The 48,483-nt window shown below is 74.6% G+C and carries 38 protein-coding genes and 1 tRNA gene (1 of these 39 only partly in view); 27 read left to right on the top strand and 12 right to left on the bottom strand.

Annotated features, from left to right (window positions below; genetic code table 11):
* From ACFY00_RS09700 to ACFY00_RS09730, 7 genes are all read left to right on the top strand, one after another.
* Window positions 1-936: the 3' portion of a mechanosensitive ion channel family protein gene (locus ACFY00_RS09700; protein ID WP_388029118.1), read on the top strand. Its footprint begins 132 nt before the window's first position; the window shows 936 of its 1,068 coding nt (coding positions 133-1,068); its start codon lies off the left edge, out of view; its stop codon occupies window positions 934-936.
* Window positions 937-1,174: 238 nt separating this feature from the next.
* Window positions 1,175-2,335 carry an ROK family transcriptional regulator gene (locus tag ACFY00_RS09705; protein WP_388029217.1) on the top strand — a complete coding sequence of 387 codons (1,161 nt, stop codon included), beginning with the start codon at window positions 1,175-1,177 and terminating at the stop codon, window positions 2,333-2,335.
* A 93-nt stretch (window positions 2,336-2,428) separates the two neighbouring features.
* The gene (locus tag ACFY00_RS09710; RefSeq protein WP_388029120.1) at window positions 2,429-3,787 is read left to right on the top strand and encodes an ABC transporter substrate-binding protein; all 1,359 of its coding nucleotides are present in this window, start codon (window positions 2,429-2,431) and stop codon (window positions 3,785-3,787) included.
* 1 nt (window position 3,788) lies between these two features.
* Window positions 3,789-4,745, top strand: a complete 957-nt coding sequence (locus tag ACFY00_RS09715; RefSeq protein WP_388029122.1) for a carbohydrate ABC transporter permease — start codon at window positions 3,789-3,791, stop codon at window positions 4,743-4,745.
* A 6-nt stretch (window positions 4,746-4,751) separates the two neighbouring features.
* Entirely contained in the window at window positions 4,752-5,645 is an 894-nt protein-coding gene (locus ACFY00_RS09720) for a carbohydrate ABC transporter permease (protein ID WP_388029125.1), read from the top strand.
* Between the two features lie 8 nt (window positions 5,646-5,653).
* Window positions 5,654-6,934: a 6-phospho-beta-glucosidase gene (locus ACFY00_RS09725; RefSeq protein ID WP_388029219.1), complete on the top strand. Its 1,281-nt coding sequence runs from the start codon at window positions 5,654-5,656 to the stop codon at window positions 6,932-6,934.
* Between the two features lie 61 nt (window positions 6,935-6,995).
* A complete protein-coding gene (locus ACFY00_RS09730; protein WP_388029127.1) occupies window positions 6,996-8,015 on the top strand; it encodes an N-acetylglucosamine kinase in 1,020 nt (339 codons plus the stop codon).
* Window positions 8,016-8,117: 102 nt separating this feature from the next.
* Here the strand turns inward: ACFY00_RS09730 and ACFY00_RS09735 are convergent, their stop codons facing one another.
* Window positions 8,118-10,802, bottom strand: coding sequence for a hypothetical protein (locus ACFY00_RS09735; RefSeq protein WP_388029130.1), 2,685 nt, complete (start codon window positions 10,800-10,802; stop codon window positions 8,118-8,120).
* A 122-nt stretch (window positions 10,803-10,924) separates the two neighbouring features.
* Window positions 10,925-13,243, bottom strand: coding sequence for an Orn/Lys/Arg decarboxylase N-terminal domain-containing protein (locus tag ACFY00_RS09740; RefSeq protein ID WP_388029131.1), 2,319 nt, complete (start codon window positions 13,241-13,243; stop codon window positions 10,925-10,927).
* Window positions 13,244-13,678: 435 nt separating this feature from the next.
* On the opposite strand from ACFY00_RS09740, the gene ACFY00_RS09745 reads away from it, so the two are divergent.
* Complete coding sequence (locus ACFY00_RS09745) at window positions 13,679-14,296, top strand: hypothetical protein (protein ID WP_388029134.1); 618 nt, start codon at window positions 13,679-13,681, stop codon at window positions 14,294-14,296.
* Between the two features lie 105 nt (window positions 14,297-14,401).
* On the opposite strand, the gene ACFY00_RS09750 is transcribed toward ACFY00_RS09745, so the two are convergent.
* The gene (locus ACFY00_RS09750) at window positions 14,402-14,974 is read right to left on the bottom strand and encodes a nucleosidase (RefSeq protein ID WP_388029135.1); all 573 of its coding nucleotides are present in this window, start codon (window positions 14,972-14,974) and stop codon (window positions 14,402-14,404) included.
* Window positions 14,975-15,380: 406 nt separating this feature from the next.
* Here ACFY00_RS09750 and ACFY00_RS09755 point away from each other — a divergent pair, with 406 nt between their 5' ends.
* The 10 genes from ACFY00_RS09755 (at window position 15,381) to ACFY00_RS09800 (ending at window position 28,524) form a co-directional block, all read left to right on the top strand.
* Window positions 15,381-16,787: a hypothetical protein gene (locus tag ACFY00_RS09755; RefSeq protein WP_388029136.1), complete on the top strand. Its 1,407-nt coding sequence runs from the start codon at window positions 15,381-15,383 to the stop codon at window positions 16,785-16,787.
* A gap of 14 nt (window positions 16,788-16,801) precedes the next feature.
* Entirely contained in the window at window positions 16,802-17,764 is a 963-nt protein-coding gene (locus ACFY00_RS09760; protein WP_388029138.1) for a glutamate ABC transporter substrate-binding protein, read from the top strand.
* A gap of 248 nt (window positions 17,765-18,012) precedes the next feature.
* Window positions 18,013-19,377 carry a hypothetical protein gene (locus tag ACFY00_RS09765; RefSeq protein ID WP_388029222.1) on the top strand — a complete coding sequence of 455 codons (1,365 nt, stop codon included), beginning with the start codon at window positions 18,013-18,015 and terminating at the stop codon, window positions 19,375-19,377.
* Window positions 19,370-21,760, top strand: a complete 2,391-nt coding sequence (locus ACFY00_RS09770; RefSeq protein WP_388029139.1) for a tetratricopeptide repeat protein — start codon at window positions 19,370-19,372, stop codon at window positions 21,758-21,760. Before ACFY00_RS09765 ends, ACFY00_RS09770 begins: the two co-directional genes overlap by 8 nt.
* A gap of 2 nt (window positions 21,761-21,762) precedes the next feature.
* Window positions 21,763-22,977 carry a PP2C family serine/threonine-protein phosphatase gene (locus tag ACFY00_RS09775; RefSeq protein WP_388029225.1) on the top strand — a complete coding sequence of 405 codons (1,215 nt, stop codon included), beginning with the start codon at window positions 21,763-21,765 and terminating at the stop codon, window positions 22,975-22,977.
* A gap of 63 nt (window positions 22,978-23,040) precedes the next feature.
* Window positions 23,041-24,369, top strand: coding sequence for a VWA domain-containing protein (locus ACFY00_RS09780; RefSeq protein ID WP_388029140.1), 1,329 nt, complete (start codon window positions 23,041-23,043; stop codon window positions 24,367-24,369).
* Between the two features lie 43 nt (window positions 24,370-24,412).
* Complete coding sequence (locus tag ACFY00_RS09785; protein WP_388029143.1) at window positions 24,413-25,834, top strand: FHA domain-containing protein; 1,422 nt, start codon at window positions 24,413-24,415, stop codon at window positions 25,832-25,834.
* A 162-nt stretch (window positions 25,835-25,996) separates the two neighbouring features.
* Window positions 25,997-26,914, top strand: coding sequence for an ATP-binding cassette domain-containing protein (locus ACFY00_RS09790; protein WP_388029144.1), 918 nt, complete (start codon window positions 25,997-25,999; stop codon window positions 26,912-26,914).
* Window positions 26,911-28,038 (top strand): ABC transporter permease, encoded by a 1,128-nt coding sequence (locus ACFY00_RS09795; RefSeq protein ID WP_388029146.1) that lies wholly within the window; start codon window positions 26,911-26,913, stop codon window positions 28,036-28,038. Before ACFY00_RS09790 ends, ACFY00_RS09795 begins: the two co-directional genes overlap by 4 nt.
* Before the next feature lie 78 nt (window positions 28,039-28,116).
* Window positions 28,117-28,524, top strand: a complete 408-nt coding sequence (locus tag ACFY00_RS09800; RefSeq protein ID WP_388029149.1) for a globin — start codon at window positions 28,117-28,119, stop codon at window positions 28,522-28,524.
* A 53-nt stretch (window positions 28,525-28,577) separates the two neighbouring features.
* Here the strand turns inward: ACFY00_RS09800 and ACFY00_RS09805 are convergent, their stop codons facing one another.
* The 5 genes from ACFY00_RS09805 to ACFY00_RS09825 all read right to left on the bottom strand — a co-directional run bounded on the left by ACFY00_RS09805 (window position 28,578) and on the right by ACFY00_RS09825 (window position 34,131).
* Window positions 28,578-29,267 carry a hypothetical protein gene (locus ACFY00_RS09805; RefSeq protein ID WP_388029151.1) on the bottom strand — a complete coding sequence of 230 codons (690 nt, stop codon included), beginning with the start codon at window positions 29,265-29,267 and terminating at the stop codon, window positions 28,578-28,580.
* Window positions 29,268-29,382: 115 nt separating this feature from the next.
* Window positions 29,383-29,826, bottom strand: a complete 444-nt coding sequence (locus ACFY00_RS09810) for an acyl-CoA thioesterase (RefSeq protein WP_388029154.1) — start codon at window positions 29,824-29,826, stop codon at window positions 29,383-29,385.
* A 113-nt stretch (window positions 29,827-29,939) separates the two neighbouring features.
* Window positions 29,940-31,604, bottom strand: a complete 1,665-nt coding sequence (gene ettA / locus ACFY00_RS09815) for an energy-dependent translational throttle protein EttA (RefSeq protein ID WP_388029157.1) — start codon at window positions 31,602-31,604, stop codon at window positions 29,940-29,942.
* A 223-nt stretch (window positions 31,605-31,827) separates the two neighbouring features.
* A complete protein-coding gene (locus tag ACFY00_RS09820) occupies window positions 31,828-33,198 on the bottom strand; it encodes a Cys-Gln thioester bond-forming surface protein (protein WP_388029160.1) in 1,371 nt (456 codons plus the stop codon).
* 315 nt (window positions 33,199-33,513) lie between these two features.
* The gene (locus ACFY00_RS09825; protein ID WP_388029163.1) at window positions 33,514-34,131 is read right to left on the bottom strand and encodes a single-stranded DNA-binding protein; all 618 of its coding nucleotides are present in this window, start codon (window positions 34,129-34,131) and stop codon (window positions 33,514-33,516) included.
* Between the two features lie 656 nt (window positions 34,132-34,787).
* Between ACFY00_RS09825 and ACFY00_RS09830 the strand changes: the two genes are divergently transcribed.
* Window positions 34,788-34,860 (top strand) — tRNA-Arg (locus ACFY00_RS09830).
* Between the two features lie 154 nt (window positions 34,861-35,014).
* On the opposite strand, the gene ACFY00_RS09835 is transcribed toward ACFY00_RS09830, so the two are convergent.
* The gene (locus tag ACFY00_RS09835) at window positions 35,015-35,626 is read right to left on the bottom strand and encodes a TetR/AcrR family transcriptional regulator (RefSeq protein WP_388029165.1); all 612 of its coding nucleotides are present in this window, start codon (window positions 35,624-35,626) and stop codon (window positions 35,015-35,017) included.
* 59 nt (window positions 35,627-35,685) lie between these two features.
* Here ACFY00_RS09835 and ACFY00_RS09840 point away from each other — a divergent pair, with 59 nt between their 5' ends.
* On the top strand, window positions 35,686-36,288 hold the full coding sequence (locus ACFY00_RS09840) for a GNAT family N-acetyltransferase (RefSeq protein WP_388029168.1): 603 nt from the start codon (window positions 35,686-35,688) through the stop codon (window positions 36,286-36,288).
* A gap of 76 nt (window positions 36,289-36,364) precedes the next feature.
* Window positions 36,365-37,210, top strand: coding sequence for an enoyl-CoA hydratase/isomerase family protein (locus tag ACFY00_RS09845; RefSeq protein WP_388029170.1), 846 nt, complete (start codon window positions 36,365-36,367; stop codon window positions 37,208-37,210).
* 16 nt (window positions 37,211-37,226) lie between these two features.
* Here ACFY00_RS09845 and ACFY00_RS09850 read toward each other — a convergent pair whose 3' ends face one another.
* The gene (locus ACFY00_RS09850) at window positions 37,227-38,444 is read right to left on the bottom strand and encodes an acyl-CoA dehydrogenase family protein (RefSeq protein WP_388029173.1); all 1,218 of its coding nucleotides are present in this window, start codon (window positions 38,442-38,444) and stop codon (window positions 37,227-37,229) included.
* A 147-nt stretch (window positions 38,445-38,591) separates the two neighbouring features.
* Between ACFY00_RS09850 and ACFY00_RS09855 the strand changes: the two genes are divergently transcribed.
* Together ACFY00_RS09855 and ACFY00_RS09860 are read left to right on the top strand one after the other, a co-directional pair.
* Entirely contained in the window at window positions 38,592-39,212 is a 621-nt protein-coding gene (locus tag ACFY00_RS09855; RefSeq protein WP_388029175.1) for a TetR family transcriptional regulator, read from the top strand.
* A 107-nt stretch (window positions 39,213-39,319) separates the two neighbouring features.
* Window positions 39,320-40,510, top strand: a complete 1,191-nt coding sequence (locus tag ACFY00_RS09860; RefSeq protein ID WP_388029178.1) for a glycoside hydrolase family 5 protein — start codon at window positions 39,320-39,322, stop codon at window positions 40,508-40,510.
* An 89-nt stretch (window positions 40,511-40,599) separates the two neighbouring features.
* Here ACFY00_RS09860 and ACFY00_RS09865 read toward each other — a convergent pair whose 3' ends face one another.
* A complete protein-coding gene (locus tag ACFY00_RS09865) occupies window positions 40,600-42,627 on the bottom strand; it encodes a M3 family metallopeptidase (RefSeq protein WP_388029181.1) in 2,028 nt (675 codons plus the stop codon).
* 173 nt (window positions 42,628-42,800) lie between these two features.
* On the opposite strand from ACFY00_RS09865, the gene ACFY00_RS09870 reads away from it, so the two are divergent.
* Window positions 42,801-44,489, top strand: a complete 1,689-nt coding sequence (locus ACFY00_RS09870; protein ID WP_388029184.1) for a bifunctional 3'-5' exonuclease/DNA polymerase — start codon at window positions 42,801-42,803, stop codon at window positions 44,487-44,489.
* Window positions 44,490-44,552: 63 nt separating this feature from the next.
* Here the strand turns inward: ACFY00_RS09870 and ACFY00_RS09875 are convergent, their stop codons facing one another.
* Complete coding sequence (locus ACFY00_RS09875; RefSeq protein ID WP_388029186.1) at window positions 44,553-45,734, bottom strand: PP2C family protein-serine/threonine phosphatase; 1,182 nt, start codon at window positions 45,732-45,734, stop codon at window positions 44,553-44,555.
* 127 nt (window positions 45,735-45,861) lie between these two features.
* Here ACFY00_RS09875 and ACFY00_RS09880 point away from each other — a divergent pair, with 127 nt between their 5' ends.
* The 3 genes from ACFY00_RS09880 to ACFY00_RS09890 all read left to right on the top strand — a co-directional run.
* Window positions 45,862-46,812 carry a PrsW family intramembrane metalloprotease gene (locus tag ACFY00_RS09880; RefSeq protein ID WP_388029190.1) on the top strand — a complete coding sequence of 317 codons (951 nt, stop codon included), beginning with the start codon at window positions 45,862-45,864 and terminating at the stop codon, window positions 46,810-46,812.
* Window positions 46,813-47,019: 207 nt separating this feature from the next.
* Entirely contained in the window at window positions 47,020-47,238 is a 219-nt protein-coding gene (locus tag ACFY00_RS09885) for a heavy-metal-associated domain-containing protein (protein ID WP_388029193.1), read from the top strand.
* 82 nt (window positions 47,239-47,320) lie between these two features.
* Window positions 47,321-48,483 (top strand): heavy metal translocating P-type ATPase (locus ACFY00_RS09890; protein WP_388029195.1); only part of this gene is annotated, 1,163 nt, incomplete at its 3' end.

A 48,483-nucleotide genomic window follows, 5' to 3' on the forward strand; every position in this document is an offset into this window, starting at 1 on the left:
GGTCTGCGGATCGTGCTGGTCCTGGCGCTGGCGCTGGTGCTGCGGGCCGTGGTGCGCAAGGTGATCGACAAGCTGGTGGCCCGGATGGGGCGGCCCGCGGAGTCCGACAACGACCACGGGGTGCTCGGCGGCCTGCTCGCCAACAGCGGCGTGGTGAACACCGAGCGCCGCCAGCAGCGGTCCGAGGCGATCGGCTCGGTGCTGCGCTCGGTGGCCTCCTTCACCATCCTCGGCACCGCCTCGCTGATGGCCCTGTCGGTGCTCGGCGTCGACCTGGCGCCGCTGCTGGCCTCGGCCGGTGTGGCCGGCGTGGCGATCGGCTTCGGCGCCCGCAACCTGGTCACCGACTTCCTCTCCGGCGTCTTCATGATCATGGAGGACCAGTACGGCGTCGGCGACGAGATCGACACCGGCGTGGCCAGCGGGACCGTGCTGGAGGTCGGCCTGCGGGTCACCAAGCTGCGCGGCTCCTCCGGCGAGATCTGGTACATCCGCAACGGCGAGGTCAAGCGGATCGCCAACATGAGCCAGGGCTGGGGCACCGCCACCGTCGACGTCCAGGTCGGCTACAAGGAGGACCTGGAGCGGATCGAGCTGCTGGTCACCGAGACCGCCGAGCAGCTCGCCAAGGAGAGCCCGTACGACGAGCTGATCTGGGGCCGGGTCAAGGTGCTGGGCGTCGAGTCGGTGTCCGTCGACTCCGTCCAGCTGCGGATCGAGGCCCGCTGCACGCCCGGGAAGTCCGCGCAGGTCGCCCGCGCCCTGCGGGTGCGGCTGAAGGCCGCCTTCGACCTGGCCGGCGTCAAGCTCAAGGAGGAGGCCGCCGCGAGCGTCCCGGCCCAGCCCGCCGCCCCCGAGATCCTCCCGCCCTCCGCCCTGGCCGACCCCAACTCGGCCCGCTCGCTGGCCGCCAAGCCGATACCGACCCAGAACTGAGCCGGGGGCGGCCGCCGGGGGCCGCCGAACGGAGCGGGACCGTCGAGGGGCGCGGGGGAACTCCCCCCGCGCCCCTGCTGCTGCCCGGCGCGCACCCACTGGTCTCCACCAACGAAGTGGTCACGTACCGTTGACATCTGCGGCTCGCGATTGGAAACTTTCCTAACAGTTGGCCGCAGCGGCGTACGCAGAGGAGGATCGGGCCGTGACCACCACCCGAAAGACGCCCCGCTCCCCGCTGGCCGGTACGCCGAGCCTGCTGCGGGCCATCAACGACCGCGCCGCGCTGGAGCTGCTGCTCGCGAACGGCCCGCTCTCCCGCACCCAGATCGGGAGCCTGACCGGGCTCTCGAAGCCGACCGCCTCGCAGTTGCTGGCCCGGCTGGAGGCGGTCGGGCTGGTGGTGCCGGTCGGGACGACGGCCGGGGGGCCGGGGCCCAACGCCCAGCTGTACCAGGTGAACCCGGCGGCGGGCCACGTCGCGGGCGTGGACGTGACGAGCACCGCGGTGCGGGTCGCGGTCGCGGACATCACCGGGACGACGCTGGCGGAGCACCGGGTGCCGACCAAGGGGTGGCCGGCCGCGGAGACGGTGGCGCGGGTCGCGGAGGCGGTCGCGGAGGCGGTGCGGCGGGCGGAGCTCGCGCCGGGGTGCCTGCGCGAGGTGGTGATCGGGATCGGCGGCGCGCCGGACCCGGTGACCGGCAAGCTGCGGTACGCCTCGCACCTGCCGGGCTGGCACTCGCCGCGGCTGGTGGAGGAGCTGGAGGCGGCCCTGGGCGCGCCGGTGTCGATCGAGAACGACGTGAACCTGGCCGCGGTGGCGGAGCAGGCCGGCGGGGCGGCGGCGGGGTGCGAGGACTTCGTGCTGCTGTGGGCCGAGGAGGGCATCGGCGCGGCGATCGTGATCGCCGGCCGGTTGCACCGGGGTTTCACCGGGGGCGCGGGCGAGGTCGGCTACATGCCGGTGCCGGACGCCCCGGTGTCGTTGAGCTCCCGCCGGAAGGTGTCCGGCGGGTTCCAGGACCTGGCCGGCGAGCCCGCGGTACTGGCGCTGGCCCGTCGGCACGGGCTGCGCGGCACCGACGCGGCGCAGGTGGTGGCCGGGGCCCTGGGCGCGGCCGGGGGCGAGGCCTTCCTGACCGAGCTGGCCGAACGGCTGGCGGTCGGGCTGGCGGTGATCGCCTCCGTGGTGGACCCGGAGCTGGTGGTGCTCTCCGGGGGGACGCCGACCGCGGGCGGGGAACGCCTGCGGGAGCTGGTCCAGGAGGCCCTGGGCCGGATGTCCATCCCGCGGCCGGAGGTGCGGCTGTCGGCCGTACCGGGGTCGCCCGTCCTGACCGGCGCGCTGCAGCGCGCGCTGGCGAGCACCCGGGACGTCCTGTTCAGCACGCACTGACGCAACCGACGCACGTTCGCACGCACGCCCCCGCCCCCACGGGCCGCCGGGCCATGCCGCCCTGCCCCCGTCCCTCCAGAGGAGCGCCCTTCCGTGGACAAGACCCGTAGATCCCCGCTCGCCCGCCGCCCGCTGGCCGCACTCACCGCGGCCGTCTGCACGACCCTGCTGGCGGCCGCCTGCACCGGCACCAACTCCGGTGGCGGGCAGGACGGTTCGGCCTCCGGCCAGGACGTGACGATCACCTTCTGGCACGGCTGGAGCCAGGACAACGAGGTGAAGGCGATCAACGACAACGTCGCCGCCTTCGAGAAGCTGCACCCCAACATCCACGTCAAGGTGGTCGGCAACATCGCCGACGACAAGGCCGAGCAGGCGTTGCGCGCGGGCGGCCCGGACGCGCCGGACGTGGTCTCCTCGTTCTCCACCGACAACGTGGGCAAGTTCTGCTCCTCGCACGTGTGGGCGGACCTCGGGCCGATGCTGCGCAAGGACGGCGTCGACCCGGCGAAGACCTTCCCGAGCGCGATGCTGAAGTACAGCCAGTACCAGGGCAACCAGTGCGCGCTGCCGCTGCTCGGCGACGCGTACGGCCTGTACTACAACAAGACCGCGTTCGCGGCGGCCGGGATCACCGCGCCGCCGAAGACCTTCGGCGAGTTCGCCGAGGACGCCGCCAAGCTGACCGTCCCCGACGGCGACTCGTACAAGCAGCTGGGCTTCATGCCGAACTACCACGGCTACGAGACGGCGATCGCGCACTACCTCGGCCAGTACGGCAGCACGTACTTCGGCCCGGACGGCAGGTCGAACGTGGCCACCGACCCGACCGTGGCGGCGGCGCTGACCTGGCAGAAGCAACTGGTCGACAGGCTCGGCGGGTTCGAGAAGCTGGAGAAGTACCGGACGACGTTCGGCGACGAGTTCAGCTCCAAGAACCCGTTCACCACCGGGCAGGTCGCGATGAGCCTGGACGGCGAGTGGCGGACCGCCTCGCTGGCCGAGGACAAGCCGGACTTCGAGTGGGCGACCGCGCCGTTCCCGGTGCCGGACGACCAGGCGGCCACCTACGGGCGCGGCTACCAGACCGGCACCATCATCGGCGTCGCCAACGGCTCGAAGAAGCAGACCGCGGCCTGGACCTTCGTCAAGTACCTGACCACCGACACCGACGCGGTGGTCTCCTTCGCCAACGCGATCCACAACGTGCCGAGCACGCTGGCCGCGCTGGACTCGCCGAAGCTGGACGCGGACGCGAACTTCCGCACCTTCGTCGACATCGCGAAGAACCCGAACTCCTCGACCACCCCGGCGAGCGTCAACGGCGGCGCCTACCAGGTGTCGCTGCAGAACCTCAGCTTCGAGGTGGAGTCCGGGAAGCAGACCGACCTCGGGGCGGGCCTGAGGGCCACCGCCAAGGAGATCGACGCCGCCGTCGACCAGGCGAAGTGACATGGCGCTCGTGAACTCCACCGTCCCGCCGGCGCTGCGCCGCAAGCGTCGGCGGGAGCGGGCCAGGACCCTGGCCTTCCTCTCCCCCTGGCTGGTCGGGTTCGGGTTCTTCTTCCTGTACCCGCTGGTCTCGACGGTCTACTTCTCGTTCATGCACTACGACGGGTTCACCGCGCCGACCTTCGCCGGCCTGCAGAACTGGACCTACGTCCTCACCGACTACCCCTCCTTCTGGAAGGGCATGGGCAACACGCTCTGGTTGGTCGTGGTGATGGTCAGCCTGCGGGTGGTGTTCGGCCTCGGCGTCGGCATGCTGATCATCAAGGTGAAGTCCGGCGCCGGGTTCTTCCGCACCGCCTTCTACCTGCCGTACCTGGCGCCGCCGGTGGCCGCGACGATGGCGTTCGCGTTCCTGCTGAACCCGGGCACCGGGCCGGTCAACCACCTGCTGGGCGAGCTGGGCCTGCCGCAGCCGGGCTGGTTCACCGACCCGTCCTGGTCCAAGCCCGCCCTGACGCTGCTGGCGATGTGGGGCATCGGCGACCTGATGGTGATCTTCATGGCCGCGCTGCTGGACGTGCCGACCGAGCAGTACGAGGCCGCCGAGCTCGACGGCGCCGGGGGCTTCCAGCGCTTCCGGTACGTCACCCTGCCGAACATCTCGCCGATCGTGGTGTTCGCCGTGGTCACCGGCGTGATCCAGACCATGCAGTACTACACCCAGGCGATCGTCGCCGGGAAGGTCGCCTCCGGCGTGATCGGCGGCTCCGGGCAGCAGTTCGAACCCGGCTACCCGCACGGCTCCACCTGGACGCTGCCGCAGATGGTCTACAACCTCGGCTTCCAGCGCTTCGACACCGGCTCGGCCTGCGTCGTCGCCGTCATCCTGTTCGCCCTCTCGATGGCGTTCACCTCGATCCTGCTGCGGCGCAAGTCCGGCTTCACGAATGAGGACTGAGGCCCCGTGACCCTCGTCTCCGCTCTCCCCCGCAAGCGCACCGCCCCCGCCTCGGCGGCCGCCCGCGCCGCCCGCCGCCGCGCCGCCCTGCAGTGGGTCGCCGTGCACTCGGTGGCGATCGCCGCCGCGCTGTTCTTCCTGCTGCCGTTCGTGTTCGTCTTCCTGACCTCGGTGATGACCGACCGCCAGGCGCTCACCTCCGACCTGTGGCCGCACCAGTGGCAGTGGTCGAACTACGCGAAGGTCTGGCACACCCCCGGCTTCCTCACCTGGTGGCGCAACACCCTGCTCTACGCGGGCCTCGGCACCCTGCTGACGGTGGTCTCCAGCCTCCCGGTGGCGTACGCGCTCGCCAAGTTCCGCTTCCGCGGCCGGGGCCTCGCCCTGACGGCGGTGGTGGCGATGATGATGCTGCCGCCGCAGGTCACCGTCATCCCGATGTACCTGTTCTGGGCCAAGCAACTGCACCTGACCGGCTCGCTGTGGCCGCTGATCGTCCCGATGGCGTTCGGCGACGCGTTCACGATCTTCCTGCTGCGCCAGTTCCTGCTGACCATCCCCAAGGAGTACGCGGAGGCCGCCCGGATCGACGGCTGCGGCGAACTGCGCACCCTGCTGCGGGTGGTGCTGCCGATGGCGAAGCCCGCGATCGCCGCCGTCGCGCTCTTCCAGTTCTTCTCCTGCTGGAACGACTACTTCGGACCGCAGATCTACGCCTCCGAGAACCCGGACGCCTGGACGCTCAGCTACGGACTGGAGTCCTTCAAGGGCGCCCACCACACCAACTGGAACCTCACCATGGCGGCGACGCTGCTGGTGCTGGCCCCGGTGATCGTTCTGTTCTTCTTCGCACAACGCGCCTTCGTCGAAGGCGTCACACTGACAGGGGTCAAGGGCTGATGTCCGCACTGAAGTTGGCAATCGTCGGCGGTGGTTCCACCTACACGCCGGAGCTGATCGACGGGTTCGCGCGGCTGCGCGACACCCTGCCGATCGGCGAGCTGGTGCTGATCGACCCGGCGGCCGACCGCCTGGAGCTGATCGCCGCCCTGGCCCGCCGGATCTTCGCCAAGCAGGGCCACGGCGCCACCGTCACCACCGCCACCGACGTCACCGCGGGCGTGCGGGACGCCGACGCGGTGCTGCTGCAGCTGCGGGTCGGCGGCCAGGCCGCCCGCGACAAGGACGAGACCTGGCCGCTGGAGTGCGGCTGCGTCGGCCAGGAGACCACCGGCGCGGGCGGCCTCGCCAAGGCGCTGCGCACCGTCCCGGTGGTGCTGGACATCGCCGAGCAGGTCCGCCGCACCAACCCGGACGCCTGGATCGTCGACTTCACCAACCCGGTCGGCATCGTCACCCGCGCCCTGCAGACCGCCGGGCACCGGGCCGTCGGCCTGTGCAACGTCGCGATCGGCTTCCAGCGCAAGTTCGCGGCCCACCTGGGCGTCGACCCGGAGCTGGTGCGCCTGGACCACGTCGGCCTGAACCACCTGACCTGGGAGCGCGGCGTCACCCTGCTCGACTCCCCCGGTTCGACGGGCGGCCGCGAGGTGCTGCCGCAGCTGCTCGCCGAGCACGGCGAGGCGATCGCCGCCGACCTGCACCTGCCGCTGCCGGTGTTCCGCCGGCTCGGCGTCGTCCCCTCGTACTACCTGCGGTACTTCTACCAGCACGACGCCGTGGTGGAGGAGCTGAAGGTCAAGGGCTCCCGGGCCGCCGAGGTCGCCGCGATCGAGCGGCAGCTGCTGGAGATGTACGCCGACCCGGCCCTGGACACCAAGCCCGAGCTGCTCGGCAAGCGCGGCGGCGCGTTCTACTCCGAGGCCGCGGTGCAGCTGATCGCCTCGCTGCTGGGCACCGACGGCCGCACCACCGTCCAGGTGGTCAACACCCGCAACGACGGCGTGCTGCCGTTCCTGCCCGACGACGCGGTGATCGAGGTCCCGGCCGAGGTCGACGCCACCGGCGTCCGCCCGCTGCCGCAGCGCCCCGTCGAACCGCTGTACGCGGGCCTGATCGCCCATGTCACCGCGTACGAGCACCTGGCGCTGGACGCCGCGCTGCACGGCGGCCGGGACCGGGTCTTCGACGCGCTGCTCGCCCACCCGCTGGTCGGGCAGATCGAGCTCGCCGACCAGCTCACCGACCGGCTGCTGGCCCACAACCGCGACCACCTGAGCTGGGCGTGACCGGCACCATGACCGTGCACCGCCCCACCAGCACCCGGCACCACCACGGGGGGACCGGCCGATGAGCCACTCCGCACTCCTGCCCGGCGTCCTCGCCATCGACGCCGGGAACAGCAAGACCGACCTGGCCCTGGTCGGCGCCGACGGCACCGTCCTGGCCTCCGCCCGCGGCGGCGGCTTCCAGCCGCAGCACACCGGCCCGGCCGCGGCCGTCGCCGCGCTGGCCCCGCTGGTCGACGACCTGGCCCGGCAGGCCGGGGTCGACCGGCGGCCCGGCGGGCGGCCGCTGACCGACCACGTCAGCGCCTGCCTGGCCAACGCCGACCTGCCGGTCGAGGAGCAGCAGTTGCACGAGGCGATCGCCGGGTACGGCTGGGCGCCGTCCGTGCACGTCGCCAACGACACCTTCGGCCTGCTGCGGGCCGGGACCGACGGGCCGCTGGGCGTCGCGGTGGTCTGCGGCGCGGGCATCAACTGCGTCGGCCTGCGACCCGACGGGCGCACCGCCCGCTGGCCCGCGCTCGGCCGCCTCACCGGCGACTGGGGCGGCGGCGGCGGACTCGCCGAGGAGGCGATGTGGCACGCGGCCCGCGCCGAGGACGGCCGCGGCCCCGCGACCCTGCTCTCCCCGATGATCGGCGCCCACTTCGGCCTGGCGGGCGCCAACGCGGTCGCCGAGGCGATGCACCTGGGGCGGCTCGACCGGGCCCGGCTGCACGAGGTCTCCCGGGTGCTGTTCGCGGCGGGCGGGGCGGGCGACCCGACCGCGCTCGACCTGATCGACCGGCAGGCCGACGAGGTGGCCCGGCTCGCGGTGGTCGCGCTCACCCGGCTCGACCTGCTGGAACAGCCGGTGCCGGTGGTGCTCGGCGGCGGGGTGCTGGCCTCCCGGCAACCGCTGCTGCTGGACAACCTGACCGCCCGGCTGGCCGCCGACGCGCCGCTCGCCGAACCGCGGGTGGTCGTCGCCCCGCCCGTGCTGGGCGCGGCCCTGCTCGGCCTGGACCACCTGGGCGCCGCCCCCGCGGCGCACCGCCGCCTGCGCGAGGCGTACCCGACGGCCCGCCCGATAGCGGCCTGACGGCCCGTCCCGCGACTCCCCCGGAACGCCGCCGCCGACGGGGCGGCCGAGGCACTGCACCTGCCTCGGCCGCCCCGTCGGCGGTTCCGCGTCCCCCGGGCGTCAGCTCCGTCGGCCGCGGGAGCGCCGGGCCGCGAGCAGCACGCCGCCGCCGACCAGCAGCAGCACCGCGACCGCGCCCGCGGCGGCGGCCGACGCGCCGGTGCCCGGCAGCTCGGGGCCGTGGTGCGGGTACGGGTGCGGGGGCCGGGTGGGCTCGGGCGACGGGGTCGGTTCCGGTGACGGCGTCGGGCCCGGCGTCGGGCTCGGGCTCGGTGACGGGCCGTCGACGGTGACGGTGGCGCTCGCGCTGTTGTCGGACGGGTCGGTGTCGGTCTGGTCGAGCTCGCCCAGGTCCGCGGTGTTGGTGCGGGTGCCGGGCTCGGCGGCCCGGACGGTCAGCAGCAGCCGGGCCCGGTCGCCGACGGCGAGGTTCCCGATCGTCCACACCCCGGTGGCGGCCGCGTAGCTGCCGGTGCTCGGTACGGCAGAGACCAGTTCCAGCCCGGCGGGCAGCGGGTCGTCGACGGTCAGCCCGGTGGCGGGCGCCGGACCGTTGTTGGTGGCGGTCACGGTGAACACGCTCTGCCCGCCGACCTGCTGGTGCGCGGTGTCGACGCTCTTGCCGATCGCGATGTCGGTCTCGTCGAGCGGCCGGACGGTGGCGCTCGCCGTGTTGTTCTCCTTCACCGGGTCGTACTGGTCGGCGGAGGTGACGGCGGCGCTGTCGGTGGCGGGCGCGGCGGTGTCCAGCCGGACCAGCAGGGTGAGCTGCACGGATCCGCCGGGGGCCAGCGCGGGCACCGTCCAGGTGCCGGTCGCCGGGTCGTACGAGGTGCCGGGGGCGGGCGTCGCGGTGAGCAGCGTCGTCCCGGCGGGCACCGGGTTGGCGACGACCGCGTTGGTCGACCCGTGCGGACCGTAGTTGTGCAGGGTGACGGTGAAGGTGGTGGTGGAGCCCACCGGCAGCACCGTCGGGTCGGCGGTGACGGTGACGCCGAGGTTGGCGAAGTCGTCGGCGGAGACCACCGGGATGGTCGCGACCGCCGGACCGGCCGTGACGCTCTGCCCGATCGGGGTGACGGCGTCGACGGTGGCGGTGTTGGTGAACGAGCCGGCCGCCAGGTCGGCTTCGGTGACGGTGTGGCTGCCGGTGCACACCACCGCCTCACCCGGGTCCAGCACCGAGTCGGGGCAGGCCAGGTCGGTGACCTGCGGGTCGTGGACGGCGACGGTGGAGAGGACGGAGCCGCCGGTGTTGGTGGCGGTGACGGTGTACTCGACCACCTGGCCGACGGTGTGCGGGGCGGGCGTGACGGCCTGCTTGTCGAGCGTCAGCGAGGAGGTCAGCGGCACCGTGACGGTGGACGGCCCGGCGGTCACCGGGTCGCCGATGTCCGGGGTCGCGGTGGCGTTGGCGGTGTTGACCACCTGCCCGGCGGCGACGTCCGCGGCGGTGACGGTGTGGCTGCCGGTGCACACCACGGTCGAGCCGGGCGCGGGCGCGGGCGGCAGGGTGGTGGCCGGGCAGCTCACCGGCGCCAGCCGGTCGTCCGCGACGGACAGCGAACTGACCGGCACCACACCGGCGTTGGTGACCACGTACTGGTACGGGATGACCGTCCCCTCGGTGATCACGGCGGGCAGCGGGGGGCCGTTCCGGTCGACCTGCTTGACCAGGTCGAGGTCGCCCAGCGGCAGGATCGAGGAGGCGTTGACGTTCCGGATCAGGTGGACGTCGGTGGAGCCGCCGGTGGAGGCGCTGAACCCGAACTTGTAGGTGGACGGCAGCCCGTCCGGGGCCGGCTGGTCGAGCACCTGGTGCCAGCCGGTGCCGTCCTGGAAGTCCACCTGGACGATCACCCGGGGTGCGGGCGCGGGCGTGATCTGCACGTTGACGGTGCGCTCGGCGACCGCCGGGTCGACCGTGCCGAACGGCGCGCCCAGGCTTCCGGGCAGCGTGCTCGCCGCCCGGGGCGGGTCACCGGCCGGCGGCTCGGTGGTGGAGGCCAGGTAGCAGTAGCCGGAGATGCCCGCGCCCGGCCCGCGCAGGGTGACCACGTTGGGCGCGACCGCGCCGTCCACCCTGACCGGCGACTGCTGGCCGGTCGGGCAGTCCGCGCCGCGCAGCTCGCCGTCGTTGTAGAAGTTGCCGTACATGTCCAGGCCCACGCCCAGGTACCCGCCGACCACGCCGGGGGTGAGGTTGCGCTGCGCGTAGCCGAGGCTGCCGCCGTCCGCGCCCTTCGAGTCCAGCGGGGTCGAGCCGTCCACCAGGTAGAACCCGATGCCGTCGCCGGGCTGCGCGTTGCCGCCGTACTGGTACTGCTCGAAGGTCACCGACAGACCCGCCGAGGCGGGCACCGGGCGGCGGTACAGCAGCGAGCCGCCGACGAACCCGGCCGAGTCGTTCAGCTGGAGGTAACCGGGCGTGACGCCGGGCACCGGCGCGGCCGGGGTGCCGCCGGTCGGACAGGACGGGATCGGCGCGGCGCCGGGCGCGGGCGTGCCGCCGGGCGGTGCGCCGGTCAGGCAGGTGTCGCCGAGCGGTTCCCAGGACGGGTCGGACACCGAGGAACCCTCGAAGGTCTCGTCGACGATCACCGTCCCGCCGGACGCCGGGCCCGGCCCCACCCGTACCGCGGCCGGTGCCGGGCCCGCCACCGCCTGCGGCACCGCGAGCACCGGCCCCGCCGCCAGCAGGAGTGCCACCGCCGCTCGCGCCGCCCTGCGCATCCGTCCCGTCATCCGCTCTCCCGTTGCACGCGCCGTCGCCCGGTCCGGGCGGGGCGAGCGTAGGCGCGGCGGACGCGCCCGACCGGGCAGTGCGCCGACCGTGGGCGTGGCAGGCGCGGCGGGCGCGGCGGGGGTCAGGCGTCCGGGTGGAGGCACTCGATCAGGTGGTCGCCGGTGTCGGGGTCGGTGACCACGCCGTGGGCCTCGCTGCCGAAGCCGGGGAAGGTCCGGTCGAAGGACTCCAGGGCGGTCAGGTAGCGCAGCAGCGGGCCGTCCGGGGCGCCGAGGGACTCGCCGGGCATCAGCACCGGGATGCCCGGCGGGGTGACGGTGACCATCGCGGCGGCCGTCCGGTGCGCGGCGTCGGCGAGGCGGACGCGTTCGGTGCCGCCGCGCACCAGCCGCTGGTAGCAGTACCGGGGCGGGTGGACGGGCCGCGGCGGGTGCCGGAACGCCTCGTCGAGGGCCTGGACGAACGCGCCGTCGGTGAGGTGCCGGTGCATCTGGGCGCACAGCTCGCGCAGGCTGGTGTCCCGGTAGCGGCGCGGGTGCCCCTCGACCAGGGCGGGCAGCACCCGGGCGAGCGGCGCGTCCTCGTCGTACAGGGCCTTGAAGTCCATCAGGGCGTCCATCAGGGTGCCCCACTTGCCCTTGGTGATGCCCATCGAGAACAGCACCAGGGTGCTGTAGCTGTCGGTCTTCTCCACCACGATGCCGCGGGTGGCGAGGTAGGCGGTCAGCAACCGGGCCGGGATGCCCCACGGCTCGGTGCGGCCGTCGGCGGTGACGCCGGGGCAGGTGAGGGTGACCTTGACCGGGTCGAGCAGGCAGTGGCCCTCGCTCAGGCCGTCGAAGCCGTGCCAGGCGGCGCCGGGTTCGAGCCGCCAGCAGGACGCCTCGCCCGCGAGCAGAGCGACCGGGGCGTCCGCGAAGGCGGTCCGGGCGCCGGTGGCGGGGTCGGTGACCGTCTCGGGCTGCCAGACGCCGAAGAACCAGTCCGGGCGGTCCCCGGCGGCGGTGATCCGGCGGGCGGTGCGCACCACGGCCTGCCGGAAGCGGACGGCCTCGGTGACGGCCTCGTCGATCAGCCAGCGGCCCTGCGGCCCGTCCATCATGGCGGCCGCCACGTCGAGGGAGGCGATCGCCGGGTAGAACGCCGAGGTGGTGCCGTGCATCATGAACGTCTCGTTGAAGCGGTCGTGCTCCACCGGCGCCCGGGGTGCGGGGCGCACGTGCACCATGGCGCTCTGCGAGAGGGCAGCGAGCAGCTTGTGGGTGGAGTGGGTGGCGAACACGGTGGGCCGCTCGGGGCCCGGCAGGGTGTCCGGGCCGACCGCCATGCCGTAGCGGCCCTCGTACAGCGGGTGGAAGCGGGCGTAGGCGAACCAGGCCTCGTCGAAGTGCAGGCGCGGGGTGCTGGGCGCGAGCGCCCGGGCCACCGCGACCGTGTCGTAACAGAGGCCGTCGTAGGTGGAGTTGGTGACGACGGCGTACTGCGCCGCCGGGGAGAGCGCGTCGGCGGTGAGCGGGTTGGCGGCGATCCGGGCCGCGACGGCCGCCGGGTCGAGGGCGGCGGGCGGCAGCGGGCCGGCCAGCCCGTAGCCGTTGCGGGTCGGCACCAGGTAGACCGGGCGGGCGCCGGAGACCACCAGGCCGTGCAGGACGGACTTGTGGCAGTTGCGGTCGACCAGGGCGATCTCGTCGGCGGTGACGCTGTAGTGGCCGACCATCCGGTTGCAGGTGGAGTCGCCGTGCAGGACGAAGTAGGTGCGCTCGGCGCCGAACACCCGGGCCGCGTTGCGCTCGGCCGCGCCGATCGGGCCGCTGTGCTCGTACAGCGAACCGAGTTCGCCGACCGAGATCGACAGGTCGGTGCGGAACAGCCGCTCGCCGTAGTAGTCGAAGAAGGCGCGCCCGGCCGCCGACTTCAGGAAGGCCACGCCGCCGGAGTGGGCGGGGGTGTGCCAGGAGTACTCGTGGGCGTCGTCGAAGCGCCGCAGGGCGCGGAAGAACGGCGGCAGCACCTCGCTGCGGTAGGTGGCGGCGGCGGACGCGACCCGGCCCGCGATGAACGCGGGGGTGTCCTCCAGCGGCCAGACGTAGCCGACGACGGCCTCGGAGACCCACAGCGGCAGGTGCTCCAGGTCGTGGTCCGAGCCGTCCGCCATCAGCAGGAAGACCGGCAGGTCCTTGAAGCGGCGCCGGACCCGCTCCAGCACCTCGGCCCCGCCGCCGTCGCCCGGGGCGCCGCCCGGCAGGTCCCAGGCGACCACCGCGGCCGCCAGGCCCGCCTCGACCTGGAGCGTCGCCACCGCGTCCCGGGCGTCGCGGGCCCAGCGCAGCTCCAGGCCGCGGCCCTGCAACTCCTTGCCGATCCGGCGCAGTTGCTCGGCGCTCACCCCACCGCCCAGCGGATCGTTGCGCACTGCCAGCAGTACCGTGCCGTTCGCCATGGGTCCGCCTGCCCTCGGTCGCGTCCGGTGCCGCGCGGGGCACCGGGACGTGGGTGGGTGCGCGCCGCGGGCCCGCGGGCCGGGGCACAGCGCCATTGTGGTCTCCGTGCACGACCGATCGGGCGGGCCGTGGCCGGTTCCCACCCGGACGAGTGGCGCGCCGCCGGTGAGTTGACGACCCGCCAGAGGGTGACCAGCCCGGCCGCGCGTACGGGCCGACGGCCGGCGGGACGTCCGAGGGGCGGCCCCGCGAGGTAACGGTACGTCACCTTGCGGACAAGTTCCCCGGTCGGGTATCAATTCAGTGAAAATCTGGCAAGGTTGCCCGGGATGCCCGCTCTGTCCGTTGAACGCGCCGGATCCGGTTGTTAGTGTCGCGCGCTCACAGCGCGTCCGACGGGGGCGTGCGGCCGCAACCGCCGGGAGCAGCGCCAGATGGCGATCGTCAAGTCCACGATTCAGCAGCAGGTCGCCGACGCGATCGCCGCGATCGAGCCCAACGACCGTCCGGTCGCCACCATCCAGACCATCACGGGACCGAGCCCCTGGCTGACCAACGGCGTGCTCGGCCTCATCGGTCAGCTGATGGTCAAGTACTACTTCGTCACGCTGACCCACCGGGTGGTCGTCATCCACCGCACCTCCCGGATCAGCAACCGCCCGCAGGAAGTCCTGTACGTGATCCCGCTGGACCAGGCCCGCGCCTCGATCAGCGACGTGCGGCGCAACACCCTGTGGAGCTCGCTGCGCTTCCAGCTCCCGAACGAGCCGAAGCCGACCCGGATGAACATCCACCGCATGTGGCGGGCCGAGATGGACACCTTCGTCGGCGCCCTGCTCGGCGGCGCCCCGGGCATTCCCGGCCAGTACCCGGCGGTCCAGGCCCCGGCGCCGGGCCAGTACCCGCAGGCCCAGGCCCCCGTCCCCGGCCAGTACCCGGCGGCCCCGCCCGCGGCCCCGTACCCGCCGCAGCAGCCCGCCGGCCAGTACCCGCAGGCCCCGCAGGCCCCGGGCCAGTACCCGGCGCCGGGAGCCAACCCGTACCAGAGCTGACCCGCACCAGGGTTGAGCGTTCCGCCGGAGCGCCCGTCCGACCGCCGAACAGGGGCGGCCGGGCGGGCGCTCCGGCGTTCCCGGGGCCCACGGAGGGCGGGTGGTTCAGCTGAGGTGGGTGCGGGCCCAGTCGGCGAGCAGCCGGGCGCAGGCGTCGACGGACTCCTGCCAACTGCGCACCGCGCCCTCGCCCGCCTCGTCGCTGACGTGCTTGACCAGCCGGACGGGGAGCTGGGCGCGGCGGGCGACGGTGGCGATCGCGTAGCCCTCCATGTCGACCAGGTCGGCGGTGCGGGCCAGCAGTTCGCGGTCGGCGTCGGCGGAGACGAAGCGGTCGCCGGTGGCGAGCACCGGACCGGTCGGGCCGAGGTCGATCGGGCCGTCCATCGGGCGGCCGGTGAGCTGCCCGAGCAGTTCGACGTCGAGGTCGTGCTGGAGCACCCGGCCGATCTCGTGGGTGCCGCCGAGACCGGGCCGCAGCGCACCCGCGGTCCCCAGGTTGACGATCCCGGCGGGCCGCTCGCCCCCCGCCAGCACGGCGGCCAGCGCGGCGGCCGCGTTGAGCTTGCCCATGCCGGTGAGCAGCACCGGCAGGCCGCCGTCGAAGTGCGCGGCCTCCTCGGGCAGGGCGACGACGAGCAGCGGGCGGTCGGGGGTGACGGTTCCGGTCAGACGCATGACGCCCAGCTTACGAGGGCGCCGGAGGGCGTTCGGGGCGCGGCCCGGGCGGCGCCCGGTGGACGGGGCGCGGCCCGCAGGGCTACCAGTGGACGGGACACCACCGACGGGCGGCCGGGCCAGGTCCCGGACGGCCCTCGACGCCCGGGACCTGGCCCGGAGGGCACTCGGAGCACAGCCCGGAGGACGCCCGGCGCCCGGGGCACGGCCCGGGTGGCCCCCATGCCCGGAGCCCGGCCCGGAGAGCGCCCAGGCCCCGGCCCGGAGGGCGTCCGGTGGACGGGGCGCGGCCGGTCGGGGTCGGGTCGGTGACCGCTGGGCGAACACCCGGACAACTGCGGCCGATCCGCCGTCGCGCGTGGCGATACTGCCCGGAGACGTGGCCGGTGGAGCCGAGGGGGGAACGGTGGCCGCACAGACCCAGGGGGGCGTCCGCGCGCCGTCCCCCGCCCGCGCGCCGGAGCCGGATCCCGGCGGGCCGGTGCCGGTACCCGGCGGGCGGCCGCTCGCCGGGCGGCTGTCCGGCCCGCTGGCGCGCCTGCGGGCGGCCTCCCGCACCCCGCCGGGGCGGCTGCGCACGGCGCTGGCGGTGCTGGTGGCGCTGACGGTGCTGTTCGGCGTCACGGCGGCCTGGCAGTCCGCGGAACGGTCCGTGGCGGCCCGGCAGTTGGCGTCCCGCAGCGAACCGCTCAGCCAGGACGCGGCCGAGATCTACCGCTCGCTGGCGGACGCCGACGCCACCGCCGCCGCGGGCTTCCTGATGGCCTCCGCCGAGCCGCCCGAGGTCCGCAAGCGCTACCAGGACGACCTGGCGACCGCGGCCCGGCTGATCCCGCAGGCCGCCGCGCGCAGCGGCGCGTCCGCCGAGGCGCAGCGGCAGTTGGCCGTGCTGGGCGAGCAACTGCCGCGCTATGCGGGCCTGGTGGAGACCGCCCGGGCGATCAACCGGGAGGGCCTGCCGCTCGGCGGGGCGTACCTGCGGTACGCCTCGAACTACCTGCAGACCGCCGTGCTGCCGAATGCCCAGCGGATCGCCGACGGCGAGGCCGCCGCCCTGGACGGGGACCACGACGCGGCGGCCGCGGTGCCGTGGGCGGCGCTGGCGCTGGGCGTGCTGCTGCTGGGGGCGCTGGGCCGCTACCAGGTGCTGCTGTTCCGGCGCACCAACCGGGTGTTCAACCCGGGCCTGCTGACCGCCTCGGCCGCGGTGCTGGCCGCGCTGGCCTGGACGGCCGCCGGCACCGTCTCGGCCGGCACCGACCTGCACCGGGCCCGCACCCAGGGCATCGACCCGCTGCGCGACCTGAACCGGGTCCGGGTGGAGGCGCTGCAGGCGCACACCGCCGAGAACCTCGACCTGGTCTCGCGCGGCGCCACCGAGGCGTTCAAGGAGCGCTGGGACGCGCTGGCGAAGACCCTGACCGCCTCCCCCCGCGACCCCGGTTCGGTGGCCGGCCTGCTGGCCGCCCCGCCGGACCGGGCCCGGCAGCAACTGGCCGACGCCCGGCGGTGGTTCGACGAGTGGCAGCAGCGGCACGCGGAGGCCGCCCGGCTGGACGCCGACGGCCGCTACGAGGAGGCGCTGGGCAAGACCCTGGCCCCGGGCCGGGACGACACCGCCGAAGCCGCGTTCAACGCCGCCGGGCAGCAGTGGGCGCAGGCCGGACGGTCCGAGCAGGCCGCGTTCGACGCGGCCGCGGGCGGCGTCGACGGGACGCTGGCCGTCCAGGCCGCGGCGACGGCGCTGCTGGCCGCGCTGGCGGTCGGCGGCACGGTGCGCGGCCTCGGCCGCCGACTGGCCGAGTACCGGTGACGGGGGGACGAGGGATGCGCAGGCGCAGGGCGAGGACCGGGACGCTGCTCGCGGCCGCGGCACTGCTGGCGGGCCTGCTCGGCACCGGCGGCTCGGCCGCCGGGGCGGGCGGCGTCCGCGGGGAGGCGCTCGTGCACGCCGCGGGCGCCGCGCCGCAGAACGCGGTGCAGAACGCGGTGCAGGGGGAGAACTGCGACACCGGGACGTCGCTGCCGCCCAAGCAGCAGGTCGGGGCCCGGATCCAGGAAATCCGCAAGCGCGGCTACCTGATCGTCGGCGTCGACCAGAGCGCCTACAACTGGGGCTACCGGGACTCCCAGACCGGCCGGATCGAGGGCTTCGACATCGACCTGGCGCGCGCCGTCGCCCAGTCGGTCCTCGGCGACCCGGACAAGGTGCGGCTCAAGACCGTCGCCACCGCCGACCGGGTCAAGCTGCTCCAGGCGCAGCCCCAGCCGATCGACCTGATCGCCCGGGCGATGACCATCACCTGCGACCGGCTGGCGCAGATCTCCTTCTCCGCGCCGTACTTCAAGGTCTCCCAGCGGGTGGTGGCGCCGAAGGCCGCGCACGCCCGCAGCGTGGCCGAGGCGCTCGGCGGCAAGCGGGTCTGCGCGGCGCTGAACTCCTCCTCGCACAACGAGCTGAAGGCGAACCCGCACGGCGCCGCCTCGGTCGTCACGCCCGACAACCAGCTGGACTGCCTGGTGCTGATGGAGCTCGGCGAGGCGGACGCCACCCTGTCGGACAGTTCGCTGGCCGCCGCGATGGTCGCCCAGGACCAGACCATGGAGCTGGCCGGGGAGTCCTTCCTGCCCACGTACATGGGCGTGGGCATGAACAAGAACGACACCGACCTGGTCGCGTGGGTCAACCAGGTGCTGGTCGATTGGCGCAACAGCGGCGGCTGGCAGGCCAGTTACGACAGGTGGCTGCGGCCCGGCATGGGGGATCCGGGCCCGTACCGGCCGTGGTGAGGGCGGGGGCGCGGGCCGCGGTGGCGGCGGGAGCGGTGGGCGGCGGAACGGCGGCGGGAGCGGTGGGCGCGGCGGGCGGAGCGCGGTCCGGGACGGGGAATCCGGGGGACCGCCGTCCGCGCGGTGCCGGGCGTCGGGGAGACTGGCGGCCCACGGGCCGTCGCTCCGACCGCCCCAGGACCGACGCCCCGTCACCACGACCGTGGCCGAGAGGAGGAACCGCGTTGGCCGGAACGACCCGCCCGGTGATGAACCGTGAGGAGGTCGACCGCGCGCTGACCCGGCTGGGAGCCGAGCGCGACGCGGTCGAGGCGGCGCTGCTGGCGCTCCAGGACCACCCGGGACTGCGTCTGCTGACCGGCGCCGAACTGACCGGACGCACCCGGGAGCGCTGGGCCGTCGCCGAGGGCGGAGTCGCCCTGCTGTGGGCGCTGTTCGACCGGTACGCGGAGGCGCTGGCCTCCGCCCGCGCGGTCCGCTCCCGGCGCGCCCGTCCCACCAACGCCGAACTCACCGAGCTCGGCGAACTGCTCACCGGCCGCTCGGTCACCGTCTCCGGCGGCCGGCTCCCCCACCCGTCGGGCCGACTCCCGGCCCCGGCACGGCTGGTCGAGCAGGTCACGCTCGGCGAACTGCTGGAGCGGATGAACGGCTGGTACGCGGTGGTGGTCGAGGTGGTGAGCGCCGTCGACGCGGTCTGGTCGGCGCTGCCCGCCCGGATCGACCTGCTGCTGACCGAACTCGGCCGGGTCCGGATGCTCGCCGGATCGGTCGGCGTCCGCCCCGGCGCGCACCCGCTGGCCGACGACCTCGACGAACTGGCCCGGCAGTTGACCGCGCTGCGGGCCCTGGTGGTGTCCGACCCGCTCGCGCTGTGGCGGCCCAGCCGGGTGCCCGCGCAGCGCGGCCGGGCCGCCGAGGACACCGCCTGGGCCGCGCCCACCGGCGCCGTGGACACCACCGGGTTCGACCGGATGGGCCGCCGGCTCGACGACGTGCGCGTCGAACTGGAGGGCCTGCTGCGGCTGCGCGACGAGTCCCACGAGCGCCTCCAGCAGGTCGCCGACCTGCTCCAGCGCGCCGAACTGACCCTCGCCGAGGCCCGCCGGGCCCGCGGCGAGGTGCTGGCCAAGATCGCCGCGACCGAGGTGCCCGCCGTGCCCGGCCCGCCCTCCGCGCTGCGCGAGGCGATCGGCCAGGCCGTCGACTACCAGCAGACCGGCCAGTGGCACCGGCTCGGCCCGCTGCTGGACGCGCTGGAGGACGCCGCCGCCAAGGAGCTCGGCCGGGCCCGGCAGTCGCTCACCGAGGTCGCCCAGCCGCTCGCCGTCCGGGCCGAACTGCGCGGCCGGCTGGAGGCGTACAAGGCGATGGCCGCCCGGTTCGGCCTGGCCGAGGACCCCGAGGTGGTCGAGCGCTTCGAGAAGGCCCGCTGGCTGCTCTGGAGCGCCCCGTGCGACCTGCGGGCCGCCGCCGAGGCCGTCGGCCGCTTCCAGCAGGCCCTGCGCGCGCCCGAACGGCAGCCGCCGCGACCGCCGCAGCGGGAGCAACCGGAGGCCCGGGACGGCCGGCCGCCGGAACAGAGCGACCAGGGGGAGGACAGCGATGGCTGAGGCATGCGCCCGCACGGGCTGCACCGGGGAGATCGACGCCGACGGCTACTGCGACGCGTGCGGGCTCGCCCCCGACCGCACCCCGGCCCCCGCCGCGGCCGCCGCGGCCGCCGCACGGGCGCCCGGCGGCCCGTGCGGGCGCGGCGGCTGCGACGGCGCCGTCGACCCGGACGGCTACTGCGACACCTGCGGCCTCGCCGCCGCACCCGCGGCCTCCGCACCCGCGGTCTCCGCACCCGTCTCCGCCGCCGCCGTCCCGCTGCCCGCCCCGCGGGCCTCCTCGGCCGGTTCCCGGTCGGGCCGTTCCCGTTCCGGCGGCTCGGTGTCGGTGCGCAGTTCGCGCGGCAGCACCGGCAGCGCCAGGCGCGGCAACCTGGGCGCGGGCCTGGTGGCGATCGCCCCGGTGCCGACCGCGGACCCGGCGCGGGCGGTGCTGGCGAACCCGGAGGTGCCGGAGCACAAGCGGTTCTGCTCGCGCTGCGACCAGCCGGTGGGCCGGGAGAAGGACGGCCGCCCGGGCCGCCCGGAGGGGTTCTGCACCAAGTGCGGCACCGCGTACTCGTTCACCCCGAAGCTGGCGCGCGGCGACCTGGTCGGCGGCCAGTACGAGGTGATGGGCTGCCTGGCGCACGGCGGCCTGGGCTGGATCTACCTGGCGGTGGACCGCCGGGTGAACGACCGGTGGGTGGTGCTCAAGGGCCTGCTCGACACCGGCGACGAGGACGCGCTGGCGGTGGCGATCGCCGAACGGCGGTTCCTGGCCGAGGTCGACCACCCGAACATCGTCCGGATCATCAACTTCGTCGAGCACCCGGACGCCCGGACCGGCGTCGCCGACGGCTACATCGTGATGGAGTACGTCGGCGGCAAGTCGCTGAAGGACATCGCCAACGAGCGCCGCGCCCCGGACGGGCGGCGCGAGCCGCTGCCGGTCGAGCAGGCGCTGGCGTACGCGCTGGCGGCGCTGCCCGCGCTGGGCTACCTGCACGCCCGCGGGCTGGTGTACTGCGACTTCAAGCTGGACAACGTGATCCAGTCGGACGACATGCTCAAGATCATCGACATGGGCGCGGTCCGGCGGCACGACGACGACGGCCCGATCTACGGCACCGTCGGCTACCAGGCCCCGGAGATCGCCACCGTCGGCCCCTCCCCCGCCTCCGACCTGTACACGGTGGCCCGCACGCTGGCCGTGATGACCTTCGACTTCCGCGGCTACACCGACCGCTGGCGGTACGAGCTCCCGGGCCCGGACGAGGTCGAGGTGTTCGCCCGGTACGAGTCCTTCCACCGGCTGCTGGTGCGCGCCACCGACCCGGACCCGGCCCGCCGCTTCGCCTCCGCCGAGGAGATGGCCGCGCAGCTGACCGGCGTGCTGCGCGAGGTGCTGAGCCTGCAGGACGGGCGGCCCAGGCCCGCGTCCTCCGCGCTGTTCGGGCCGGAACTGCGGGTCGTCGACACCGAGTTGGCCGAGCGGACGCCGGACGCCCGGGCGGCCGCGCTGGCCCTGCCCGCCCCGCTGGCCGACCCGGCCGACCCGCACGCGGGCCTGCTCGCCACCCTGCCCACCGGCTCCCCCGCCGAGGCGCTGGCCGCGCTCCGGGCCTCCGGCGCCGACTCTCCGGAGCTGCGGCTGCGGGCGCTGCGCACCCACCTGGAGCTCGGCGACACCGCGGCCGCCACCGCGGCGCTGGCCGCGCTGGAGGCCGAGCACCCCGACGACTGGCGGGTGGTGTGGCACCGCGGCCTGACCGCGCTGGCCGCGGACCGGGCCGCGGAGGCCCGCGACTCCTTCGAGGCGCTGTACGACGCGTTCCCCGGCGAGGGCGCGCCCAAGCTGGCGCTCGCGGTCTGCGCCGAACTGCTCGGCGACACCGCGGCCGCGGCCCGGTACTACGCCCAGGTCAACCTGGTCGACCGGTCCTTCGTCGGGGCCGCGTTCGGCCTGGCCCGGGTCCGGCTCGCGGACGGCGACCGGGACGGCGCGGTCGCCGCGCTGGAGGCCGTCCCGGAGGGCTCCGCGCACTGGACCGCCGCCCGGATCGGCGCGGTCCGCGCCCGGCTGCGCGGCCGGGCCGCCACCGAGCCGCTGGCCGCCGAACTCGCCGACAGCTCCGAGCGGCTGGCGGCGCTGACCCTGGACGCCCGGCGGCGCGAGGAACTGACCGTCGAGGTGCTGGACTCGGCGCTGAACTGGGTCCTGGCGGGGGCCGCCGGGAGGCCCGCCACGCTGACCGTGCTGGGACATCCCGCCGCGGAACGGGAACTGAGGCTCGCCCTGGAACACTCCTACCGAATGTTGGCCCGGTTGTCCGACCGGACCGAGACGAGGATCGAGTGGGTGGAACGGGCCAACCGGGCCCGCCCCAGGACATGGGTGTGAGCATGCCGCAGCAGACCGAGTGCCCGAACTGTGCCGAACCGCTGGGTTCGCAGGACGCGTTCTGCGGGGCCTGCGGCACCGCCCTGACCGGGCCGCCGACCCTGCGCGACCTGCCCGTCGTGCCCAGCTGCCCGCACTGCGGCTCCGCCGAGCTCGCGGACGGCTGGTGCCAGCACTGCGGGCAGGCCCAGCCGCGCGAACGCGACCACCAGGAGCTGGAGCTGACCGGCGTCGCGGCGGTCTCCGACCGCGGCCTGCGGCACCACCGCAACGAGGACGCGTTCACCGTCGCCACCGCCGAGGGCCCCGGCGGCGCGCCCGTGGTGCTCGCCGTGGTCTGCGACGGCGTCTCCTCCTCGGCCCGCCCCGACGAGGCCTCCGCCACCGCCGTCACCGCCGCCGCCGACTCGCTGGTCGCCGCGCTGGCCGCCGGGCGCGAGCCCGGCCAGGCGATGCGCGAGGCGATCGGCGCCGCCAACCGGGCCGTCACCGCGCTCGCCCACGACGGCACCGCCCCCGACGGCCGCCACCACAACGCCCCCGCCTGCACCTACGTCAGCGCGATCAGCTCCGGCGGCCTGGTCACCATCGGCTGGGTCGGCGACACCCGCGCCTACTGGATCCCGGACGACCGCGAGGCCGCCGAACCGTACCGGCTCACCGAGGACGACTCCTGGGCGGCCCGGATGGTCGCCGCCGAGCTGATGGCCGAGGCCGAGGCGTACGCCGACCCGCGCGCCCACGCCATCACCGGCTGGCTCGGCGCCGACGCCGAGGACCTCGACCCGCACACCGTCAGCTTCACCCCGCACGTCCCCGGCGTGCTGCTGATCTGCACCGACGGGCTGTGGAACTACGCCGAGGCCGCCACCGACCTGGCGTTCTTCGTCCGCACCGATGCCCGGACCGAACCGCTGGCCGCCGCGCAGGAGTTGGTGCGGTTCGCGGTCGAGCGCGGCGGGCACGACAACATCACCGTCGCGGTCCTGCCGATCGACCCGCCGACGGCGCCGACCGTCCACGACGCCACCCTGCTCGACGTGCCGCTGCCGCGCGCCGCCGACCCGGACGCCACCGTGCCGCTGCGCCCGGCCGCGCCGCCCGCGCCGCCCGTGCCCCCGGCCCCGGCCGCACCTCCGGCCGTGCCTCCCGCCCCGGCCGCGCCGCCCGCCCCGGTGCCGACCGCCGCCGAGCCCGCGCCGCCCGCCGCGGACTGACCTCCGCCGCTCGCACCACCGACACCGCCGCCGCCACCGATTCCTCCGACAGGAGCTCTCCGCATGGCCTCGTTGTCCAAGCCCGACGCGCCCCGGTTCGACGTCGACGTCTTCCAGAACGAGTACCTCGCCCAGGGGTCCCGGGAGGTCAACGCCATCGTCACGGTCACCGCGACCGGCGGCGGCACCTCCGGCGGCCGGCCGATCGGCGCCGCCGGGGCGGAGGCCGCCGTGGTGCTGGTGATCGACTGCTCGGGCTCCATGGAGTACCCGAGCAGCAAGATGCGGGACGCCCGCGAGGCCACCGCCGCCGCCGTCGACGAACTGCGCGACGGCGTCGCCTTCGCCGTGGTGGCTGGCACCCACCAGGCGGAGGACGTCTTCCCGGGCAACGGCCGCCTCGCGGTCGCCGACCCCGCCACCCGCGAGCAGGCCAAGCTCGCGCTGCGCCGCCTGACCCCGTCCGGCGGGACGGCGATCGGCACCTGGATAGCCAAGGCGCAGCAGTTGTTCGCCTCCCGCCCCCAGGCGTCGATCCGGCACGCCGTCCTGCTCACCGACGGCCGCAACGAGCACGAGGAGCCCGCCGACCTGCAGCGCGCCCTGGACGCCGCCACCGGGTACTTCACCGCCGACTGCCGCGGCGTCGGCACCGACTGGGAGGTCGCCGAGCTGCGGAAGGTCTCCTCCGCGCTGCTCGGCACCGTCGACATCGTCGCCGAGTCCTCCGGCCTGGCCGAGGACTTCCGGGCCATGATGTCCGCCGCGATGGGCAAGCAGGTCGCCGACGTCTTCCTGCGGGTGTGGACGCCGGTGGGGGCCCGGGTGAGGTTCGTCAAGCAGGCCGCCCCGGCCGTCGAGGACCTCACCGGGCGCCGCACGGAGACCGGCCCGCGGGCCGGGGACTACCCGACCGGGTCCTGGGGCGACGAGTCCCGGGACTACCACGTGTGCGTGGAGGTCCCGGCGGCGGCGGTCGGCAGCGAGATGCTGGCGGCCCGGATCAGCCTGGTCCTGCCGCACCCCGACGGCACCGCCGAGGTGCTCGGCCAGGGCCTGGTGCGCGCCGTGTGGACGGACGACCTGGCCTCCTCGACCCGGATCAACCCGCAGGTCGCCCACTACACCGGGCAGGCCGAGCTGGCCGATTCGATCCGGGTCGGCCTGGAGGCCCACCGGGCGGGCGACTTGGCGCTCGCGAGCGCCAAACTGGGCGCCGCGGTCAGGCTGGCGTACACCAGCGGCAACGAGGGCACCCTCAAGCTGCTGCGGAAGGTGGTGGACGTGGTCGACGAACGGGAGGGTACCGTTCGGTTCCGTAAGAACGTGAGCGAGGCCGACTCGATGACCCTCGAGACCCGGTCGACCAAGACCGTGCGCGTGAAGAAGTGAGCCGGACACCCGCCGGACCCGAACCTGCTGGAGTGGGGACCTGATGCCGATCTGCCCTAGGGGACACGAGTCACAGGCCGAGGACTGGTGCGACTACTGCGGCTTCCCGATGACGCCGCCGCCCGGCCTGGCGATCCCCGGCTTCCCGAACGGCCCGGCCCAGCCCGGTGCCCAGGGGCAGCCGGGCGGCCCCGCCGCGCCGCCGCCGGGACCGCCCGGGCCGCCCCCGTACACCTCTTCCGGCTACCCGCCGGTCGGACCGGGCAGCACCCCGCCGTCCGGCACCCCCGCGGGCGGGAACGGCGGCTACTTCGAGCCGCGCCGCACCCCGACCCCGCCCGCCGGCACCCCCACCGGGCCCGCCGCGGGCGCGCCCGGTGGCCCCGGCGCGCCCGGCCCGTACGGTGCCCCGCCGCCGCCCCCGCCCACCACCGGCCTGGTGAACTGCCCGATCTGCCGCAGCCCGCAGACCGGCCGGTACTGCGAGGAGTGCGGCTACGACTTCAACCTGGCCACCACGGCCCGCCCGCCGGGCGCCGCGCCCGGCCCGCTCGGCCACCAGCCGCCGCCCGCGCCGCCGCAGGGCCAGCGGCCCGCGCAGCAGGGCTACGGCTTCCCGCCGCCCGCCGCCGCGCCCGCGTTCGAGCCCCCGGCCCCGCCGCCGTACGAGCAGCGCCCGCCGCAGCAGCCGCCGTACGAGCAGCAGCGCGCCCCGTACGAGCAGCCCCAGCAGCCGTCCGCCCCGCAGTCCCACGCCCCGCAGTCCCCGTACGAGCAGCGGCCGCCGCAGCCGCCGCAGTCGCAGTCGCCGTACGAGCAGCAGCGGCCCGGCTTCCCGGCCGCGCAGGCCGCGCAGGGCGGGGCGGCCCCGGCCGCGCCGTTCGAGCCGCCCGCGGCGGCGGGGTTCCCGGACATCGACTACGAGCGCACCGGCCCGGTGTACCCCGAGCCGTCCGGTCCCCAGTCGGGCCACCAGCCGCAGCAGGGGGGCGACTCCGGGACGTCGTTCCGGCTCAGCCCGCCCGGGCGGCAGCCCGGCGGCGCGCCGCAGCAGCGCGCCACCTGGTACGCCGTGGTGGCGCCCGACCACGAGTACTTCACCGACATGATGACCCGCAGCGGCCCGGAGGCGGCCGGCCTGTACTTCCCGCAGTACACCTCGGAGCGGCGGGTCCCGCTGACCGGCCGCGGCCAGCTGCGGATCGGCCGGCGCAGCCAGCAGCGCGGCACCGTGCCGGAGATCGACCTGTCGGTCGCCCCGGAGGACCCGGGCGCCTCGCACCAGCACGCCCTGCTGGCCGAGCAGCCGGACGGCAGCTGGGTGGTGGTCGACCAGGACTCCACCAACGGCACCACCATGAACGGCAGCCCGGAGACCCTGCCGCCGCACACCGCGGTCCCGCTGAACGACGGCGACCGGATCCACGTCGGCGCCTGGACCACCATCACGGTGCGCCTGGCCTGACGAGACGTCAGGTCACCGCCCGCTGACACCGCGTCACCACCGGCCCGCGGCCGGGGAGTCCGCTCTCCGGCCGCGGGCCGACCCGTCACCTTCCTGACGCAGAACGCTCAAGATTCGCACAAAAGTGCCCGTGGGCAGGAGCGCAGCCCCTACGCTTCGCCCATGAGTGAAGCAATAACCGCGGACGGGATCCGGAAGCGGTACGGGGATGTCCAGGCCGTCGACGGGGTGTCACTCTCCGTCGCGACTGGCGAGTTCTACGGTCTGCTCGGGCCGAACGGGGCCGGCAAGACGACCACCTTGGAGATCCTGGAGGGCATCCGGGAGGCCGACGAGGGGCGGGTCGAGCTGCTCGGACTGTCGCCGTGGCCGCGCAACCCGAAGCTGCTGCCGCGGATCGGCGTGCAGTTCCAGGCCTCCGCGTTCTTCAACAAGCTGAGCGCGCGCGAGACCATCCGCACCTTCGCCTCCTTCTACGGCATCGGCCCGCGGGCGGCCGACGCGATGCTGGAGCGGGTCGGCCTGACCGAGTCCGCGAACGTGCTGACCGACAAGATGTCCGGCGGCCAGGCCCAGCGCCTGTCCATCGCCTGCGCCCTGGTGCACGACCCGGAGCTGGTGTTCCTGGACGAGCCGACCACCGGCCTCGACCCGCAGGCCCGCCGCAACCTGTGGGACCTGCTGCGCGACATCAACGCCGAGGGCCGCACCGTGGTCCTCACCACGCACTACCTGGACGAGGCGGAGGTGCTCTGCGACCGCGTCTCGGTGATGGACCACGGCAAGGTGCTGAAGACCGGCGCGCCCGCCGCGCTGGTCCGCGAGATCGACGACACCGTGCGGGTCCGGATCGAGTCCGGGCTGCTGAGCGTCGACCGGGCCCGCGAACTGCTCACCGCCGCGGGCGCCGTGCACAGCAACCTGGAGGACGACGGCGTCACCCTGGCGCTGTCCACCGCCGAGCCCGGCCCGGTGCTGTCCGTGCTGGCCGAGCAGAACGCGCTGCGCGGCCTGGAGGTCCGCGGCGCCACCCTGGAGGACGTCTTCCTCCAGCTGACCGGACGGGAGTACCGGGCATGACCGCCACCGAACGGCCCCCGGCCCCCGCCCCGGCCGCCGCCGCCGAGGGCAAGGAGAAGGCCAACGCCTTCGTCGGCCTGTCCCGGGTGATGCTGCTGGGCTTCCTGCGCGACAAGGGCACCCTGTTCTTCACCCTCGCGCTGCCGCTGATGTTCCTGCTGCTGTTCGGCGTCCTCTACAAGGGCGGCGGCACCTCGCACGTCAAGGTCGCCGAGGTCGGCCAGGTCAAGATCCTGGACGAGGCCCGCGCCCACGCCGAGGGCGCGCTGGACGCCCTGGAGATCACCACCGGCCTGTCCGAGGCCGACGCCCTCGCCAAGGTCAGGAAGGGTGACCTGGACGGCCTGGTCACGGAGGGCCCGAACGGCACCCTGGTGCTCCGCTTCAGCCAGGCCGACCAGGTCAAGTCGGCCACCGTGCAGGGTATCGTCAACTCGCTGGTGGACGGCGCCAACCAGGCCGCCTCGAACGCCCCCGCGAAGTACACCCTGGACGCCTCCAAGGTCGAGGACGACTCCACCAAGCCGATCCAGTACCTGACCCCGGGCCTGCTCGCCTACGCCGTCGCCATGGGCGCGGTCTACGGCGCCTCCTTCACCCTGGTCACCTGGCGCAAGAAGCGGGTGCTGCGCCGCCTGCGGCTGGCGCCCATCTCGGCGGGCACCATCGTCGGCGCCCGGGTGCTGGTCAGCGTGCTGGTCGCGCTCGCCCAGACCGGGCTGTTCCTGATGGTCGCGCAGATCGACTACTTCGGCCTCAAGCTCACCGGCGACTGGTGGCTGGTGCTGCCGCTGGTGGTCTGCGCCACCCTGGCGTTCATGTCGATCGGCCTGGTCACCGGCTCCCTGGCGAAGACCGAGGAGTCGGCGAACGGCATGAACCAGCTGATCATCCTGCCGATGTCCTTCCTCGGCGGCGCGTTCATCCCGCTGGACTTCGCCCCGGGCTGGCTGCAGGACATCTCCCGGGCGCTCCCGCTGCGCTACCTGATCGTCCCCGCCAAGTCGGTGCTCAGCCAGGGCGGCGGCCTCGCCGAGGCGCTGCCCGCGATGGGCATCCTGCTGGGCTTCACCGCGGTGCTGTGCGCCGTCGCCTGGCGCTTCTTCAACTGGGACGACGCGTAACCGCCCCCGCCCCGGACGGGGGTCGTACGCCGGAAGTCCCGGTGTACGACCCCCGTCGGCGTCTGCGACCATGGACGGGTGACTGACACCGGGCGCGAGACCACCACCGCAGAGGAGACCTTCTACGACCAGGTCGGCGGCGAGGCGACCTTCCGCAGGCTGGTCCACCTCTTCTACCGCGGTGTCGCCCAGGACGAACTGCTGCGCCCGATGTACCCGGAGGAGGACCTCGGCCCCGCCGAGGAGCGCTTCGCGCTGTTCCTCATGCAGTACTGGGGCGGCCCGCGCACCTACAGCGAGCGCCGCGGCCACCCGCGGCTGCGGATGCGGCACGCCCCGTTCCGGGTCGACCGGGCCGCGCACGACGCCTGGCTGAAGCACATGCGCGCCGCCCTGGACGAGCTGGCGCTGCCCGCCGAGGCCGACCGCGAGCTGTGGAACTACATGACGTACGCCGCCGCCTCGATGATCAACACCGCGGGCTGAACCGACCACGGGCCGGGCCGACCACGGGCCGCGCCGACCGCCGACGGGGCGGCTCAGCGCAGCGGACTGAGCCCCAGGCCGGCCCCGGGCGCGGCCGCGGTGCGCAGCGCGACGGACCCGGCGGGCGCGTCCAGCCGCAGCCAGGCCCCGGCCCGGTACGCGGCGAGCGGGCCGCCGGCCCGCAGGAACCCGATCGTGTGGGCGGCGTGCGCGGCCCGCAGCGGCAGGCCCTCGACGACGGCCAGCGGCCGGGACCAGATCTCGTCGGCGACCGCGTCGACCGCCTGCCGGGTGCGGTGGTGGTCCGGCATCCCGGCCACCCGCTGCTTGAACTCGGCGACGGCCCCGCGCACCTCGTCCGCCACCCGGTCGACCGGGGGCCGCCCGAGCAGCTGCCAGCCGGAGCGCGGCGGGAGCAGCCCGGCCCAGGACGGGCCGGTGACCGGCGCGGGCAGCCCGAGCGCGGCGCCCGGCTCGTCCACCGACTCCAGCAGTTGACCGGCGGAGACGGTCAGGTCGGCCGCCGCGTCGAGCCCGGCCAGCCGCACGGTGCGCACCGCGAGGACCGCGGCCCCGCCGAGCGGCAGCCGCCCGAACACCGCCAGCACCCCGCCCTCCGGGCCGGGCACCGCCTGCAGGCGGACGGCCGCGGCCCGGTCGAAGCGCAGCAGCCGTCCGAGGAAGGCGGCCAGGTCGGTGCCCTCCCGCTGGTCGGCGAGGTCGAGTCGGGTCTGCACGGTCACCGGGGTTCAGCTCGTTTCGTCGGCGCGGAGGCGGTGGCGGCCCATCGGTCCGCGGCAGGGCCCCCAGGGGCCCGGGGCTCGCGGTGGACGCCCGCGGCGGGGCCCGCGGGGCTGGTCAGGCGGCGCAGTCGGCCGGCTGCTCGTCCATGAACCGGCTCAGGAACTCCCGCTCGACGGGGCTGATCCGGCGCGGCCGGCCTTCGGCGAGGTTGTAGGGGACGACCACGGTGGAGGCGGTGACGTACACCGTCTCGCGGCCGTCCTCGGCGACGTCCTTGATCTCGTAGGAGACGGTCAGCGAGGCGCCGCCGATCCGCGTCACCCAGGTCTCGATGGTGACCGGCTCGGGCCGGTGCACCAGCGGCCGCTTGTAGTCGATCTCGTGGCGGGCCACCACCGAGCCGCCCGCGAACTCCCCGGCCCCGGCCTCGGCGGCCTGGGTGAACATGAAGTCGATCCGGGCCTCCTCGAGGTAGCGCAGGAAGACCACGTTGTTCACGTGGCCGAAGGCGTCCATGTCGGACCACCTCAGGGGGCAGGCGTAGATGTGGCGGGCCACGGTGTTCTCCTCAGACTTCTCCGTACCCGTAGGTACCTGCGGGCAGCCTACGGGCCGCGGTCCGGCAGCCCGCCCGCGGGGGCAGTCTGCCGGACCGGTGTTGCACCCGGGTGTCAGTCGCGGGTCAGCTTCTTGTAGCTGGCGCGGTGCGGGCGGGCGGCGTCGGCGCCGAGGCGCTCGATCTTGTTCTTCTCGTAGGACTCGAAGTTGCCCTCGAACCAGAACCACTTGCTCTCGCCCTCGTAGGCGAGGATGTGGGTGGCCACCCGGTCCAGGAACCAGCGGTCGTGGGAGATGACCACGGCGCAGCCGGGGAACTCCAGCAGCGCGTTCTCCAGCGAGGACAGGGTCTCGACGTCGAGGTCGTTGGTCGGCTCGTCGAGGAGCAGCAGGTTGCCGCCCTGCTTGAGGGTCAGCGCCAGGTTGAGGCGGTTGCGCTCACCGCCGGAGAGCACCCCGGCCGGCTTCTGCTGGTCCGGGCCCTTGAAGCCGAACGCGGACACGTAGGCCCGGGACGGCATCTCGACCTGGCCGACGTTGATCCAGTCGAGGCCGTCGGAGACGACCTCCCACAGGGTCTTCTTCGGGTCGATGTTGGAGCGGGTCTGGTCGACGTAGCTGATCTTGACGGTCTCGCCGACCTTGACCGTGCCGCCGTCCGGGGTCTCCAGGTCCTGGAGCATCTTGAACAGGGTGGTCTTGCCCGCGCCGTTGGGGCCGATCACGCCGACGATGCCGTTGCGCGGCAGGGTGAAGCTGAGGCCGTCGATCAGGACCTTGTCGCCGAAGGCCTTCTGGAGGTTCTCGACCTCGATGACGACGTTGCCCAGGCGCGGGCCCGGCGGGATCTGGATCTCCTCGAAGTCCAGCTTCCGCATCTTGTCGGCCTCGGCCGCCATCTCCTCGTAGCGGGCGAGGCGGGCCTTGGACTTGGCCTGGCGGCCCTTGGCGTTGGAGCGGACCCACTCCAGCTCTTCCTTGAGCCGCTTGGCGCGCTTGGCGTCCTTCTGGCCCTCGACCTTGAGACGGGTCTGCTTGGTCTCCAGGTAGGTGGAGTAGTTGCCCTCGTACGGGTAGGCGCGGCCGCGGTCCAGTTCGAGGATCCACTCGGCGACGTTGTCCAGGAAGTACCGGTCGTGGGTGACGGCGACGACGGTGCCGGGGTACTTCTCCAGGTGCTGCTCCAGCCAGTTCACCGACTCGGCGTCCAGGTGGTTGGTGGGCTCGTCGAGCAGCAGCAGGTCGGGCTGCTCCAGCAGCAGCTTGCACAGCGCGACGCGGCGGCGCTCACCACCGGACAGCTTGGTGACCGGCCAGTCGCCGGGCGGGCAGCCCAGCGCGTCCATGGCCTGCTCCAGCTGGACGTCGAGGTCCCAGGCGTTGGCGTGGTCCAGGTCCTCCTGGAGGGTGCCCATCTCGGCGAGCAGCTCGTCGGAGTAGTCGGTCGCCATCAGCTCGGCGATCTCGTTGAACCGGTCGAGCTTGCCCTTGATCTCCTTGACGCCGTCCTGGACGTTCTCCAGGACCGTCTTGGACTCGTCGAGCGGGGGCTCCTGCTGGAGCATGCCGACGGTGAAGCCCGGCGAGAGGAAGGCGTCGCCGTTGGAGGGCTGGTCGAGGCCCGCCATCATCCGCAGCACGGTCGACTTACCGGCGCCGTTGGGGCCGACGACGCCGATCTTCGCCCCGGGGAGGAAGCTGAGCGTCACGTCGTCAAGGATGACCTTGTCGCCGTGTGCCTTGCGCACCTTGCGCATGGTGTAGATGTATTCCGCCACGTTGAGATCGCTCCGGCGTCGTCGTGAGTAATCGGCTTGCAGCCTTCCATTGTGCCGTAAGGCCGGGGCCGCCCCGAACGCCCTTCGGGGCGGCCCCGCGGCCCCCCGGGCCGCCGGCTGCGGGCGCCCGGTCAAGCGAACGGCCCCGCCTCCCTGCTCCGGGAGGCGGGGCCGTTCCCGTCCCGCCCGGCGCGCGGCCGGGCGGGCGGGTTCAGCTCGTTGTTCAGGAGGCGCGGCTGTGGCGGCCGCGGCGGCGCAGGCCGTAGACCGCGGCACCGCCCGCGACGACCAGCGCACCGGCCATGGCGGCGGTCAGGCCGGTGCCCATGCCGCCACCGGTGGAGGCCAGCTGGGGACCGGTCGGGCTGGCCGAGGGGGCCGGGGCGGAGGCGGGGGCCGACGGCGCCGGGGACTGGGTGGAGCTGTCGGTCTTGCAGTTCAGCAGGCCGGTGAAGGTCTTGGAGAAGTTGTCCGGGCCGGTGACGGTGACGGTGTACTTCTCGTCCTCCTTGGCGGGGACGCTCACGGCCTGGGTACCGCCCGGCTTGACGGTGTAGTCCTTGCCGCCGACCTTGAAGACCGCGTCCTTGTCGCCCTTGTTGCCGAGGGTGACCACCACGGCGCCCTTGGCGCAGTCGACCGCGACGTCGGCGGTCGGGACGGCGCCCAGCCCCCAGCTGAGGGCCGCGCTGGCCGCGACCGGGACGGTGCCGTGACCGGCCAGGATCAGGGTCTGGCTGCGCTCGTTCTTGTCGTTGTGGCCGACGAAGGCGCGGCCGACGGAGGTCTTGGCGGTGCCCGTCGCGGTGATGGAGGCGGTGCCCGCGGGGGTGTCGGCCGGAACCTTGGCGTAGATCTTGTCGCCGGACTTCACGTTCTTGACCGCTGCGCCCTTGTCGTCGACCAGGGTGACCTTGGCAGCGGTGCCCTTGTCGTCCAGGGCGACGCTGACCGCCGCCGCTCCACCGCCCGCCGTGACGGTGATCGGGCCCAGCGTGGTGCCCGACTTCCCGCCGACGGAGGCCGGGACGAGGCTCAGGGTCGGCTTGGGCTCCTCGGCCTTGCCGTTCTGGTTCGCCTGGTCGATCAGCCAGGTGGTGAGCCGCTGGGCCAGCGGGTGCTCCTTCTGCGTGATCTTGACGTTGGGGTCGGAGAAGGACCAGATCGCCACCTGGGTCGCGGCGGCGGCATCCTCCTCGCTCAGGCCCTGGATCTTCGAGGCGGCGGCCAGCTGGTCGGCGCTGACGGCCGGGTAGGAGTGCTGGAGGATCCAGAGGACCTTGGGCCCGGCACCGGGGTTGTCCTGGAGCGAGCTGGAGTTCCAGTCGGTCTCCTGGTACTCGGCGCCGTCCTTGGTCTCGTTGAGCAGGTCGATGCAGTAGACGGGGAGCTTCTCGTCGCTGTCGCCGATGGAGATGTAGAACGGGCCGGCGTGGACGTTCACGTCCCCCTGGGTGGCCGGGTCGAAGCGCTGGACGTTCTCCCAGACGTCCCCCCACTTGGTGATCTTCGCGGTGACCGGCTTCGTGTCGGCCGCAGCCGCCGCACCGGCCGCGAACAGGCCCGAGCCGACCGTCAGGCCGGACGCGAGCATGACAGCAACGATGCGGGAAACAGCCCGCCCCTGCTTGTGGAACATGTGGATCCCTCCGGGCGGCGACGTGCCACTGGCAACCCGCCCCCTGCAAAGCGGCACCCCCTGTGGCGCCGCTGCACGTGTGTGGACCAGACGCATCCTATTGACGCGATCCGGCCACTCCAGGGCCGTAGCGAATCAGGACGATATCGTGGCTGTTCTGTTATCAAGGAGCCGACCGTCCGCACGAGTTGATGAGTCGACATAAAGCCACGGGGCGCCACCGCGGCAATCAGGATTGCACTCACCGGCTCAAGAAGTGCCCCGTTTCCGTCAGTTCAGAACCTCCTGGGCCACATCCGCCCCTCCCTCCCCCGCCGCACCGCCGGGGCCGCCACCGGCCTCGCCCGCCTCCTCCGCCCGGCGCCGGGCCGCCACCGCCGCCACGATCCACTCCGGCACCGCCTCCTCCACCAGCCGCACCGCCCGCGGCCCGCTCCCGGCGGACGCCCGCCCGTCCGCCCCCGAACCACCGCCCGGGCCGACCGCGTCGCCCGCCCCCGAACGACCCGGCGGCGGCGCCGACTTGGTCTCCAGCCCGCGCCGGAACGCGGACGTCCCGCGGGCGAGGTCGTGGCCGACCGCGCGGGCGTCGATCTCCACCTCCACCCTCCGGTTGCCCTCCTGTTCCCACTCGCGGACCCGCAGTCGGCCGCTCACCAGCAGCGGGTCGCCCTTGTTCACCGAACTGACCACGTTGACCGCGAGCCGCCGCCAGGCCACCACCGTCACCCAGGTCGTCTCGCCGTCCGCCCAGTCGCCGCGCTCCCGGTCGTAGCGCCGCTCCCGCGCGGCGAGCCGGAAGTTCGCCACCGACACCCCGCCGGGCGTCTCCCGGTACGTCACGCTCGACGCGGCGTTCCCGACCATCGTCACCAGGGCCTCGTCCATTGCGGATCCTCCGTTCCCGGCCGTGCCGACCGGCGCTCCTTTCGCGGCGGAATCTCCGCCGCGAGAAGATCCTCCGTTTTCCGGGAAATCCGCACCAGTCCCTTCCGTGCCCCTGTGGAAAAACCCGGCCTGTGGAAAAACCACTCCCCTCTCCCGGGTGAATTCCCGGCCCTTTCCGGTCCGAAATCGACCATTTCGACGCCGCGCCCACGACAACGCCCCGGACTCCGCCCGTCGGAAGGGCCGTTCGGACACCCCGTCCGGTGACCGCCCGCACACCCGCCCGCACACCCGGCGTCCACCCCCGGTCCACCCCGAAACCACGAACGGGTGGCCGTCGACTCGACCCGTCCATGTCATCCGACCGGTGGAAACCCCTAAACGCGCCCCCACCGCGGGCCGCTCCGGGCGATTGCCCCCGCCGAATCCATAACGGGTGAGGTCGCAGCCCCGTAACGACTGCACAACGTCCCGCCCCGAGAGCCGGTAGACCGCTGCACACCACGGCACTACCTGCGATTATCGGACCGCCCGCGGAGGCCGACACACCCGGTCCGGTCTTCGAAGTCCAGGCGGTGGAACTGAACACCCGTATCCTGTCCCGGAACATCCCGTCCCGGCCCAGGCCCGGCAAGCGGGCCGACGTCAGCACCCCGGCCCCCATAGCTCAGCGGATAGAGCACCCGCCTTCTAAGCGGTAGGTCGCAGGTTCGAATCCTGCTGGGGGCGCCCACACGGCCCGACCGGCCCCGACGCCGCAGGGTGAGCGCTCCCCCACTCAACGCGGCGCCCCGCACCCCACCGAACGCGGCACCCCGCATCCACCGCTCCCCGTCGGCCCCGCCCGCGCCCCGCCCCCGCCGCCGCCGTCACGACCGCCCTGTCAGCGCCCCGTCGCGAGGTCCGCCAGGAACCCGTCCAGCAGTGCGCGTTGGCGCTCCGGCGGGAACTCACCGGGGGCGAACAGCGCCTGCACCACCAGCCCGAGGACGAACGACTGCGCCTGCGCGGCCAGGTCGGCGGCCGGACGGCCGGCCGGGAGCTCGCCGAGCTCCTGGGCCTGGGCGCAGAGTTCGGCCATCCGCCGCCGGGCCCGGCGGTAGCGCTCGGCGTGCCCGGCGGTGAGTTCGGGGTCGCCGAGGGCGGCGTCCCAGGAGCCGATCCAGATCCGGTTGTCGGCGGCGGCCGCCGCGTCCAGCGGCAGGACGTCGAGCAGGGCGGCGCGCAGCGCGGGCAGGCCGCGGGCGGCGCCGGCGGCTTCGGTGGCGGGCCGGTGGCGCCCGACGGCCTGCCGGTCGAGGACCTCCAGCGCGTGGGCGACCAGGGCGCGCTTGTGGGGGAAGTAGTGGGTGAGCAGGCCGGTGGAGGCGCCGAGCTCGGCGGCCACCGCGCGCAGGGTCAGCCCGCCGAAGCCGCGCTCGGCGAGGACCCGCCCGACCGCCTCCGAGACGTCGCGGCGGCGGGCTTCGTGGTCACCGCGGGCAGGGGGTGTCATGCGCGCTAGGGTACCTACCAAACGTTTGTTACGTACGCTGTCGCCCGGAGGGGGAACCGATGTATGCCGTAGCGCTCGCCGAGGACGCCGAGCTGCGCCCGCTGGAACCGTGGCGGGCCGGGGAGTTCCTGGAGCACATGGACCGGGCCCGGGCCGGAATCGATCCGTGGATCCCGTGGGCCACCCGCAGCACCGATCCGGAATCCGCCCGCGCGACCCTGCAGAAGTTCGCCGACCGGCAGGCCGCCGACACCGGCCGGATCTACGGGATATGGCTGCGCGGAACGCTGGTCGGCGGCGTGATGTTCGTGCAGTTCGACGCCGCGGGCGGGGTCTGCGAGATCGGCGTGTGGACGGAGCCCGCCGCCCAGGGCCGCGGCCTGGTCTCCGCGGCCGTCCGCCGCCTGCTGGACTACGCGCTGGTCGAGCGCGGCCTGTACCGCGCCGAGTGGTGGAACAGCACCGTCAACCTGCGCAGCCGGGCCGTCGCCCAGCGCCTGGGCATGACCCTGGACGGCACGCTGCGCGCCCACACCGAGCACCTGGGCGTCCGGCTCGACCTGGAGGTCTGGTCGATGCTGGCCCCGGAGTGGCGGGCCGCCCGCGCGGCCGGGGGTCGGGAGGCCGAGGCCCCCGAGGCCGGTTCCCCCGCCGGGAGTTGACGCAGCTCACCTGGCCCGCCCGGCCCCCGCGTGAAAGCCTGGGGAGACCACCCGTCGCCCCCGGAGAGGCCCCGCCATGCCGTCCGTGCCCGCCGCGCCCGCGCGCGCCGTCCCCCCGCTCGACCGCCCGCGCCCCGGGGACGTCGAACTGCCCACCGGCGCGGCGGGCCTGCGCTGCTGGGTGGGCCCGGAGCGGGTGGCGACGCTGCTGCTGGAGCGCCCGGAGCGGCGCAACGCGGTGACCGCCGCGATGTGGCGGGCGCTGCCGGAGGTGCTGGCGGCGCTGGCGGAGCGCCCGGACGTCCGGGTGCTGGTGCTGACGGGCGCGGGCGGCGCGTTCTCGGCGGGCGCGGACATCGCGGAGCTGGCCGGGGTGTACGCCGATCCGGCGTCCGCGGACGCGTACCACGCCGCGAACGTGGCGGCCGAGCAGGCGCTGGCGGCGTTCCCGCGGCCGACGCTGGCGGTGGTCCGCGGCGCCTGCGTGGGCGGCGGCTGCCAGTTGGCGCTGGCCTGCGACCTGCGGCTGGCGGCCGCGGACGCCCGGCTGGGCATCACCCCGGCGAAGCTGGGCGTGGTGTACCCGGCGGTGCCGACGCTGCGGCTGGCCGCGCTGGTCGGCCCGGCCCGGGCCAAGTACCTGCTGTTCTCCGGCGAGTTGCTGCCCGCCGAGCGGGCGGGGCGCCTCGGCCTGCTGGACGAGGTGCTGCCGCCCGCCGAACTGGACGCCCGGGCACGGGAGTTCGCCGCCATGCTGGCCCGCCGTTCGCCGCAGACCATCGGCGCGGTGAAGGCGGTGCTGTCCGTCGACCCGGCGGACGCGGCGGCCGCCCTGGCGCCCTGGGAGCGCGCCTCCCGGACGGCACCGGACGTCCGGGAGGGCCTGGCCGCGTTCCTGGAGCGCCGCGAGCCGCGGTTCTGAGGCCGGGGGTCGGCGCTCAGCGGATCGGCGCCCCCGAGATCGCCCGGGCGATCACCAGCCGCTGGATCTCGCTGGTGCCCTCGAACACGGTGTAGATGGCGCTGTCGCGGTGCATCCGCTCGACCGGGTACTCGCGGGTGTAGCCGTTGCCGCCGAGGATCTGCATGGCCTGCGCGGTGACGAACTTGGCGGTCTCCCCGGCGTACAGCTTGGACATCGAGCCCTCGGCGCTGGTGAACGGCTGGTTGTTGACGGCCATCCAGGAGGCCCGCCAGACCAGCAGCCGGGCGGCGTCGATCCGGGTCTTCATGTCGGCGAGCTGGAAGGCGACGCCCTGGTTCTCGATGATCGGCTTCCCGAACTGGACGCGGGTCCTGGCGTAGTCGAGGGCGACCTCGTACGCGGCCCGGGCGATGCCGATGGCCTGCGCGCCGACGGCGGGGCGGGAGGCCTCGAAGGTGGCCATGGCGGCGTTCCTCCCGCCGCCCTTGGTGCCCTCGCGGGCCCGGGCGAGGCGGGCGTCGAGCTTCTCCTTGCCGCCGAGCAGGCAGTGGCCGGGGACGCGGACGCCGTCGAGGACGACCTCGGCGGTGTGCGAGGCGCGGATGCCGTGCTTCTTGAACTTCTGGCCCTGGCTGAGGCCCTTGGTGCCGGGCGGGATGACGAAGGAGGCCTGGCCGCGCGAGCCGAGCTCGGGGTCGACGGTGGCGACCACCACGTGGACGTGCGCGATGCCGCCGTTGGTGGCCCAGGTCTTGGTGCCGTTGATCACCCACTCGTCCTTGGCCTCGTCGTAGACGGCGCGGGTGCGCAGCGCGGAGACGTCGGAGCCGGCGTCGGGCTCGGAGGAGCAGAACGCGGCGACCTTGACGTCCTCGGGGGTGCCGAACATCTGCGGGGCCCAGGTGCCGATCTGCTCGTCGGTGCCGTTGGCGAGCACGGCGACGGCGGCCAGGGTGGTGCCGGTGATGGCGAGGCCGATGCCCGCGTCGCCCCAGAACAGCTCCTCCATGGCGATCGGGATGCCGACGCCGGAAGGGTCGAAGAACTGCTGGGCGTAGAAGTCGAGGGAGTAGATGCCCAGCTTGGCGGCCTCCTGGATGATCGGCCAGGGGGTCTCCTCGCGCTCGTCCCACTCCGCGGCGGCGGGGCGGATGACATCGGCGGCGAAGCCGTGCAACCAGTCGCGGACGGCGATCTGGTCCGGCCCGGGGTCGAGCGAGAAGGTGGTCATGTCGGCCTCCAGGAGACGGTCGTGCGGGCCGGCGGGTCGGCGCCACTGCGATGTTACCTCCGGTAACATGGCGGCGAGTCTGCTACCGATAGGTCATCGGTGTCAACGCCCGACGAGCCGCCCACCCGCCCGCACCAGGAGCAGCGCATGACCACCGAACCCCACCGCGAACCCCGCCGCGAACAACTGCTCAACGCCGCCGACCGGGTCGTCCAGCGCGAGGGCCCGAGCGCCAGCATGAACGCGATCGCCGCCGAGGCCGGCATCACCAAGCCGATCCTGTACCGGCACTTCGGCGACCGGAACGGCCTGATCGGCGCCCTGACCGAGCGCCACACCGCCGGGCTGCTGGCCGCCGTCCGGGCCGCCCTCAACGAACCGCTGGAGCGCCGCGACCGGGTCGAGCACGTGCTGGACGTCTACCTGGCCGCGATCGAGTCCCGTCCGCAGGTGTACCGGCTGCTCACCCACCCCGAGCCCGGCGACCCCACCGGCGCGGGCAACGCGCTGGCGCCCGCGCTGCGGCAGATCGCCGAGGAGATCACCCGCGCCATCCAGCAGCAGGTCGACCTCGGCCAGGACGGCCCGCTGCTCTCCGAGACCTGGGGCCGCTCGATCACCGGCATGGTGCTGGCCGCCGGGGACTGGTGGCTGGAGACCCGCCCCTGCCCGCGCCCGCGGATGGTGCAGGCCCTCGCCGACCTGTTGTGGGGCCGGCTCTCCGCCGCCGCCGACCTGCCGCCGATGCTGGCCGTCCCGGAGGCCTGAGCACCTCGGCAACCCGCAAAACATGAGCGCGCCTCACCTCTTGTGCGGCAGGAGCGGCTCCGGCAGGATCGGCGCACCCCGCCCCGCCCACGCCGTGAGGTGCCCCCGTGCGCGTCCGCCGCTCCGCCGCCGCCCTGCTGCTCACCGCCGCCGCCCTCCTCGGCACCGTCTCGGCCGGCCCGCCCGCCGACCGCACCCCGTTCGACGCCCGCAGGGTCTCCTCGACCACCCTCGCCGACGGCCGCACCGTCTTCACCGACGCCCGCGGCCGCGTCCTGGACCTGCGCGGCTTCAACCTCGACAAGTACGACGAGACCACCGAGGCCGACCTGCGCGAACTCGCCGCGCACGGCTTCGGCCTGGTCCGGATCGCGGTATCCTGGTCCCGCCTCGAGCCCGCCCGCGGCCACTACGACCGGGCCCGACTCGCCCGGCTCGGCCGGATCCTCGACTGGGCGGCGCGGTACCGCCTGTACGCCGTCGTCGACTTCCACCAGGACGTCTACGGCCAGTACTTCCTCGGCGGCGACGGCGGCGCCCCCGCCTGGGCCACCCGCGACGACGGCCTCCCCTTCGCCGCCGACCCGGACGACTGGTTCGCGGGCTACTTCCAGCCCGCCGTCCAGGCCGCCTTCCGCCACCTCTACGACGACCCCGACCTGCGGCGCGCCCAGTCCGACCTGTACACCACCGTCGCCCGCGAACTGCGCGGCAAGCGCGCCCTGCTCGGCTACGACCTGTTCAACGAGCCCTTCGGCCCCGTCGACGGCGACCCCGCCGACCCGGCCGTCCTGGCCGCCGCCTCCGCCGCCCTCGAACAGGGCCGGCTCGCCGCCATGTACCGCCGCCTGGTCACCGCCGTCCGCCGGGCGGACCGCGACGCCTGGCTGTTCGTCGAGCCCACCGTCCTGGTCGGCCAGGGCGTCCCCACCCGACTGCCCGCCTTCACCGACCCCCGCCCCGGCCCCGACCGGATCGGCTACGCCCCGCACTTCTACGACACCGCCGTCGAGGCGGGCCGGGACTGGGACCCGTCCGGCGGCTTCGTCGAGGCCTACACCGCCGCCGTCACCGGCTACCCCACCGCCCACCACCTGCCCGTCCTGGTCGGCGAATGGGGCCCGCCCTCCGCCGCCACCCCCGGCAACGCCGAACTGATCCGGCGCCAACTCGCCGCCATGCGCACCTTCGCCGCGGGCTGGACGATGTGGTACTGGTGCCGCGGCACCGGCGGCTACTGCGCCCTCACCCCCGACGGCCGCCCGGCCCCCGGCTACGCCCCCGTCTTCGCCGGATAGCCCGCAGCGCGGCCCCGCGCCCCGTCAGGTCAGGGGTGCGGGGACCGCGCGAGCGACCGGGGCGCGGCCCCGCCCGCTCCAGGCCCCGCCTACTCCAGGCCCCGCCGCACCAGCAGCGGCCCGATCTCCGGATCCCGCCCCAGCACGTCCCGCACGCACTCCAGCGCGTCCCGGCTCCCGCCCCGCGACAGCAGCCGCTCCCGGAACAGCCGCCCGCTCTCCCGCACCCCGAGGCCGTTGGCGCCGAACCACTCCACCGTCTCCGCGTCCAGCACCTCGGACCAGATGTACGCGTAGTACCCGGCGCTGTACCCGTTCGAGAAGACGTGGTTGAAGTACCCGGTGCGGTACCGCGGCGGCACCGCCGCGACCGCGACGCCCGCCTCGGCGAGCGCCCGCGCCTCGAAGGCCTCCGCGTCCTCGACCACCGGGTCCGCGGCCGTCCGGGTGTGCCAGGCCCAGTCGAGCAGGGCCGCGGCCAGGTACTCGACCGTCCGGAAGCCCTGCCCGTAGTTCTCGGCGGCGAGCATCCGCTCGACCACGGCGGCGTCCAGCGGCTCCCCGGTGACGTGGTGGCGGGCGTAGTGGGCGAGCACCTCGGGCCGGGTCATCCACATCTCGTTGACCTGGGACGGGAACTCGACGAAGTCGCGCGGCACCTCCGTCCCGGCGAAGGACGGGTACCGCACGTCCGAGAACAGCCCGTGCAGCGCGTGCCCGAACTCGTGGAACAGGGTGCGCACCTCGTCCCAGCTGAGCAGCGCCGCCTCGCCGGGCGCCGGGCGGGCGATGTTGAGGTTGTTGACCACCACCGGCCGGGTGCCCAGCAGCCGGGACTGCGGGACGAGTTCGTTCATCCAGGCACCGCCGCGCTTGGACTCGCGGGCGTGGAAGTCGCCGATGAACAGGCCCAGCGGCGAGCCGTCCGCGTCGAACACCTCGAAGACCCGCGCGTCGGGGTGGTACGCCGTCAGGTCGGGCCGCTCGGTGAAGGTCAGCCCGTACGCGAGGTGGGCGGCGAAGAAGACGCCGTCGTGCAGCACCCGCTCCAGCTCGAAGTAGGGGCGCAGCGCCGCGGTGTCCACGTCGTAGCGCTCGGCGCGGACCTTCTCCGCGTAGAACGCCCAGTCGTGGGCGGCGAGTTCGTCGATCCCGTCGGCGGCCGCGGCGGCCGCCAGGTCGGCGGCCTCGCGCTCGGCGTTGGCGACGGCGGGGGCGACCAGGCGGCCGAGCATCGCGGCCACCGCCTCGACGGTGCCCGCGGTCTCGTCGGCGACCACGTACGAGGCGTGGGTGGGGTGGCCGAGCAGGGCGGCGCGTTCGGCCCGCAGCGCGGCCATCTTGGCGGCGAGCGGGCCGTTGGTGTCGAGGCCGCGGCGCAGCGAGGAGGTGAGCAGCCGCTCGCGCAGGGCGCGGTCGGTGAGGGCGGCGAGTTCGCTCTGGTTGGAGAAGTTCTTCAGGCTGAGCACCCAGCGGCCGTCCTGGCCCAGCGCGCGGGCGTTCTCCGCGGCGGCGGCGACCGCGGCGGCGGACAGGCCGTCGAGGGCCTCGGCGCTGTCCACGGCGACCGCCCCGGCCAGCGAGGCGTCGTGGGTGTTCTTGCGGAACGCGGCGGCGTCGGCGGCGAGTTCGGCGTTGATCTCGCGCAGCCGCTGCTGCCCGGCGGTGTCCAGGCGGGCACCGGCCCGGACGAACGCGGTGTGCCGGCGCTCCAGCAGGCGCAGCGACTCGGCGTCCAGGCCCAGTGCGTGGCGGGCCTCGTGCAGGGCGTCGAGCCGGGCGAACAGCGCGGCGTCGAGGTGGATCGCGTCGGCGTGCGCGGCCAGCAGGGGGCTGATCTCGGCATCGAGCGCCTGGACGCCGGGGGTGGTGTCGGAGGAGTCCTGGTTGAAGAAGACCGCCGCGACCCGGCGCAGCACCGCTCCCGAACGCTCCAGCGCCACCACGGTGTTGTCGAAGGTCGGCGGCTCGGGGTTCGCGGCGATCGCGGCGACCTCGGCGAGCTGGTCGGCCATGCCCCGTTCGAAGGCCGGGCGGTAGTGCTCTTCCCGGATCTCGGCGAAGGGCGGGAGCTCGTACACCAGGGTGCTGGGCGAGAAGAAGGGGTTGTCGCTCATGTCCGCGACCCTACGGGCCGCCGGGCCCTGGCGGAACACTGTCACGACAAGCCGCCGCCGCACCGCCGCGCTCGCGCCGCGACGCCGCTTGTCACCGCCACCGGCTACCGTCGACAGGTCCTGCCCGCACAGCCGGACACGCATCCGGAGCACCCCGAGAGGAGCCGCCGCCCGTGCGCTACGCCCTGGTGCCCGATCCGCACGGCCCCGGCGGCCGCCTGCAGCCGCTCGACGAGGAGGGCGCGCCGCTGGGCCCGCCCGAGCCCGCGCCGCGGCTGGCCGAGGCGGTGGCCGCGGTGGAGGCCGCGCACGCCCCGCGCTGGGTGTGGCCGACGGCGGACACCGCGTACGGCCCGCTGCTGGCGGCCCTGCCGGTGCGGCTGGCGCGCTGCCACGACCTGCGGTTGACGGAGGCGCTGCTGCTGGGCCGGGAGGGCCGGTTCGGGTCGCCGCGTTCGCTGGGCGCGGCCTGGGCGCGGCTGCGCGGGCTGCCGGTGCCGGCCGACCTGCCGGAGGGCGCGCTGCCCGACGAGGACGGCCTGTTCGCCCCGGACCGGCTGCAACTTCCGCCGGGAACCGACCAGTTGGAGGCCACCGTCGCGGTGCACGCGGAGCAGCTGCGGCGGCTCGCGGCGATCCCGGACGCGGCGGCCCGCGCCCGGTTCCGGCTGCTGGTGGCGGCCGAGTCGGCGGGCGCGCTGCTGGCGTGCGAGATGGCGCACGACGGACTGCCCTGGCGCGCGGACGTGCACGACGCGCTGCTGACCGAGCTGCTGGGCCCGCGCCCGACGATCCCGGGCACCCAGCCGACGAAGCTCGCCGAGCTGGCGCTGGAGGTGCAGCAGGCGCTCGGCGCCCGCCCGTTCAACCTGGACTCGCACACCCAGGTGATCAAGGCGTTCGCGGACCGCGGCGTCCACCTCTCCTCGACCCGCTCCTGGGAGCTGAAGTCGGTGGACCACCCGGCGGCGGCCCTGATGGTCCGCTACAAGGAGCTGTCCCGGCTGCACGCCGCGCACGGCTGGGCCTGGCAGGCGGCCTGGGCGCGCGGCGGCCGGTTCCGCCCGGAGTACGTGGTCGGCGGGGTGGTGACCGGCCGGTGGGCCTCGCGCGGCGGCGGCGCGCTGCAGATCCCGCGGACGATGCGCCGCGCGGTGGTGGCCGACCCGGGCTGGCTGCTGGTGGTGGCGGACGCGGCGCAGCTGGAGCCCCGGGTGCTGGCCGCCCTCTCCGGCGACGCCGGGCTGGCCCGGACGGCCGCCGGGGGCGACCTGTACGCGGCGCTCGCCGCGAGCGCCTTCCAGGGCGACCGGGAGAAGGCGAAGCTGGGCCTGCTGGGCGCGATGTACGGCCAGACCGGCGGCGGCATCGGCCCGCTGCTGAACACGCTGCGCCGCCGCTACCCGGCCGCGATGGGGTACGTGGAGGCGGCCGCCCGCACCGGGGAGGACGGCGGGGTGGTCTCCTCCCGCCTGGGCCGGGTCTGCCCGCCGCCCTCCGCCGACTGGCTGGACCTGACGGAGGCGCCCGAGTCTGGCGAGGCGGGCGGCCGGTCGGCGCGCGCCCGCGGCCGCTTCACCCGCAACTTCGTGATCCAGGGCAGCGGCGCGGACTGGGCACTGGCCCTGCTCGCGGCCCTGCGCCGCCGACTGGCCGCACTCAGCTCCGGCGAGGACCGTCCGCACCTGGTCTTCTTCCAGCACGACGAGGTGGTCGTGCACACCCCGGCCGACCTGGCCGACACCGTCGCCGCCGCCGTCGGCGAGGCCGCCGAGGAGGCCACCGCCCTGGTCTTCGGCGACACCCCGGTCCGCTTCCCGCTCACCACCGCCGTGGTCGACTGCTACGGCGACGCCAAGTAGCGGCCCCCGCCCCTCACTCCCCCGCGTCGGACCCGGGACCACCCCTCCTCCCCGCTCCCCCGCTCACTCCCCCGCGCCGGACCCGGGCCGGGTGACGAGCAGCAGCAGGGCGTCGTCGCCGAGTTCGCCGCCGGTGTGCGCGAGCAGGTCGGCGTAGAGGCGGGCGACGGCGGCGTCGAGGTGGGCGAGCGAGCGCCAGCCGTCGCGCACCAGCGGCCCGGCCCGTTCGGAGAGGGGGTAGAACTCGCCGCCGCGGGCGCCCCTGGCCTCGATGACGCCGTCGGTGCACAGCACCAGGACGTCCTGCGGGCCGAAGGGCACGGCGGTGGGGCGGGGCTGGCCGGGGACGAGGTGGCCGAGGCCGAGCGGCACCCAGGGGTCGGCGAAGTCGACCACCTCGCTGCTCCCGTCGGCGTGCACCCGCAGCGGCGGGACGTGGCCGCGGTGCAGCAGGTCGACGCTGCCGGGTTCGCCGAAGGCGGCGAACACCGCGGTGGTGAACTCCCCGTCGGGGACGTGCCGCTGCACGCTGGCCTCGATCCGCCCGGCCACCGCGGGCAGCGACTCCTCGTCGTAGGCGGCCTCGCGGAACGCGCCGAGCACCACGGCGGCGGTCTGCACCGCCCCGAGCCCCTTGCCGCGCACGTCGCCGACCAGCACCCGGGTGCCGTACGGGGTGTCGAGGACGGAGTACAGGTCGCCGCCGATCCGGGCGGCGTCCGCGGCGGAGACGTACCGCACGGCCAGCCGCAGCGGCCCGACCACCGGTTCGGGCTGGCGCAGCAGCGCGCGCTGGGCGGCCTCCGCGACCGAGCTGACGGCCGCGAAGGCCGCGGCCCGTCGCATCCGCAGTTCGGCGATGCCCGCGCTGAGCGCGGTGACCGCGACGTAGCTGACCATCGCGCCGTACAGGAAGCGGCTGTCGGCGAGGTTGTCGACCTGGTCGTAGCGGCTGAGGCCGAGCAGGGCCATCAGGCCGAGGAAGCAGACCGCGAGCAGTTCGCGCGGCCGCAGGGTGAGCGCGGCGACGGAGGGGACGACGACCATCAGCGGGGCGAGGTAGCGGTCCTGCCCGGAGAGGTAGTCGGCGAGCGAGACGACCACGATGGCGGTCAGCGCGGGCGCGGCGCGGCGCAGCAGCGAGAGGTCCTGCAGGTCGGTCGCCAGCAGGGCGCTGCGCCGTCGGCTGGGCGGTACCCCACCGGTCTGGCCCGCCGGTCCGCCGCCCCCGGGTCGAAGGTGCACCTTCCGAACATATCGGACCTCCGGGCCCCCTGCTCCACCCGGGCGGAATTCCGACAATCAGGGCCAACCGCACCAAATTGTCATACCGTACGCTCACCACTGGTCCGCGGCGACGGAAGGCTCCCGGATGTCCGGTTACGGCACGACACCCCCGAGTTACGGCAACCCGAGCGGCCGCCCGAACGTACCCCCGCCGCGCCGGGGCACCGCCGCGCCCACCCGCTACTGGCCGAAGGTCCTCCTGACCGGCCTGGCCCTGTGGGCGGCCAGCGTCGCGGTGACCTTCGCGACCTCCAACAGCAACCTGGTGCCGACCGTCGTGCTGCTCGGCAGCTTCCTCGTCCCGGCCGCCTTCACCGTCTGGGCGTACGAGCGGTTCGCCTCGGACGTCGGGCCGGGCCGGATCCTCGCCTGCTTCGGCGTCGGCGGGATCATCGGCGTGCTGGGCGCCTCGGTGCTGGAGACGTACCTGCTCTCGCCCTCGGTGGGGATGTACCTCGGGGTGGGCCTGATCGAGGAGGCGGTGAAGCTCTTCGCCCTGGTGCTGGTCGCCCGCAACATCCCGGTCCGCGGCCTCAGGCACGGCCTGGCGCTGGGCGCCACGGTCGGCGCGGGCTTCGCCGCGTTCGAGAGCGCGGGCTACGCGTTCAACGCGGTGCTGACCGTCCACGGCCTGTCGCTGAAGGACCTGGTGGAGACCGAGGTGCTGCGCGGCCTGCTCGCCCCGGTCGGCCACATCCTGTGGACCGGCATCCTCGGCGGCGTGCTGTTCCGCGAGCGCCGCGGCACGCACTTCCGCCTCACCGCCCCGGTGCTGCTCACCTACCTGGGCGTGTCGCTGCTGCACGCGCTGTGGGACGGCATGAACGGCATCGCGGTCTGGTTGGTGGTCCGCACCACCGGCACCGACCTGCGGGAGCAACTGTTCGCCGACGGCTACCTGCCGCACCCCACCCAGCAGCAGGTGCACCTGTACACGCTGTACGACGTGCTCGGCCTGGTGGTGGTCTCGCTGCTCGGCCTGTACTGGCTGCGCCTGCTGGTCCGCCGCGAGGAGCGGGCGCCGCTGGCGGTCTGAGCCGTTCGGAGGAACGGACGGCGGGCGGCCCGGTGCGGGCCGCCCGCCGTTGCCGCTCCCGGCCCGGCGCCGACTACCCTCGGGGGCGGGCCGCGGGCCGCCCGCGCCGGAACGCGCCCCTCGGTGGACTCGATACCCCCAGGGGGTATCCTGGTCATCAGATGGGCACCCGGCCCACCAGCAGCACCCGCGCGTTCGGAGGTCCCCATGGCCAGCACCGTCACCTACACCGTCAGCGGCATGAGCTGCGGCCACTGCGAGAAGGCGATCAGCGGCGAGGTCTCCGCCCTGCCCGGCGTCACCGCGGTCGCCGCCGACGCCGCGGCCGGCACCGTCACCGTCACCGCCGAGCCCGTCCCCAGCGACGAGCAGATCGCCGCCGCGGTGGACGAGGCGGGCTACGAACTGGTCGGCCGGGCCTCCTGACCCGCCCTCGGGGGCGGCCCGCGCCGCCCCCGCCATCTCAACTCCTGCACCGAGTCCTGCACCGAGCGAAGCGGACGAGCTGATGAGCACCACCACCGACCCCGCGGCCGCCCCCCGCGACCGCGTCGAGCTGTCCATCGGCGGCATGACCTGCGCGTCCTGCGCCGCCCGGATCGAGAAGAAGCTCAACCGGATCGACGGCGTCGAGGCCACCGTCAACTTCGCGACCGAGCGGGCCCGGGTGGACTTCGGCCCCGGCACCAGCGTCGCCGACCTGATCGCCACCGTGGAGCGGACCGGCTACAGCGCCGAACTCCCGCCCCCGCCCGCGGAACCCGAACCCGCCCCCGGGTCCGTGCAGGCACCCGTCCGGGAGTCCGACCCCCTGCGCGACCGGCTGCTGGTCAGCGCCGTGCTCGGCGCCCCCGTCGTGCTTCTCTCGATGGTCCCGGCCCTGCAGTTCGACAACTGGCAGTGGCTGGCCTTCGCCCTCACCGGTCCGGTCGTCGTGTACGGCGGGTGGCCGTTCCACCGGGCCGCCTGGACCAACGCCCGGCACGGCGCCGCGACCATGGACACCCTGGTCTCGCTCGGCACCCTGGCCGCCTTCGGCTGGTCGGTGTGGGCGCTGTTCCTCGGCGACGCCGGGATGCCCGGCATGCGGCACTCCTTCACCCTCACCGTGGGCGGCGCCGACGCCTCCTCCGCGCTCTACCTGGAGACCGCGGCCGCCGTCACCACCCTGATCCTGCTCGGCCGCTGGCTGGAGGCCCGCGCCAAGCGGACGGCCGGCGCCGCGCTGCAGGCGCTGCTCGACCTGGGGGCCAAGGACGTGGCCGTGCTGCGGGACGGGCGGGAGGTGCGGGTGCCGGTCGGGCGGCTCGCGGTCGGCGACCGCTTCGTGGTGCGGCCCGGCGAGAAGATCGCCACCGACGGCACCGTGGTCGAGGGCAGCTCCGCCGTGGACGCCTCGATGCTCACCGGCGAGTCCGTGCCCGTCGAGGTCGGCCCCGGCGACGCCGTGACCGGCGCGACCGTCAACGCGGGCGGCCGCCTCCTCGTCGAGGCCACCCGCATCGGCGCCGACACCCAGCTCGCCCGGATGGCCAAGCTGGTCGAGGACGCCCAGAACGGCAAAGCCGCCGCCCAACGCCTGGCCGACCGGATCTCCGCCGTCTTCGTGCCGATCGTGATCGCCCTGGCGCTGGCCACCCTCGGCTACTGGCTGGGCACCGGCGAGGGCTG

Origin of the sequence: Kitasatospora sp. NPDC001540 (assembly GCF_042894345.1) — a bacterium.
Lineage (GTDB): Bacteria > Actinomycetota > Actinomycetes > Streptomycetales > Streptomycetaceae > Kitasatospora > Kitasatospora phosalacinea_C.

Coding starts and splice junctions, on each gene's coding strand:
- ACFY00_RS09715 (WP_388029122.1), top strand. CDS start 3,789: ATGGCGCTCGTGAACTCCACCGTCCCGCCGGCGCTGCGCCGCAAGCGT.
- ACFY00_RS09730 (WP_388029127.1), top strand. CDS start 6,996: ATGAGCCACTCCGCACTCCTGCCCGGCGTCCTCGCCATCGACGCCGGG.
- ACFY00_RS09735 (WP_388029130.1), bottom strand. CDS start 10,802: ATGACGGGACGGATGCGCAGGGCGGCGCGAGCGGCGGTGGCACTCCTG.
- ACFY00_RS09740 (WP_388029131.1), bottom strand. CDS start 13,243: ATGGCGAACGGCACGGTACTGCTGGCAGTGCGCAACGATCCGCTGGGC.
- ACFY00_RS09745 (WP_388029134.1), top strand. CDS start 13,679: ATGGCGATCGTCAAGTCCACGATTCAGCAGCAGGTCGCCGACGCGATC.
- ACFY00_RS09750 (WP_388029135.1), bottom strand. CDS start 14,974: ATGCGTCTGACCGGAACCGTCACCCCCGACCGCCCGCTGCTCGTCGTC.
- ACFY00_RS09760 (WP_388029138.1), top strand. CDS start 16,802: ATGCGCAGGCGCAGGGCGAGGACCGGGACGCTGCTCGCGGCCGCGGCA.
- ACFY00_RS09765 (WP_388029222.1), top strand. CDS start 18,013: ATGAACCGTGAGGAGGTCGACCGCGCGCTGACCCGGCTGGGAGCCGAG.
- ACFY00_RS09770 (WP_388029139.1), top strand. CDS start 19,370: ATGGCTGAGGCATGCGCCCGCACGGGCTGCACCGGGGAGATCGACGCC.
- ACFY00_RS09775 (WP_388029225.1), top strand. CDS start 21,763: ATGCCGCAGCAGACCGAGTGCCCGAACTGTGCCGAACCGCTGGGTTCG.
- ACFY00_RS09780 (WP_388029140.1), top strand. CDS start 23,041: ATGGCCTCGTTGTCCAAGCCCGACGCGCCCCGGTTCGACGTCGACGTC.
- ACFY00_RS09785 (WP_388029143.1), top strand. CDS start 24,413: ATGCCGATCTGCCCTAGGGGACACGAGTCACAGGCCGAGGACTGGTGC.
- ACFY00_RS09790 (WP_388029144.1), top strand. CDS start 25,997: ATGAGTGAAGCAATAACCGCGGACGGGATCCGGAAGCGGTACGGGGAT.
- ACFY00_RS09795 (WP_388029146.1), top strand. CDS start 26,911: ATGACCGCCACCGAACGGCCCCCGGCCCCCGCCCCGGCCGCCGCCGCC.
- ACFY00_RS09820 (WP_388029160.1), bottom strand. CDS start 33,198: ATGCTCGCGTCCGGCCTGACGGTCGGCTCGGGCCTGTTCGCGGCCGGT.
- ACFY00_RS09825 (WP_388029163.1), bottom strand. CDS start 34,131: ATGGACGAGGCCCTGGTGACGATGGTCGGGAACGCCGCGTCGAGCGTG.
- ACFY00_RS09835 (WP_388029165.1), bottom strand. CDS start 35,626: ATGACACCCCCTGCCCGCGGTGACCACGAAGCCCGCCGCCGCGACGTC.
- ACFY00_RS09840 (WP_388029168.1), top strand. CDS start 35,686: ATGTATGCCGTAGCGCTCGCCGAGGACGCCGAGCTGCGCCCGCTGGAA.
- ACFY00_RS09845 (WP_388029170.1), top strand. CDS start 36,365: ATGCCGTCCGTGCCCGCCGCGCCCGCGCGCGCCGTCCCCCCGCTCGAC.
- ACFY00_RS09850 (WP_388029173.1), bottom strand. CDS start 38,444: ATGACCACCTTCTCGCTCGACCCCGGGCCGGACCAGATCGCCGTCCGC.
- ACFY00_RS09855 (WP_388029175.1), top strand. CDS start 38,592: ATGACCACCGAACCCCACCGCGAACCCCGCCGCGAACAACTGCTCAAC.
- ACFY00_RS09865 (WP_388029181.1), bottom strand. CDS start 42,627: ATGAGCGACAACCCCTTCTTCTCGCCCAGCACCCTGGTGTACGAGCTC.
- ACFY00_RS09880 (WP_388029190.1), top strand. CDS start 45,862: ATGTCCGGTTACGGCACGACACCCCCGAGTTACGGCAACCCGAGCGGC.
- ACFY00_RS09885 (WP_388029193.1), top strand. CDS start 47,020: ATGGCCAGCACCGTCACCTACACCGTCAGCGGCATGAGCTGCGGCCAC.